At 70.3% G+C, this 53,608-nt stretch carries 47 protein-coding genes (1 of these 47 running past the window's edge); 25 read left to right on the top strand and 22 right to left on the bottom strand.

Annotated features, from left to right (window positions below; translation table 11 throughout):
* The 3 genes from D7Y11_RS00830 to D7Y11_RS00820 all read left to right on the top strand — a co-directional run.
* Positions 1-3,447 (top strand): annexin (locus tag D7Y11_RS00830; protein WP_148139188.1); only part of this gene is annotated, 3,447 nt, incomplete at its 5' end.
* A gap of 12 nt (positions 3,448-3,459) precedes the next feature.
* Positions 3,460-4,089, top strand: coding sequence for a hypothetical protein (locus D7Y11_RS00825; protein WP_121754580.1), 630 nt, complete (start codon positions 3,460-3,462; stop codon positions 4,087-4,089).
* Positions 4,090-4,102: 13 nt separating this feature from the next.
* Entirely contained in the window at positions 4,103-5,023 is a 921-nt protein-coding gene (locus D7Y11_RS00820; RefSeq protein WP_126932773.1) for a hypothetical protein, read from the top strand.
* Here D7Y11_RS00820 and D7Y11_RS00815 read toward each other — a convergent pair.
* From D7Y11_RS00815 to D7Y11_RS00805, 3 genes are read right to left on the bottom strand one after another with little or no spacing between them, the layout of a single operon-like run.
* Positions 4,948-5,931: an HTTM domain-containing protein gene (locus D7Y11_RS00815; protein WP_126932772.1), complete on the bottom strand. Its 984-nt coding sequence runs from the start codon at positions 5,929-5,931 to the stop codon at positions 4,948-4,950. The genes D7Y11_RS00820 and D7Y11_RS00815 overlap by 76 nt on opposite strands.
* A complete protein-coding gene (locus D7Y11_RS00810; RefSeq protein WP_126932771.1) occupies positions 5,928-6,476 on the bottom strand; it encodes a hypothetical protein in 549 nt (182 codons plus the stop codon). The genes D7Y11_RS00815 and D7Y11_RS00810 overlap by 4 nt, the downstream gene beginning before the upstream one ends.
* A 2-nt stretch (positions 6,477-6,478) precedes the next feature.
* Positions 6,479-6,946, bottom strand: coding sequence for a hypothetical protein (locus D7Y11_RS00805; protein WP_120578310.1), 468 nt, complete (start codon positions 6,944-6,946; stop codon positions 6,479-6,481).
* 156 nt (positions 6,947-7,102) lie between these two features.
* Between D7Y11_RS00805 and D7Y11_RS00800 the strand changes: the two genes are divergently transcribed.
* Together D7Y11_RS00800 and D7Y11_RS00795 are read left to right on the top strand one after the other, a co-directional pair.
* Positions 7,103-7,591, top strand: coding sequence for a DUF962 domain-containing protein (locus tag D7Y11_RS00800; protein ID WP_120578311.1), 489 nt, complete (start codon positions 7,103-7,105; stop codon positions 7,589-7,591).
* A 4-nt stretch (positions 7,592-7,595) separates the two neighbouring features.
* The gene (locus D7Y11_RS00795; RefSeq protein ID WP_126932770.1) at positions 7,596-8,711 is read left to right on the top strand and encodes a hypothetical protein; all 1,116 of its coding nucleotides are present in this window, start codon (positions 7,596-7,598) and stop codon (positions 8,709-8,711) included.
* Here D7Y11_RS00795 and D7Y11_RS00790 read toward each other — a convergent pair.
* A complete protein-coding gene (locus D7Y11_RS00790) occupies positions 8,686-10,779 on the bottom strand; it encodes a WD40 repeat domain-containing protein (RefSeq protein WP_126932769.1) in 2,094 nt (697 codons plus the stop codon). The two genes, D7Y11_RS00795 and D7Y11_RS00790, sit on opposite strands and share 26 nt — an antisense overlap.
* Positions 10,780-10,869: 90 nt before the next feature.
* Here D7Y11_RS00790 and D7Y11_RS00785 point away from each other — a divergent pair, with 90 nt between their 5' ends.
* Positions 10,870-11,337, top strand: coding sequence for a transcription elongation factor (locus D7Y11_RS00785; protein ID WP_120578314.1), 468 nt, complete (start codon positions 10,870-10,872; stop codon positions 11,335-11,337).
* Between the two features lie 56 nt (positions 11,338-11,393).
* The gene (locus D7Y11_RS00780; RefSeq protein WP_126932768.1) at positions 11,394-11,732 is read left to right on the top strand and encodes a DUF3175 domain-containing protein; all 339 of its coding nucleotides are present in this window, start codon (positions 11,394-11,396) and stop codon (positions 11,730-11,732) included.
* 11 nt (positions 11,733-11,743) lie between these two features.
* Here the strand turns inward: D7Y11_RS00780 and D7Y11_RS00775 are convergent, their stop codons facing one another.
* Entirely contained in the window at positions 11,744-13,087 is a 1,344-nt protein-coding gene (locus tag D7Y11_RS00775) for an erythromycin esterase family protein (protein WP_120578316.1), read from the bottom strand.
* Between the two features lie 157 nt (positions 13,088-13,244).
* Between D7Y11_RS00775 and D7Y11_RS00770 the strand changes: the two genes are divergently transcribed.
* The 4 genes from D7Y11_RS00770 to D7Y11_RS00755 all read left to right on the top strand — a co-directional run bounded on the left by D7Y11_RS00770 (position 13,245) and on the right by D7Y11_RS00755 (position 16,851).
* Positions 13,245-13,898, top strand: a complete 654-nt coding sequence (locus D7Y11_RS00770) for a hypothetical protein (RefSeq protein ID WP_126932767.1) — start codon at positions 13,245-13,247, stop codon at positions 13,896-13,898.
* 28 nt (positions 13,899-13,926) lie between these two features.
* Positions 13,927-14,865 (top strand): RimK family alpha-L-glutamate ligase, encoded by a 939-nt coding sequence (locus tag D7Y11_RS00765; RefSeq protein ID WP_126932766.1) that lies wholly within the window; start codon positions 13,927-13,929, stop codon positions 14,863-14,865.
* A gap of 73 nt (positions 14,866-14,938) precedes the next feature.
* Entirely contained in the window at positions 14,939-15,568 is a 630-nt protein-coding gene (locus tag D7Y11_RS00760; protein WP_233605123.1) for a 2OG-Fe(II) oxygenase, read from the top strand.
* 62 nt (positions 15,569-15,630) lie between these two features.
* The gene (locus tag D7Y11_RS00755) at positions 15,631-16,851 is read left to right on the top strand and encodes a serine hydrolase (RefSeq protein ID WP_126932765.1); all 1,221 of its coding nucleotides are present in this window, start codon (positions 15,631-15,633) and stop codon (positions 16,849-16,851) included.
* Between the two features lie 11 nt (positions 16,852-16,862).
* Here D7Y11_RS00755 and D7Y11_RS00750 read toward each other — a convergent pair whose 3' ends face one another.
* The 3 genes from D7Y11_RS00750 to D7Y11_RS00740 all read right to left on the bottom strand — a co-directional run bounded on the left by D7Y11_RS00750 (position 16,863) and on the right by D7Y11_RS00740 (position 22,066).
* The gene (locus D7Y11_RS00750; protein WP_121754590.1) at positions 16,863-17,450 is read right to left on the bottom strand and encodes an SRPBCC family protein; all 588 of its coding nucleotides are present in this window, start codon (positions 17,448-17,450) and stop codon (positions 16,863-16,865) included.
* Between the two features lie 138 nt (positions 17,451-17,588).
* Positions 17,589-18,815 carry an acetamidase/formamidase family protein gene (locus tag D7Y11_RS00745; RefSeq protein ID WP_233605124.1) on the bottom strand — a complete coding sequence of 409 codons (1,227 nt, stop codon included), beginning with the start codon at positions 18,813-18,815 and terminating at the stop codon, positions 17,589-17,591.
* A 179-nt stretch (positions 18,816-18,994) separates the two neighbouring features.
* Positions 18,995-22,066 carry an aminotransferase class I/II-fold pyridoxal phosphate-dependent enzyme gene (locus tag D7Y11_RS00740; protein WP_121754592.1) on the bottom strand — a complete coding sequence of 1,024 codons (3,072 nt, stop codon included), beginning with the start codon at positions 22,064-22,066 and terminating at the stop codon, positions 18,995-18,997.
* A gap of 179 nt (positions 22,067-22,245) precedes the next feature.
* Between D7Y11_RS00740 and D7Y11_RS00735 the strand changes: the two genes are divergently transcribed.
* Complete coding sequence (locus tag D7Y11_RS00735) at positions 22,246-26,043, top strand: carbohydrate binding domain-containing protein (RefSeq protein WP_126932764.1); 3,798 nt, start codon at positions 22,246-22,248, stop codon at positions 26,041-26,043.
* Between the two features lie 69 nt (positions 26,044-26,112).
* Here the strand turns inward: D7Y11_RS00735 and D7Y11_RS00730 are convergent, their stop codons facing one another.
* Positions 26,113-26,508, bottom strand: a complete 396-nt coding sequence (locus tag D7Y11_RS00730) for a helix-turn-helix domain-containing protein (protein ID WP_120565143.1) — start codon at positions 26,506-26,508, stop codon at positions 26,113-26,115.
* Positions 26,509-26,593: 85 nt separating this feature from the next.
* Here D7Y11_RS00730 and D7Y11_RS00725 point away from each other — a divergent pair, with 85 nt between their 5' ends.
* On the top strand, positions 26,594-27,334 hold the full coding sequence (locus D7Y11_RS00725) for an SDR family NAD(P)-dependent oxidoreductase (protein WP_120578324.1): 741 nt from the start codon (positions 26,594-26,596) through the stop codon (positions 27,332-27,334).
* Between the two features lie 88 nt (positions 27,335-27,422).
* Here the strand turns inward: D7Y11_RS00725 and D7Y11_RS00720 are convergent, their stop codons facing one another.
* Genes D7Y11_RS00720 through D7Y11_RS00710 form a run of 3 tightly spaced genes read right to left on the bottom strand, consistent with a single transcriptional unit; the run spans position 27,423 to position 29,260 of the window.
* The gene (locus tag D7Y11_RS00720) at positions 27,423-27,875 is read right to left on the bottom strand and encodes an Rrf2 family transcriptional regulator (RefSeq protein WP_120578325.1); all 453 of its coding nucleotides are present in this window, start codon (positions 27,873-27,875) and stop codon (positions 27,423-27,425) included.
* 1 nt (position 27,876) lies between these two features.
* Complete coding sequence (locus D7Y11_RS00715) at positions 27,877-28,872, bottom strand: 2Fe-2S iron-sulfur cluster-binding protein (RefSeq protein WP_126932763.1); 996 nt, start codon at positions 28,870-28,872, stop codon at positions 27,877-27,879.
* Between the two features lie 22 nt (positions 28,873-28,894).
* Complete coding sequence (locus D7Y11_RS00710; RefSeq protein WP_120576998.1) at positions 28,895-29,260, bottom strand: group 1 truncated hemoglobin; 366 nt, start codon at positions 29,258-29,260, stop codon at positions 28,895-28,897.
* A gap of 185 nt (positions 29,261-29,445) precedes the next feature.
* On the opposite strand from D7Y11_RS00710, the gene D7Y11_RS00705 reads away from it, so the two are divergent.
* The 5 genes from D7Y11_RS00705 (at position 29,446) to D7Y11_RS00685 (ending at position 33,086) form a co-directional block, all read left to right on the top strand.
* A complete protein-coding gene (locus tag D7Y11_RS00705; RefSeq protein WP_126932762.1) occupies positions 29,446-29,736 on the top strand; it encodes a hypothetical protein in 291 nt (96 codons plus the stop codon).
* The gene (locus D7Y11_RS00700) at positions 29,699-30,028 is read left to right on the top strand and encodes a hypothetical protein (protein WP_126932761.1); all 330 of its coding nucleotides are present in this window, start codon (positions 29,699-29,701) and stop codon (positions 30,026-30,028) included. The genes D7Y11_RS00705 and D7Y11_RS00700 overlap by 38 nt, the downstream gene beginning before the upstream one ends.
* 134 nt (positions 30,029-30,162) lie before the next feature.
* Positions 30,163-30,432 (top strand): GlsB/YeaQ/YmgE family stress response membrane protein, encoded by a 270-nt coding sequence (locus D7Y11_RS00695; RefSeq protein ID WP_120576996.1) that lies wholly within the window; start codon positions 30,163-30,165, stop codon positions 30,430-30,432.
* Between the two features lie 283 nt (positions 30,433-30,715).
* Positions 30,716-31,792, top strand: coding sequence for a hypothetical protein (locus D7Y11_RS00690; RefSeq protein WP_126932760.1), 1,077 nt, complete (start codon positions 30,716-30,718; stop codon positions 31,790-31,792).
* 25 nt (positions 31,793-31,817) lie between these two features.
* Positions 31,818-33,086, top strand: coding sequence for a hypothetical protein (locus tag D7Y11_RS00685; protein WP_126932759.1), 1,269 nt, complete (start codon positions 31,818-31,820; stop codon positions 33,084-33,086).
* A gap of 50 nt (positions 33,087-33,136) precedes the next feature.
* Here D7Y11_RS00685 and D7Y11_RS00680 read toward each other — a convergent pair whose 3' ends face one another.
* The 4 genes from D7Y11_RS00680 to D7Y11_RS00665 form a co-directional block, all read right to left on the bottom strand.
* Positions 33,137-34,069: a hypothetical protein gene (locus tag D7Y11_RS00680; RefSeq protein ID WP_120576993.1), complete on the bottom strand. Its 933-nt coding sequence runs from the start codon at positions 34,067-34,069 to the stop codon at positions 33,137-33,139.
* A 55-nt stretch (positions 34,070-34,124) separates the two neighbouring features.
* Positions 34,125-35,468 (bottom strand): sigma 54-interacting transcriptional regulator, encoded by a 1,344-nt coding sequence (locus D7Y11_RS00675; RefSeq protein ID WP_233596999.1) that lies wholly within the window; start codon positions 35,466-35,468, stop codon positions 34,125-34,127.
* 54 nt (positions 35,469-35,522) lie between these two features.
* The gene (locus D7Y11_RS00670; protein WP_126932758.1) at positions 35,523-38,339 is read right to left on the bottom strand and encodes a protein kinase; all 2,817 of its coding nucleotides are present in this window, start codon (positions 38,337-38,339) and stop codon (positions 35,523-35,525) included.
* A gap of 351 nt (positions 38,340-38,690) precedes the next feature.
* Positions 38,691-39,467, bottom strand: a complete 777-nt coding sequence (locus D7Y11_RS00665; protein ID WP_126932757.1) for an RNA ligase family protein — start codon at positions 39,465-39,467, stop codon at positions 38,691-38,693.
* A gap of 102 nt (positions 39,468-39,569) precedes the next feature.
* Here D7Y11_RS00665 and D7Y11_RS00660 point away from each other — a divergent pair, with 102 nt between their 5' ends.
* Both D7Y11_RS00660 and D7Y11_RS00655 read left to right on the top strand, forming a co-directional pair.
* Positions 39,570-39,905: a hypothetical protein gene (locus D7Y11_RS00660; RefSeq protein ID WP_126932756.1), complete on the top strand. Its 336-nt coding sequence runs from the start codon at positions 39,570-39,572 to the stop codon at positions 39,903-39,905.
* A gap of 4 nt (positions 39,906-39,909) precedes the next feature.
* The gene (locus D7Y11_RS00655; RefSeq protein WP_120576989.1) at positions 39,910-40,437 is read left to right on the top strand and encodes a hypothetical protein; all 528 of its coding nucleotides are present in this window, start codon (positions 39,910-39,912) and stop codon (positions 40,435-40,437) included.
* A gap of 285 nt (positions 40,438-40,722) precedes the next feature.
* Here D7Y11_RS00655 and D7Y11_RS00650 read toward each other — a convergent pair whose 3' ends face one another.
* A complete protein-coding gene (locus D7Y11_RS00650; RefSeq protein WP_120576988.1) occupies positions 40,723-41,550 on the bottom strand; it encodes a RimK family alpha-L-glutamate ligase in 828 nt (275 codons plus the stop codon).
* A gap of 155 nt (positions 41,551-41,705) precedes the next feature.
* On the opposite strand from D7Y11_RS00650, the gene D7Y11_RS00645 reads away from it, so the two are divergent.
* The gene (locus tag D7Y11_RS00645) at positions 41,706-44,009 is read left to right on the top strand and encodes a thioredoxin family protein (protein WP_126932755.1); all 2,304 of its coding nucleotides are present in this window, start codon (positions 41,706-41,708) and stop codon (positions 44,007-44,009) included.
* A gap of 2 nt (positions 44,010-44,011) precedes the next feature.
* Positions 44,012-45,553, top strand: a complete 1,542-nt coding sequence (locus D7Y11_RS00640) for an FHA domain-containing protein (protein ID WP_126932754.1) — start codon at positions 44,012-44,014, stop codon at positions 45,551-45,553.
* A 5-nt stretch (positions 45,554-45,558) separates the two neighbouring features.
* On the opposite strand, the gene D7Y11_RS00635 is transcribed toward D7Y11_RS00640, so the two are convergent.
* Positions 45,559-46,908: an MFS transporter gene (locus D7Y11_RS00635; protein ID WP_233607159.1), complete on the bottom strand. Its 1,350-nt coding sequence runs from the start codon at positions 46,906-46,908 to the stop codon at positions 45,559-45,561.
* 244 nt (positions 46,909-47,152) lie between these two features.
* Between D7Y11_RS00635 and D7Y11_RS00630 the strand changes: the two genes are divergently transcribed.
* Both D7Y11_RS00630 and D7Y11_RS00625 read left to right on the top strand, forming a co-directional pair.
* Positions 47,153-48,388: an acetyl-CoA C-acetyltransferase gene (locus D7Y11_RS00630; RefSeq protein ID WP_121753768.1), complete on the top strand. Its 1,236-nt coding sequence runs from the start codon at positions 47,153-47,155 to the stop codon at positions 48,386-48,388.
* Positions 48,389-48,562: 174 nt separating this feature from the next.
* Positions 48,563-49,864, top strand: coding sequence for an MgtC/SapB family protein (locus D7Y11_RS00625; RefSeq protein WP_120576984.1), 1,302 nt, complete (start codon positions 48,563-48,565; stop codon positions 49,862-49,864).
* Positions 49,865-49,873: 9 nt separating this feature from the next.
* Here D7Y11_RS00625 and D7Y11_RS00620 read toward each other — a convergent pair whose 3' ends face one another.
* Complete coding sequence (locus D7Y11_RS00620; RefSeq protein WP_233607158.1) at positions 49,874-50,473, bottom strand: TetR/AcrR family transcriptional regulator; 600 nt, start codon at positions 50,471-50,473, stop codon at positions 49,874-49,876.
* 85 nt (positions 50,474-50,558) lie between these two features.
* Here D7Y11_RS00620 and D7Y11_RS00615 point away from each other — a divergent pair, with 85 nt between their 5' ends.
* The gene (locus D7Y11_RS00615) at positions 50,559-50,993 is read left to right on the top strand and encodes a tautomerase family protein (protein ID WP_120576983.1); all 435 of its coding nucleotides are present in this window, start codon (positions 50,559-50,561) and stop codon (positions 50,991-50,993) included.
* A 48-nt stretch (positions 50,994-51,041) separates the two neighbouring features.
* Here D7Y11_RS00615 and D7Y11_RS00610 read toward each other — a convergent pair whose 3' ends face one another.
* From D7Y11_RS00610 to D7Y11_RS00605, 3 genes are all read right to left on the bottom strand, one after another.
* Complete coding sequence (locus D7Y11_RS00610; RefSeq protein WP_158624407.1) at positions 51,042-52,061, bottom strand: hypothetical protein; 1,020 nt, start codon at positions 52,059-52,061, stop codon at positions 51,042-51,044.
* The gene (locus D7Y11_RS43130; RefSeq protein WP_158624406.1) at positions 52,058-52,249 is read right to left on the bottom strand and encodes a hypothetical protein; all 192 of its coding nucleotides are present in this window, start codon (positions 52,247-52,249) and stop codon (positions 52,058-52,060) included. The genes D7Y11_RS00610 and D7Y11_RS43130 overlap by 4 nt, the downstream gene beginning before the upstream one ends.
* A gap of 98 nt (positions 52,250-52,347) precedes the next feature.
* On the bottom strand, positions 52,348-53,608 hold the 3' end of the coding sequence (locus tag D7Y11_RS00605) for a LamG domain-containing protein (RefSeq protein WP_233596996.1). Its footprint extends 1,292 nt past the window's final position; 1,261 of the gene's 2,553 nt are visible here — the last part of the coding sequence; the start codon falls outside the window, past its right edge; it ends in the stop codon at positions 52,348-52,350.

The raw sequence follows: 53,608 nt of genomic DNA, 5'->3' as shown, positions 1-53,608 counted from the left end.
CCCTCGCTGGGGACGCCCACCACGCCCGCGAACGTCGCGACGACGCGCAGCACCGTCGCCGGCCCGCCCGCGCCCGCCCCGCAGGCCCCGGCTCCCGCTCCCGCTCCGGCCGCCCCTGCGTACACGCAGGCCCAGGCGGACAAGGACGCCAGCGCCCTGCGCGAGGCCATGGACGGCGGACTCACCGGGTGGGGCACCGACGAGGACAAGATCTTCCAGACGCTCGAGGGCAAGACGCCCGAGCAGGTCGCGATGATCCGCCAAAGCTACCAGGACCACTACGGCAAGAACCTGGATGAGAAGATCCGGGACGAGCTGGGTGGCTCCGACCTGCAGCGCGCGGAGGGCCTGCTCCAGGGCAACGGCGCGAAGAGCGACGCGGTCAACCTCCAGTCCGAGATGGACGGCCTCTTCGGCTCCAACGAGGACATGCTGAAGATCCTGGAGAAGCGCTCCCCCGCGGAGCGCCACGCCATCGCGCAGCAGTACGCGGACATGAACGGCGGCACCCCGGCGGGCCAGAAGCCCGAGGACGTCCTGCTGGCCCGCATGGGCCGGGAGATGGACGGCGCGCAGCTGGAGCGCGCCCGGAGCATGCTCAACGCGGGCCAGGCCTCCACGCCCGCGGAGGCCACCGCGCTGGAGACCCAGGCGCTCAAGGCCGGCCTGGAAGAGGACATGGCCGGCTGGGGCACCGACGAGGGCCGCATCTTCGAGCGCCTGGAGCGGGCCACGCCGGAGCAGCGCGCCATCCTCTCCCAGGACGAGGGCCTGAAGGCGAAGCTCAAGGACGAGCTGTCCACCGAGGAGTACGACCGCGCCGTCGGCCTGATGCAGGACAACCCGGCCCAGGCGGACGCGGCCCGGCTGCGCGAGGCCCTGGGCGGCTTCTTCGGCGCGGACGAGAGCGGCGTGCGCGACATCCTCCAGGGGAAGACGCCGGATCAGATCAACGCCATCAAGGCCGAGTACCAGAAGCAGACGGGCCAGTCGCTGGACTCCCAGATTCAGAAGTGGGACGGCGGCGACCGGGACGTCACGCTGCGCATGCTCAACCCGCCCGCCGCGGACGACGCGAAGGGGCAGGCGGAGGCCTCCGCGGAGCGGCTGTTCCTGGCCATGGACGGCATGGGCACGGACGAGGACGCCATCCGCTCCGAGCTGGGCGGCAAGTCCAAGGCACAGCTGGACACCATCGCCGCCGCGTACCAGCAGAAGTACGGCAAGGACCTGCGCGCGGAGCTGGACAGCGAGCTGGACGGCCGCGACGAGCTGGAGCTGCTCAAGCAGGACTACGACCTGGGCGCCATCGACCCCAACGACCCCAACGCCGCGCAGGAGCGCGCGCGGCGGCTGCGCGAGGTCCAGACCAACGAGTCCGGCTTCGGCGTGGACCTGCTGGACGGCATCCAGCACCTCACCAAGGGCGAGTCGGACAACGACATCCTCAACCGCAACCTGGACCGCGCCGACCAGGCCATCGCGACGGGTGACACCCAGCGCGCGAACACGCTGACGGGCTACGCCACGGAGGACGTGAAGGCGCTCCAGTCCGCCAAGGACTCGCTGGCGGAAACCACGGCCACCGTGGCCGTCGTCGCCGCGACCACCGTGGCCGTCGTCGCGACGGGCGGCGCGGCCACGCCCCTGGCCATCGCCGGGTACGCGGCGGTGGGCGCCACCACGCGCGCCGCGACGTACGCCGCCATCCAGGGCAACGCCGCCGGGGCGCAGGACCTGAGCCGCCAGGCGCTCATTGGCGCCGTGGAGGGCGGCACGGCGGTGATCCCCATCGGCAAGGGCGCTTCCCTCGCCACGGGCGGCACGCGCGTGGCGGCCACCCAGGCCACGGAGGCCGCGGTCCGCACGACCGTGCGGGAGACCGCGGAGGGCACCGTGCGCACCGCCATCAAGCAGGGCATCAAGGAAGGTGCCTACGGCGGCGCGGCCGGTGGTGCCATGGACGCGGCCACCCAGTCCGAGACGTGGAAGGACGGCGCGCTCACGGGCCTGGGCCGCGTGACGACCCGCGCGGTGACGGACGGCACCGTGGGCGCGGTGACCGGCGGCGTGGTGAGCGGCGGCCTGGCCAAGGGCGCGGACATGCTCAAGCCGCGTGAAATCCCGGTGATTCACAACCCGGACCTGCCGGGCAACACCACCAAGGTGCGCTACGACAACGGCCAGGTGCGGATTGAAGCGGGGCCGCACGCCACGCCCGCGGACATCGCCGCGCACCAGGAGACGGCCCGCCTGCTCCAGAAGTACGAGGGGCCCACCGGGCAGATCCGCCAGCTCAAGGACCGCGTCCAGCAGGCCCTCACCAAGACGCCGGGCTACGGCACGCAGGGCTTCGAGTCCAAGATGGAGGTGCAGAAGCTCAAGAACATCCTGGGCGGCCTGGAGGCGGCGCAGAAGCGAATCGACGACAGCATCGCGGGCATGAGCGGCAAGCCCACCGCGGCCACCGTCGCCGAGCGCGCGGCGCTCCAGCGCGACATCGCCAACGTGGAGTTCCAGATCGAGTTCCACGCCAAGCGGCTGGACTCGCTGGCGCCGGGCACGGGCTCCGTGGCCATGCACGGCACGCCGGGCGCCACGACGCCGGACTGGGCGGGCGTGGGCACGTCGGTGAACACCGTGGGCCAGGTGACTCCGCCCCCGCAGGTGCCCATGACGGCCGCGGAGAACACGGCCATCAACGGCCCGCGCAATCCCGCGACGGAGACGGCGCAGCAGTTCAAGGCCCGCCAGGCCGAGGGGCGCCGCGTCTACTCGGAGCGCACCTACGACCCGAAGACCCGGACCCAGGCCGAGCTCAACCGGGACGCGAACCCGGCCGTCTTCACGCAGGTGGATTCGGCGGGGAACAAGGTCCCCATCGAGTCGCAGCAGCTGGCCAAGCTGCGCGCGGAGCGGGCCCAGACGGAGATTCTGCGCCGGGGCGTCATCCGCGAGCAGCAGCTGGCCGAGGCCTTCCCGAACGGCCCCACGCTCAACGTGGCCGCCAACGACGCGGCGCACGGCTCGGCCCACAACGCGCACACCATCGACCGGCACGGCGCGTCGCTGCCCACGAACATCGCGGACGCGCCCCCGGGGGCCCGCACCCTCGAGAGCCGCGTCACCGACGGCGCCGGATGGGGCTCGGTGGAGAACAACTCGTTCCAGTGGTCCAGCGACGCGACCATGGACTCCACCCTCAACAAGTACGTGGCGGACAACTGGGACACCATCAAGACGGACCTGGCCCTGTACGGCCACAGCGACCACCTCAACATCCCCGTGACTCCCGGCACGACGGTGGGCAACGGCTTCACGGCCGTGGAATCGGCGGGCACCCGCACCGCCGTTCCCGCGAACGCGGGCAGCTACAACGTCCGGCTGCGCCTCATCGACGGCACCCCGCCGCAGGTGATGGTATTGACCGCCTTCCCTGGTCCCTGAGGCCCCCTTCCGATGACCGCCGACCCCAAGACAAGCGCGCGCTTCGAAGAGCTCAAGGCGCGCATGGAAGCCCTCAAGAACGCGCCTCCGCTGGAGAAGGCGCGCACCTTCTTGAGCACCTACTGCGCGCCCAACTCGACCCTGGCCGACGTGGAGGACCAGGTCCGGCACGCGCTGGGCTTCAACAGCATTCCCCTGTACACGGGCATCGAAGGGCTGGAGGCCGTCCTCGCCGACACGCGCCTGCCCTCTTCGACGCTGGTGTCGTTGGCCCGTGACGAGGCGAAGCGCCAGGAGCTGCCGGCGACCCCCGCGGCGGCCCGTCAGTACCTGGAGCAGGTGCTGGGCGTGCTGCGCAAGCACCTTCCCAAGGAGCCCGAGGTCGAGGGCGTCGCCGGCTTCGGCGTCGACGACGTCTACAACCTGCGCGACCCGGCCGGGAAGCTGGAGCGCCTGCGCTGCATCGACATGGTGGGCGTGGGCAATGAGAGCTTCGCGGTACTCGTGCCGGAGCACGCCAGCGAGGACAAGGGCCCCTTCACGGTCTACCGCTATCAGGCGGTGCCCGGACAGCCCTTCAAGTACGACCGCGTGACGGACGCGGGCCTCGCCGCGAAGGTGCTCAAGGCTTCCCGGAGCTGACCTCCGCGACACCATGACCCTGCCGCGTTACGACTACGTTTCGCAGCTCGCCATCGTCGGCAACGCGCGGTTGCGGGGACGCGACCTGCGGGCGCAGGTGATTGACGATCCTGGAGGCGCGGCCCTCGTGCGGGGGCCCGACACCTTCGAGGGCTTCGCGCTGCCGGACGGGGGCTTCGAGCCGTCCTTCTACGCCTGGTTGGACGGGATGAAGGCGCGGGGGCTCGTCGCGCTGCGGGTGCTCACGGACAGCGACCCCGAGGATTGGATCCTCACCACGCCCCCTCCTCCCCTGCCCCGGTTGCCGGACTTCGTCCTCGTCTTCGGGGACCGGGAGACCGGGTACGCGTACCGCTACGAGAGCGGCCCCATGGGCACGAGGGAGTTCTTCGTGCCGGTGGACATCCCCCGGCGGGTGGCCGTTCCGACCGTGGACGCGGCGGAGCGCGAGCTGCTGGAGGCGACGCGCGGCTACGTGCGGTTCCTGGAGGGCAAGGTCCGGCACGACGATTCAACCGCCGTCTTCTACGAGAAGATGGGGCGCGAAGTCCTGGAGCAGCTCACGGCCACCGAGCCGCGCTTCCAGGAACTGCTCGCCGAGCGGCGCAGGGCGCAACTGCATCAGCTGCGCAAGGACTACAAGCCCCGGTCCGGCTACACGAAGGCGATGCGCCCGGGCATTCTGGAGCAGGCGGACCGGGTCCAGCGGATGTCGGACTTCGCGCGCGTCATGGAAGAGGCGGGGCTGTCCTGGCGGACGCAGCGGCTGGCGCTGGTTTCGAAAGGGCTCTATCCGCTCAACATGCGCCACGAGCGCACGTCGGAGGACACGCTTCCGGACTACGTGCACCACCCCGGCTACATCGAGGTGGGCTCGCGGTTGGCGAAGGCCGCGTGTGAGGGAAGCAACGCGGCGCTGAACGCCTCCGCTTGATCCGCCGCCTCGTTCTCCACGGGGGCCTCTGAAGCCAGCCACGTCCAGGCGAAGGCGGCCAGGTTGAAGGCCATCATCGTCAGGGAGAAGAGCCACAGCCGCAGGCACACGGCGATGCCCGCGTGCAACAGCAGCGTGGCCACCAGCCAGTGCCGCCGCAGCCGGGGCACCCAGATCATCCCCGCGTAGCCCACCTCGATGAGCAGCGTGCCCCAGCAGGCCACCTTCGCAAGCAGCGGGTACGCCGCGAGCCAGGAGAAGTCGAACGCCTGGAACTGCGGCTGCATCAGCGCGCGCCAGATGGCTTCGCCGGTCCACCACTGCACGCCCTGCGCCTTGGCCAGGCCGGTGTCCAGGTAGATGAAGCACAGGTGGACCTGGAGCGTGCGCAGCGCCACGCGGGCTGCGGACGACGGACCGGTGGAGACGCGGCCCGCTCGCGCATCCAGCGACCAGCGGCCCGCGGACGGCATGAACACCAGATAGAAGAAGAGTACGTGGAGGATGGTGTCCACGCCGTAGAGCGACAGGTACGCGTTCGCGGACGTCAGGCCATGCGTGAACCAGGCGAGCACCGCGAAGGCGCGCGTGCGGTAGCCCACGAGCAGGCCCACCAGCCCCACCGCGTAGAGGACGAACACGGCGTACATCGTGGCCATCGTGCTGATGCCCAGTGGCGCCAGGAGCCGCCCCAGCCACCCCAGGCTGGGCGCCCAGTCGCCCGCGCCCACATCGGTGATGACCCACTGGACGAGGCCGAAGTTGCCGTACAGCTCCGGCAGGTGCGGCCAGAGGATGGCGAGCTGCGTGAGGGAGATGGCCGCGACGGCGATGCGCAGGAAGGCCAGTCCGTCGGAGGAAGCGGGCTCCAACCAGAAGCGCCGCACGTGGGTCTGGAGACGGTTCATGGCGAGGCCTCGGACTTCGGAGCGTCAAGGCGGCCGAAGGTCCCGGTGTAGTGGATGGCCCATTCCGGCCGCTTCCCGGCGGCCCAGGCCTCCATGGAAGGAAGCTGGTAGGACTGGGTGACGACGGTGACCTGGGAGGCCTCCGGATGGACGCCCAGCATCACCGCCGCCCAGGACTGCGCCAGCACGTCCTGCGTCTTGCGGTTGGCGCGCAGACCGGAGGCGACGATGCAGCGGTAGCGGCGCGCCACCTCCACCTCGTCGGAGGTCAGGGGTTCGAACAGCGAGCTTCCGTCGCTCTGTTCGACGAAGAAGCCGGTCCGCGAGTCGCTGGCCACCGCGGGAGCGAAGAAGCGGTAGTCGCTGATGACGCCGGACAGGCTCTGGTAGGTCCGGACGCCTCGGTCGAACGCGCCGTCCGAGTCCGCATGGGCCAGGCGCGTCCAGAGGAAGGCGCCCACCGCGGCCAGATGCACTACGGCGACGCACGCCCAGAGGGCCGCCTGGCGTTCATCCCCCTCGGGCCGCGATGGGACGGTTCTCATGGCTACCTGAGGAACTGGTAGGAGGCGGGGGTGACGTCCGCGAGGACGGCGTCGATGGCCAGGGCCACGCGCCTCGACTTCTCGCCCGAGGCCATCCCGGCCTCGGTGTTCGGATCCATCACCAGGCCCATGATGTTCGACTGCTCATCGAGGGCGACGTGCTGGACGCTCGCCATCCGCCGCACATAGGCGAGGGGCAGCGTGCCGTAGAGGCGCGACCCGTTGACCCCGCCCCGGGGCGAGAACGTGGGCAGCCGGATGTAGAACGTGTCCGTCGGCACCTGACGGATCTGCGCGACGATGGCGTCCACGTCCGCCTGCGTGAAGTCATGGGTCGGCGTACGCGCGGACACGGACGCGAAGCTGATGGCGCTGGTGAGCGCCACGCCCACCGTGGCGACGGCGGCGACCTTGAAGCCGGCGTGACGGAACGCGCGGCGCACGATGTCTTGCGACAGGAGTTGTTTCATCGGGGAGGTACCTTCGGGGTGTGGGCAGCAGCGGAAACGCGGCTGCTCCACAGGTACGTCCCGGTGAAACATTATTCTTGCGCCCCGGGGTGCGCGGCGACCGCGCCCCTCCACGGGTGAGGCAACCGGGGCGAGGATGGCCTACGGTGGGGATCCATGAGCTTCGCCGACAAGATGCGCGTCTGGATGCCCCTGCACGAGAACGGCGTCAGCCGCGCCGTGCACTTCGTGGGGGCCTATCTCTTCACGTTCGCCCTGCTGGTGCCGTTGTGCTGGGTGCGCATCCCCGGCACGCCCGTCACCGCCGCGCATCTGCTGGTGGCCGCGGTGACCGTGTACGCCATGACGCTGGAGTGGACCGCCGGCCTGCTGATGGCCCTGCCGCTGGTGCCCACGCTCCTCGCCGCGGAAGCGGTGGCGGGGCTTCCCACGGGAACGGCCACGGGCATCGCGGTGGGCGTGATGGTGTTCCGCTTCGCGATGGTGGTGGGCGCGCACGTCGTCTTCGAGAAGAAGACCCACGGCCTGTCCCTGGGCGGTCCGCAGCTGTTCTTCATCGAGCCCGTGTACCTGCTCACCCTGGTGCTCTTCTCGCTGGGCCTCAAGCAGGACCTGCGCGCGCGCGTGGCGCCCTCCAGCACCTGACGTCATGGAAGGTCCCGGCATCCTCGTCCGGCATCCCGCCGCGCGGTGGGGACTGCTCACGCTGCTGTCGCTCCTCGTGCTCTCCGCCGTCCCCCTGTCCGGGGTGACGTCACGGGGGACGCTGAAGGAGGGATACACGGACCACGTGCGCCATCCGTACGTGGTCTGGGTGGGACTGCATCGCGGGCTCCAGGCGCTCTACACCGCGCCGCTGGGCGAGCTTCGCGAAGGCGTCCCCTACCCCCAGGCCATCGACCAGTGGCTGGAGGTGCCGTACGTCTATCCGCCCGGCGCGCTGGTGCTCTTCCTGCCCCTGGCGCTCGTGGGCGAGTGGGTGCCCATGTCGCCCCAGGCCTTCGGGCAGGTGTGCCTGCTGTACCTGCTGGCCTTCGCGCATGTGGCGCTCTACGCGGCGCTGCGGCTCCTGGATGGGCTTCCGGCGGGTGGCCGCTGGGCGGTGGGGTTCCTCTGCTGGTTGGTGCTGATGCGGCTGGCGCTTTATGGCCAGTACGACGGCGCGTGGCTCGTGTGCGGGGTGCTGGCGCTGGCGGCGCTCGCGAAGGACCGGCCGGTGGTCGCGTTGCGCTGGCTGGCGCTCGCGGCGCTGTTGCACTACCGGGCGCTCGTCCTCGTCGCCGTGGGTGTGGTGGCGCTGTGGCGCGTGGTGCATGGGCGGCCGGTGCGTCAGTGGCCGTGGGGCACGCTGCTCGGGGTGTCGGCGGCGGGGGTCCTCTGCGTGCGCACGTTCCTGTGGATGGCGCCGCTGGCCGCCCAGACGGATGCGGCGACGCCTTCCATCCTGGGTGAGCCCGGCACGGTGGCCCTGGTGCTGGGCTTGAGCGCGGCGGTGCTGGCGCTCTCCTGGCGCGGGTCGGACGGGCTGGTGACCGCGTCGGTGGGGTTGGGCGTGCTGCTCGCGGTCATCGACACGCGCCATTGGTGGCATGCGTCCGCGCTGATGCTGGTGCCTTTGTGCGTGGGTGTGCTGCGCGCTCCTCGCTGGCCCACGGCGGTGCGGCTGGGGCTCGTCGTCTGGGCGGGGGTGCTGGAGATGGCCGTGTGGTACGGCAATCCCCTCTGGTTGTTCCGCGACCTCAATCGCTTCCTGCGGCTGGTGTGAGCAGGAACCGCGCCTCGTCCCAGACGAGCCCGTAGTGACGCAGGAGTTCGTCGATGCCTGCTCCCGCCGGGGATGGATGGACGATGGAGTCGAACCGGTTCAGTTGGAGCGTCCGGTCGGAGGCCGCGGAGACGAGGAGCGCGCCGTCCGGGGAGAAGGCCAGGGCCGCCACGAAGCCCTGCTGACCCGTGAACGTCCCCAGCTGTTCGCCGGAGTGCAGCCCCCAGACCTTCACCCCTGCCTCCACGCCCGACGAAGCCAGGAAGCGGCCATCCGGTGACACAGCCAGGGCGAGCACACCCACGGTCTTCGCGTCCATCGTCTTCAACAGCCGGCCCTCCGTCACGTCCCAGACGCGGAGGGGCTGCCGCATCCCCGCCGTCACCAGGTGGGGCTCGGATGAGGTGAAGACCACGGCGCGCACGGGCTCGCCCATGTCGAGCCGCAAGAGGGGCTGACGCCGCTCCACATCCCATGTCCGCACCGTCTTGTCCGCACTGCCTGACGCGAGCCTGCGCCCCGAGCTGTCGAAGGCCAGCGCCCACACCTTGCCGGTGTGTCCCTGGAGCAGCCCCACGGGCCTGCTGTCGGCCACGGACCAGAGTTGGATGTCCGGATCTCCCGCCACCGCGAGGAGCGCCCCATCCGGGCTGAAGGCCACCGCGCGCACGGAGCCGTTCGCCGCGGGCAACTCCAGCAGCACCCGCCCCGAACGCGCGTCCAGTACGAGTACCCTCCCCTTCAGCGTTCCCACCGCGATGCGCTCGCGGTCCGGGCTCACCGCCAGGGACACCGCGGACTCCGCTCCTCCCACTTCCGGATGGAGTTCTCTTCCCTCCGCGATGCGCCACCGCCGCCAGCCATCCTCACCGCCTGTCATCAACTCGCGCTCCTGGGAGAACGCGAGCGCCTCCACCCAGACACCGGGTCCACGAAGCAGCACCTGCGCGGGGACCTCCGGCCTGCGCCACACGCCGAGGACGCCGTCCATCCCGCCCGAAGCAAACGTGCGCCCGTCCGGTGACAAGGCCACGCTCATCACGGCGGCGTGATGCGCATCCATCCGCTCCAGCAGCGCGCCCCCATGGCCGTCGAGGAGTTGCACGCGCCCGTCCCATCCGCCCTGGACCAGGAGCTGGAATCCGGCGTCGATTGCGGCCACGGAGACGTCGCCGGAGTTGCGAAACACGTCGGTGAGCTGCCCCGAGCGGGCGTCCCAGAAGCGCACGGCCCGGTCGCCCGCCGCCGTCATGATGCGCTGTCCGTCCGAGGAGAACGCGCCCGCTTCCACCTTCTCCCCGTGACCCACGAGGCGGAGGACCTCCTTGCGCGACTCCAGGTCCCAGACCCGCGCGCTCCGGTCCGCGCTCGTGGACAGCAGCCGCCTGCCATCCGGCGAGAAGGCGACGGCGATGACGTTGTCGTCGTGCTCGAAGCGCAGCTGCTCGGCGCCTGTCTCGAAGGCCCAGACGCGGACCGCCTTGTCCAGACCACCGGAGGCCAGCCGCCTGCCGTCGGGCGAGAACGCCAGCCCGAGCACGACGTCGGTGTTGCCGGGAATCACCGCGTGCGGCCTGCCCTGGCGCCAATCCCAGACCCGGAGCTCGCCGGGCCTTCCCGCGGAAGCCAGCCAGCGGCCGTCCGGCGAGAAGGCGACGGCGTGGACCTCGGCCGTGTGGCCCTTGAGCTCCGCCAGCAGCTCGCCGCGCTCCACGTCCCAGAGCCGGACGACAGAGTCGTAATGCCCGGACGCCAGCACGCGGCCGTCTGGCGTGAACGCCAGGGCGAGCACCGAACCCTGGATGCGCTTCGACCAGCGCAGCGTGGAGGCGTGGTCCACCGCCTGTCCCTGTCCCCACTGCGCGGCGAGCGAATCCCGCGAGGCCCGAGCGAGCGCGAACGACGCCGCCGCCACGCTCCACTGCCGGGACTCGGTGGCGGCTTCGCCCCGGGCCTCGTGGACGCGGGCGCGCAGGTCCCGCGCGTTCGCATCGTCCGGCGCGCCGCCACCGGAGGAGCGGTGCGCCGAACAGGAAGCAAGCAACAGCGCGAGGCACCACCACCTCATGGGGCTCCCTCCGGATACGGGACACGGCTTGCCTGGGCGCGGAGCGTCCGCACCTTTGGGCCAGGACCGTAACCCGAATGGGAGGAAGTCATGCCCGACAAGGCGACCGTTGAACGAGCGAAGAAGGACCTGCGCGAAGGCAAGAGCGCCAGCACCGCGGCGGGTGAGTTCGTGCATGAGGAACTGGAGCACATCCGCGAAGGCGCGCACGGCGCACGCTCTTCGAAGCAGGCCATCGCGATTGGCCTGTCGAAGGCGCGACGCGCGGGCGTACCGCTGAAACCACCCACGAAGGAGCAGGCCACCGCGCGCACACGGCGTTCGGCGAAGCAGGACCTGGAGGTGGGTCAGCAGGAGCGCAAGCCTCGGGCACCGTCGAAGAAACGGAGCAAGGCCACGCAGGGCGCGCTCAAGCGGGAGGGCCGTCAGGCGGCGTCCAAGCAGGCCCTGTCCGCCCAGGCGAAGAACGCCTCACGTAAGCGCACGACCACCGCCCGCAAGGCGTCCGCTCGCAAGGCGGCGGCCACCCGCAAGGCGACCAGCCGGGCCCGGGGGTAGACACGATGCCCGGTACGACAAAGAAGCCGCATGGCCCCGCCCCTTCCCGCAAGCGCATGGCAACCGCCTCTCGCGGCACGGCGAAGCGGCCCACCGCGAAGCGACCCGCGGCGAAGCGGCGCTACTGGTCCCGCGAGGTGACGGAGCACAGCGACGCGATGACGCTGGAGGAACAGGTCTTCAAGCGCTCACCGAAGGAGATCGCCCGCTCGGTGAAACGCTCCGCCGAGCAGAGCCACCGGCGCAAGGCGTCGCCTTTCCAGTCGGCCATGTCGATGCTTTCGTTCTACGGCAACCGCGCGGGCCGGAACCTCCCTGCATCCCGCAGGCGGGCCATCCAGGAGGCCAAGGAGGAGCTGCGCAAGTTGTATCACCGCCCCTCCAAGGCCCCCTGAGCCCGTGGCGGCTACAGGCCCGTCGGATAGGTCTCCGGCGCTTCACCGCGCTCCCATCCGGCGGTGCGCTCCAGCGGTTCGAGCGCACGCGTCTCATCGATGTGCAGCATCGCGTCGAACTGCTCCGGCAGCCGCGTGTGGAAGTAGTGGCTCCTGCGCTCCGTTTCGGGCCGGTAGATGACGCCGATGGCCCGTTGCAGGCGCCGCTCGCGGAGTGCTCCGGCGGCCTCTCCCAGTTCGCGGAGGTCCAGCAGGAAGCCTGGCAGGCCGACCTGATGGAAGAGGGACTCGCAGCTGCCCGCCAGTCCGTGGCGGACCTGCTTGCGCTCAGCGGTCCCACTCCAGTTGGTGGCCGCGGTGACGGTGCCCCGGTACGTGCTGAAGCCGATGAGCCGCGTGACTTTCGGGTGCCGCTGGCGCGTCAGCTGTCCCAGGTTCACCTCGCCCGCCTCCCCCATCTCTGTCGCGCGCGCATCGCCGACGTGCGAGTTGTGGGCCCAGACCACGACCCGCGCGGCCCCCAGCCTCCGCTTCAGGAAGCCCATCAGCGCATCCAGCGTGTCCGCCATGTGCGTGTCGCGCAGGTTCCAGGACGAGATGCGCCCATGGAACATGGACCGGTAGTACTCCTCCGCGTTCTGGACGACCCGGGCGTTCTGCTCCGCTTCGAACTGCGCGTCCTCCGCGATGAACCCGTCCCGGCGCAGCAGGGCCTCGCGCTCCCGTTGCAGCTCGCGGAGCTGGTCGACGACCTGCCGCTCGCAGTCCGGCGACAGGCCCAGCGACGTCGCGTGGCCGTAGTCCTTCGGGTCCTCGCCGAAATGTTCGAAGCACGCGTAGCGGTGCCGGGCGCGCTTCGCGGCCTCCGGATCCGCCCGGTCCAGGTACTTCAGCACCGCGCCCATGGAGGCGTGGAGGCTGTAGAGGTCCAGCCCGTAGAACCCGACCTTCTCCCGAGCGGAGTGGCGGTCGTTGTGCGTCCGCAGCCAGCCCGCGAAGTCCAGCACGTCCGCGTTGCGCCACATCCACGCGGGGAACCGTTGGAAGTCGGAGAGCGACTCCACCGCGTCCGCGTCGTGGCCCATGGCCCGCACGTAGCGGTTGATCCGGTACGCATCCGGCCAGTCCGCCTCCACCGCGACGGCGTTGAAGCCCCTCTCCTCGATGAGCCTCCGCGTCAGGAGCGCGCGCAGCCGGTAGAACTCGTGCGTGCCGTGGGTCGCTTCGCCAATCAGCACGCACGTCGCGTTCCCCACCAGGTCCATCAGGGGCCCGAAATCCTCCCGCGTCCCCTGGAGCGGCCTCACGGACTCCGCGAGCGCTCGCACCAGCAGTCCGTCGTCTCGGTGCGCCATGGTGTCTCCTCCCCTTGTCTTCAAGGGTTGGGACTCACACGCCCCGAGGGAAGACTGCGGGCGGCCAGGCAGCCCCCTGCTCTACCAGGACTCTCATCCTCAGAGAATCAAGCAACTCCTGCCTGGGCATGCCGATAACCTTTTCAAAGGAATCTTTATGACCCAGATCAAATCCCCCACGGGCTTCGTCTCGTCGCTGCAGACCGCCCTGAAGACCGCCAGCACGGATGGCAAGGCAGTGGGCGCCCCGGCCCTCAAGAAGGCGCTCCAGGGCACTGACGCGGCCCAGCTGAGCCCCCAGCAGAAGCACCAGGTTCGCGACGTCTTCGAGAAGGTCAAGTTGACCCCGAAGGCCCGTGAGCTCGCGGATCAGTTCGTGGGTGACGGCGTCGGCCTCAAGCCGCCGAAGGACAGCGGCGTGTTGAAGGTCATGATGGACGACCCCACCCGCGGCTCGAAGCTGCCGGACTTCGCTCCGCCGGATGGCGGCCGGGTGAAGGTCCGGATGGATGATCCGACCGGTGGCTTGAACCTGCCGGACTTCACTCCGCCGGATGGCGGCCGGGTGAAGGTCCGGATGGATGATCCGACCGGTGGCCTGAACCTGCCGGACTTCACTCCGCCGGACGGCGGCCGGGTGAAGGTCATGATGGATGACCCGACCCGTGGCTCGAAGCTGCCGGACTTCACTCCGCCGGATGGCGGCCGGGTGAAGGTCATGATGGACGACCCCACGCGTGGCTCGAAGCTCCCGGACCTCAAGCCGCTGGATGGCGGCGTCCTGAAGGTCAAGATGGACAGCCCGGTCTGAACGACGGGCAGGCGAAGTCACGGACCCCATGACGTCTCGTAAGAAGGTCGTGGTCATCGGCTCGCGCTCGGATGACGCCACCCGCTTCGTCGCGGAAGCGGTGGAGCGGCGTCGTGCGCGAGCCATCGTCCTGGAGACAGACCGGGTCCCGGACTCCGCCGCGTTGAGCTGGCAGGACGGAGACGTGCACTGGGACGGTGAGTGTCTCAGTGACCTGCGCTCGTTCTACCTCAAGCTCGTGCGCCTCTCGCTCCCGGTCCCCGAGGCCGAGGCCCTGTCCGAGCGCAACTTCCCGCGCTGGCAGGAGCAGTACCTGGCGGAGCGGGAGCGCCAGTCGTTCCTCCACTCCGTGCTGCGTTCGCTCCACCGGCGCGGCGGCTCGTTCGTCAACCCGCTGGAGGCGGTGGAGCTGCACTATCTGAAGCTGCAGCAGCTGGCCCTGTTGCGCCGCCACCGCATTCCCGTCCCCAGCACCCTGGCCACCGCCTCACCGGACGCGGTGCGCGAGTTCGTCGCGCGCCACGGGGCCGTCATCTACAAGCCCCTGAGCGGCGGCGCGCTGGTGCGCAAGGTGGAGGAGGCGGACCTCACCGAGGCGCGGCTCCAGCTGCTCGCCAACTGTCCGGTGCTGTTCCAGGAGCAGATCCAGGGCGACGAGTTCCGCGCCTACGTGCTCGACGGCGAGCCCGTGTCCGCCTTCCACATCCCCACCGACGGCGTGGTGGACGCGAGGCAGAACCTGCACCGGGTGAAGCCCGCCCGCCTGCCGAAGGAGGCCTGGGCGGTGTGTCTCAAGGGCGCCAAAGCGCTGGGCATGGTCTTCACGGCGGTGGACCTGCGGCGCACGCCCGACGGCGCCTTCGTGGCGCTTGAATTCAACCCCACTCCCGCCATCTCCTTCTTCGATGATCCGCGCGACGGCAAAGTCATCACCCGGCTCGCCAGCTACCTCGTCTCCAAGGCCTGAGCGCCCGAGCGGGTTCTTCATCACGGACTACGCCGAAAGCATCTTCGGCCCCGTCCCGTCCCCGAAGCCGGAGGTGTTCCCGGCGTCCGCGACCGCGTGGACGCGCCTGGCCACCGTATCCGAAGCCCTGCACGCCACGCTCCGCCAGGAGTTCATCGAAGGCGGACGGGTGCCGCACCTCTGCCTCCGGGACGCCCTCCTCCCCGAGCGCGCCGAGGCCCTGCACCAGGCCCTGCGCGACGCGCGCTTCGTGCGCCACCACCACGGGCCCTATCCGCTGCACATCGCGCCATTGAAGCAACAGGTGCCCTCCGCCCTGACGGACTTCTGCGCGTGGCTTCAGAGCGCGGACGGCGCGGCCTTCCACGCCGCTCTGGTGGGCTGGCCCGAGCCCCTGGAGACGCGGCAGGTGCAGGTGTCGCGCATGGAGGTGGGCGAGTTCTTTCCGGAGCACCGGGACACGGACGAGGAAGGGCTCGCCGTCGTCTACAACTTCACGCGCCCGTGGGAGGACCGCTTCGGCGGCGTCCTCGCCTTCCGGCATCCCGAAGTGGACGCGGACATGATGCGCGTCCCGCCGCTCTTCAACTCGGTGTTCATCTTCCGCGCGAGGGGTGCCCCTCACCGCGTGACCGAATGGACGTCCGAGGCCCGGGGCCACCAGCGCTATTCCGTCACCGCCTTCATCCTCGCGAAGCGCTGAAGCGCCCGCCTGTCCCCACGCATCTGGGCTCGCGGCTGGCGTCGAGGGTTTAGACTCAAGGCATGCACCCACGCTCCGCCGCGCTTTCCCCGACACGGCTCGCCGACATGACGTCCGCCCTGCGCGGCCACGTCGAACGCGGTGAGCTCCCCGGCGTCGTCGCGCTCGTCGCTCGCGGAGACACCGTGCACGTCGACGTGCTGGGCACACAGGGCCTCGTGCCCTCCGGTCCACCCATGCAGCGGGACAGCCTCTTCCGGCTCGCGTCCATGGCCAAGCCCATCACGGCGGTGGCCACGCTGATGCTCGTGGAGGACGGGAAGCTCCCGCTCGACGGCGCCGTCGACCCGTGGCTGCCGGAGCTGGCGGACCGCCGCGTCCTGCGCACTCCCGGCGGCCCGCTCGACGACACCGTTCCCGCGAAGCGCGCCATCACCGTGCGGGACCTGCTCACGCTGCGTTGGGGCCTGGGCGCGGTGATGGCGCGGCCCGGCACCCATCCCATCCAGCGGGCCATGAGCGAAGCCCGGGTGTCGCCCGGCTTCCAGGCGCTCACGGATCCGCCCGACGAATTCATGCGTCGGCTGGGCACGCTGCCGCTCATGCATCAACCGGGAGAGCGGTGGGCCTATCACACCGGCTACGAAGTCCTGGGCGTGCTGGTCGCGCGGGCCTCGGGCATGCGCTTCGATGACTTCCTGCGCGAGCGGCTCTTCGTGCCGCTGGGCATGAAGGACACGGCGTTCACCGTGCCCGCGGAGAAGCGCGACCGGCTCACGACGGCCTACGCGCGCGACGACGCCACGGGGAGTCTGGATGCATGGGACACACCGGCGGACAGCTTCTGGTCACGACCGCCCGCGTTTCCCTCGGGAGGAGGCCAGGGAGGGCTGGTGTCCACGGCCGATGACCTGCTCGCCTTCTGCCGGATGCTGCTGGGCGGAGGCCAGTCCGGGCACACCCGCCTGCTGTCCTCCGCGAGCGTCCAGGAGATGCTGACGGATCAGATTCCGGAGGAGCAGAAGGCCGCCTCGCCCTTCTTCCCTGGCTTCTGGGATGCGTCCGGGTGGGGCTTCGGCGGCGCCGTGTGTACGAAGCCGGATGGCGTCTCGCCCACCGCGGGACGCTACGGCTGGGGCGGCGGTTACGGCCCGATGTTCTTCATCGATCCCCGGCAGGACCTGACGGCCATCCTCCTGATGCAGCGACGGGCGCAGGGCCCCGACGACGAGGCCCTGGCCATGGAGTTCTCCAAGGGCGCCTACCGGGCGCTGGCGGACTGAGGCTCGACGCTTCAGAGCGCCGGGGCGGGCGTCGCCGCGTCGGACTGGGCGCTCGCGCTGGGAGCCGGGGTGACGCCACGCGCGACGGTGTCCAGGTTCGCGAGGCCCCGCTCGAACTCCTTGCCGAGCATCGTGTCCATGTTCACGACGAGCGACATCGCCTTGCCCATCAGGGTGTTCTCGCCCTCCATCGCCCAGCTCACGCGGGTGCCGCCGTTCTCCGGCGTGAGCGTGAAGGTGGCCTGGTTGGTGGCTTCGAACGGCTTGAAGAACTCCAGCTTGAGGACGACGCGCTCGCCGGGCTGGCTCTCCACGATGGTCATGCGGCCATCCCCGTTCTCGCCGCCGGCATAGGCGAAGCTGGCGCCCGGCCCTTCGTTGGGTCCGTCGAAGGTCTTGGTCACGCCGGGCGCCGGCGCGGAGCGGAACGGGTTCCACGTGTCGAACCGGTGCAGGTCATTGATCAGCGAGAAGACGGTGGCCGGGGGCGCGCCCACGAGCGCGTTGCGCTCGATGCGGAAGTGGTCCGGGCGGGTGGCGACGAAAGCGCCCAGCGCGACGACGAGGACGAAGGCGGCGATTGCGATCTTGCTGGCCATGGGAGGCTCCCGGTTCGATGGAAGAAGTGCTCCCGGGTGACCGGGAGGGTTCATCTCCACGTCGAACGAGGGGCCGCGGAATCGACACGGCATTTCCGCCCCATTTTCCGGGGCCTTGGACGCACCCGGGAATACAGCTCACTTCACCGGGGGACGGAGGGCCTGGAGCCGCGCCTTGTCCAGCTTCGCGGCGACGCCCACGCTGCGTCCGGCGAGGTTCGCGACGACGTACTGCACGGAGCTGCCCAGCACCTGCGCGCTCTCCGACAGGGTGAGCCCGTAGTCCTGCTCCAACCACTGCGTCATGCCCTGCGTCGCGGAGCGCAGGGCGTCGTCCAGTGAACCGCCCTGCCCCAGCGCCATCAGGTGGGTGGGGGACTCGACGCGAGGCGTGGAGGGCGGCGGCTTGCCGTGCAGGACCTCCACGGTGAACTCGACGTCCATGGAGGTCTCCAGCGCGTACTGCGACGTCTCGCCGTCGCCCTGCGCGGCGTGCGCGTCGCCCAGGAACAGGAGCGCCCCAGGCTGCGCGACGGGCAGGTAGACGGTGTTGCCCTCCACGATCTCGTTGAAGTCCATGTTGCCGCCGTAGCGGCCCGTGTCGCCGGTGGACAGGGGCGCGGAGCCGAAACCGGGCGCCACTGCCAGGCCGCCCAGCATGGGCCGCAGCGGCACGGTGAAGGCCTTCAGGCGCTCCGTCGGGTTCTCCGGCGTCGCGACACCGCGCTCGGGGTCGAGCTTCCAGCGAACGGGCTTGCCCAGCTCCGTCGCCTTCGCGGCGAGGCCCGGCGTGAGGGCGCGGCCCACGATGCCATCCAGGCTGTCCGCGAACGTGCGGTTCAACGCGAGGCGGCGGATGCGGATGGCCAGCGTGTCGCCCGGGTTCGCGGTGGCGATGAAGAAGGGGCCCGTCTGCGGGTTGCCGAAGAGCGCACGGGTGACGCCTTTGGCGTCCATGCCGCCAGAGTCGAGCGTCGAGGTGCGCACCGTGTCGCCCGGCCAGACGGTCAGCACCGGAGCACGGTGCGCGGTGAACTCGTTGGACCACGAGGTGGGCGTGAAGTCATGCACGCGAGGAGCACCCGCGGGGCGCGAGGGAAGCAACCGGGCAGTGAAGGCATGGGACGCCCGCGCCTTCGGGTTGTTGCTGTCCGGGTAGTCCGCGGTGCCGCGCAGCGATTCGCCACTCACCTTGCCATCGAAGACATAGGTCTGCTGGCGCGAGTCCGTGACGACGAAGCGGACGGCGTTGCCCGTGCGCTCCCCCTTCAGCGCATCCCCATCAAGCTCACCGGAGAGGCGCTTCCCGTCGCGCTCCAGTGTGAGGAACTGGTAGGCGGGGTTGCCCCACAGGTCGGTCGTCACGAGCCAGGACTCAGAGGCCGCGAGCGCACCAACAGGCAGACAGCAGAGGAGGACGGCGAGGGAGCGGAGCATGGGCCGGCGCAGTGTAGAGGAACGCTCTGGGGTCCGCGCCCTGTCGGACAGGTTTGGATCGCTCCGCCCCGGCCGACAGGGTCATCACTTGACGCCGCGCAGCGCCGTCAGCGCAGCCGCTGGCCGAAGGTCCGCAGGCGGTCGCGGGCCTTCAACAACTTCTCCCGGGGAATGGAGAACACCGCGCGCACGCGCTCCGGGTCGCCGCACCACGCGCCGCCGTTGAGCACCACGTGCGTGTGCTCGTAGACGATGCGCGGCAGGTTCTCTGGCGTGAGCTTCACCCCATCCACCGAACGTCCCAGCCAGGCCGTCATCGGAGGCGCGAGGAACAAGCCCCCCGCCTCCGTGGCCTCCGCGCGGCCGTCGTCGGGCAGCGCCTCCGCCACCAGCGCGCGCTTCTCCGCGAGCTCACGCCGCATCCGCGCCAGGTAGTTTCTCAGCGCCTTGTGCCGCGCGGCGTAGAGCAACTGTCCATCCGGTCCGCGCGCATGGGCCGCGTACAGGTACGCCGCCGCGCGCGCGGTGGGCGTGTGCAGCACGCCGGGAGCGCTGTCGCGCAGCGCCGCCACCAGCGCCCGGTCCTTCGTGGCCACCCAGCCCACCCGCAGGCCTCCAGCCGCGAACTCCTTGGACAGCCCTCCCAGCAGCACCGTCCGCGCGCCAATACCGGGCACCGCGCCCTCCAGCGTCACCGGGCTGTGCACCGTCTCCGCCGTGGGGTTGGTGAGGTTCACCAAGCCGAAGATTTCATCCGAGATCCAGAGGCAGCGCTGCTCCACCACGAACGTCGCCAGCGCCATCAACTCCTCGTGCGACAGGTAGTGCCCCGTGGGGTTCGCCGGCTGCGACAGCACCACCGCGTCCGGCATCGTCCCCCGCGCGCGGCGTGACAGCAGCGTGCCCAGCGGGCCTGACTCCACCTCGCACCCCGCCGCGAGGAACGTGGGCGCGAGTACGCCGTAACAAGGCGTCACCAGGAACACTCGCGGCATCCGCCCCAGCCGCTGGCGCAGCGCCACGCCCAGGTGGTGCATGAGCGGCCAGACGCCGGGCGCCACCACGACGTCCTCGGGGACATAGCGGGCCCCTCGCGTCTCCAACAGGAAGGCCGCCACGGCCTCCGCCAGCCCCGTCTGCGCTCCGTCCGCGCGCGGCGCGACGCCCGCCGCGATGAGCCCCTCCACCAGCGGCAGCGGCATCGGGCCCTCGTTCTCGCCGTAGTCCAGGCGCACGAGCTCCGGGTCGTCCTCGCGGAAGAACTTCGGTGCGAACGCGGGCAGCTCCGACAGCTTCGCGATGCGCTGTGAGCGCGGCAGCGGCACCTCCGGCACCCGGTGCGGCGAGGGCGGCTCCGGCTCCGCGAAGGCCATGCGGAAGGCGAGCAACTCCGAGAACGTGCGCTCGTAGAACCACTCCGCCAGCACGCTGATGCGCGAGTACGTCACCTCCGCCGCCACCTCCAGGTCCGCGCGCAGCGACTCTGGCACGGGGAGCAGCAGCGTCAGCTCCAGATCCGGCCACACCGCGTTCTTGATGAGCCCGTACAGGATGACCAGGTTGGGCGCGTGCTGCGTCCGCGCGAGGAACTCGAAGAGGGTGCGCGGCTCCACGTCCCCGGTGATGTTGAAGAAGGCGCTCTCGTCCAGCACCACCCAGATGCCCCGCCGCGCGGCCTCCGCCACGATGTCGCGCAGCACCGCCAGGTTGGTGCGCTCGCCCGGCTCCACCGTCAGCAGCACGGCCTTCACGTCGAAGGCGCTCAGCAGGCGGCGGATCTCCCCCAGCGTGTTGTGCGTCACGGTGGCGCGCACGCCCGCCTTGTCCAGGGCGCGCGCGTAGAGCGGGTGCAGGCTGCGCGACACCAGCACCGTGTCCCCGGGGTCGCACGTGGCGAGCAGGAAGGAATAGACGGCCTGCTCCCGCTCCGGCGCGACGAACACCGAGTCCTCCGACAGCCTCAAGCCGAAGTGGCGGTCCAGGTAGCGGGCCACCAGCCTGCGGAAGGACGCGTCGCCGGCCTCGTGCGCGTAGGGCAGGAAGGGCGCCTGGGACAGCCGCTCCGCGAGCGCCGTGACGAAGCCCAGCTGCTCCGCGGACGCCGCCCCCAGGTCCAGCTCCTCCTGGAGCGCCGCGATGCCCAGCGAGCGCAGCGCGGCGCGCAGGGCCAGCGTCTCCCGGGGCTGCGACAGGTGGGCCTCCCACACCGCCACCTCGTGCCAGATGGGGTGGCCTGACTGCAGCCAGCCCAGCGCCGTCGCCGCGCGCAGGGGCTCCGGGCTGTGGGCCTCCATGAAGAACTCGAACTCCCGCCCGGTGCGCTGCTCCAGCGACACCAGCGGGCGGATGTCCGTGTCCGCCGCCTGCATCACCCGCCGGGCCACGCGCATGCGAGTGGTGAAGCCTCGCCGGGTGAACATCCGCGCGATGATGGCGCGGCCCGGACGCCCCGCGAGGTTCAGGAGCAGCCGCCCCCCCGGCAGCAGCCGCTCCGGCGCCTCGTTGAGCAGCCGCGCGATGAGCCCCAGTCCGAAGTGGTCCTCATAGACGTTCTGCAACGAGGTGTAGTTGGACAGGTCCAACAGCGCCTGCTCATCCGCCTGCGCCAGCTCCGCGGGCAGCTCGTCACTGCGCAGCACCTGCGGGATGCACCCGACGATGAAGTCCCACTCCGGCTTCTGGGGCAGGCCGAGCAGCAGGTCGCTCTCGCCAAAGGACAGCCGCGACACCAGCGCTTCGTCGCCGTTGAGCCACGCGTTGCACAGCCCCACCGCCGGGGCCTGCGGGTTCAGGTCCAGCCCCCGGATGCGCGCGAGCCCCGTGAACTTCGCCAGCGCGATGCAGATCCACCCGGAACCCGAGCCCACCTCCACCAGCCGCTTGCCGGCGTACTCGTCCAGAGGGACCTTCAAGAGCCCCTCCAGGAACGTGAACGCCCACGCCTCGGGCGCGAAGATGGACGGCGGAATCAACAGCTCCAGCCGCTCCTGGGACGCGCCCACCGCCACCACCACCGACGCCAGCCGCAGCGGCGCGCCCTCTGGCTGGTCGCGCGACAGCTCCGCCAGCTCGCGCAGCTCCGCCAGCGCCCGCGCACGCTCCTCCGGCCGGGCCAGCGCCTCCGAAAGCGTACGCAATTGGACAAAGGCTTCACGGGCTGACGCGGGATAGGTGGCCATGGCGCGCCCGACTGTCCGAGGCCGCTTCTCCTCTGTCAACGACAGCCTTTCCACGAAAGACTGACGCAATGCAGTATCGATTTACAGGTTGTCATTCCCAGTTTACATGGGAAATCTTGAGTCAAACGCCAGTAAGCAGCGCCCACCGGACGGCCCCTCTCGTCCGGTGAGGACGCCCCATGAAAAGACAGCCGCAACTGGCCTTGCTCGCGGTGTTCGCCGTCATCCTGTTACACGCGCAGCAGGCGCAGGCTCAAATCGCCGCCGCGCACGTGTATCACAATCACATGCCCAACTTCTGGGCGTACTACGACCTGACCCAATACAACTCGACGCCGGTGGGCGGCCCCATCCGCTACGCGTATGACGGGCAGGTCATCCAGATAAAGCAGTCACCTCCGGCCAACTACACCTATTTCCTGCCGTCGGGCGCGCCCATGCCGCACGACGACCTGGTGACGTATTACTCGCACCACGCGAAGGTGGGCGCGTATCAATACTGGCCGCCGGACGTGGCCGCGGACATGAAGGCCAATGCCTCCACGGGACAGGTTCACGTCACCATGTCTGGCGCGGTGGTGAACAACGTCAACGACCTGGTCACCCGCCGCAACGTGTCCGGCTACGACAACGCAAACTGGGGCGCCACCTGGAGGGACCGCTACGCCAACCTGCGCACGCCCGCGGGCAACCGCTCGTTGGACCTCATCCACTTCACGGGCCACCACTCCATGGGGCCGCTGGTGGGGCCGGACTACTTCCTCAAGGACCTCATCCACCAGAGCGCCACGCTGTCCCAGTCGTACTTCCTGGGCAGCGGCTTCACGGCCTCCAAGGGCTTCTTCCCCACGGAGCTGGGCTTCAGCGAGCGGCTCATCCCCACGCTGGCGAAGCTGGGCGTGAAGTGGTCCGTCATCGGGGACAACCACTTCTCCCGCACGCTGAAGGACTACCCGTTCCTCAACGACCCGGGCTCCGACACGCTGGTGTCGCCGCCCAACCGCGCGGACCTCCAGAACACCAGCACCGTGGGCGCCTGGGTGAGCGAGGGCATGGCGCACGAGCAACAGGTCATCCGCAACAAGTACCCCTTCGCCTCCACGCCGCACTGGGTGCGCTACGTGGATCCGGCCACGGGCGCCGAGTCGCGCGTCGTGGGCATCCCCGTCAACCAGAACGGCTCCTGGCTGGAGGGCTGGGAGGGACAGGCCACCGTGGACGTGGTGGGCCTGCGCAACTTCGAGGGCCTGGTGTCCCAGAAGCAGTTCTTCGTGCTCGCGCATGACGGCGACAACTCCGGCGGGCGCGCGGGGTCGCTCGACACGTGGCTCAACGGCCGCTCCGTCACCTGCAGCGGTGGCGTGCAGTGCCTGGGCATCGACGAGTACCTGGTCAACAACACGCCCGTCTCCACGGACGTGGTGCACGTGCAGGACGGCTCGTGGGTGGACACGCGCGACTCTTCATCCGACCCGCAGTGGCACCACTGGCGGCTGCCGTTTGGCATCTGGAAGGGGCAGTTCCCGGCCTTCAACTCGGCCACCGGTCTCAACCTGGCACCCAAGACGAACCTGAGCGGCGTGCAGGAAGGGATGACGGTCTCGCTGGAGCACGGCTGGCACTACCTGGAGCGCAACTTCGCGCTGCTCCAGGCCGCGATGAACTACGCGAAGACGGCCGAGCAGGTCTGGCTGGACGCGCACCCCAACCACTGGAAGCCCACCACGGCGCTGGATTCGCAAGTCACGCACGCGGGCAACCAGCTCAACCCGTGGATGATGTCCTTCCCGGTGAAGGGCGACGCGGCGAATGACTGGGCGGGCGGCGCGAACCCCGCGGAGCTGGCCTGGTACTTCCTCCTGCCGGCCATGGACTCCGGCTTCGGCTACTACGACGAGAACGTGGACGACAACGTGAAGCCCACGCTGTCCTTCAACCAGTCGCTCTACTTCTCCAAGCCGTATGTGCAGGACCGGCTGGCGCAGGACCGTACGGGCCCGGACGTCTGGTGGGTGCAGCGCTGGCCGTACAACCCCGGCAGCCCCAACACGGACAAGTCCGAAGGGTGGACGCTGCACCACTTCGACAACAACTTCGCGCTGTACACCTACGCCTTCGACGTGAGCGGCATCGCCAGCATCAAGGCGCGAGTGCGCGTGCACACAGCGAAGAGCATCGACCCGCTGGACAACACGCCTCGCGTCTACAACCCGGCGGCGCTGAAGGCCGCGGGCGTGCCTGGCATCGACCCATCGCGCGTGGGAGCCTGGGTGGACCATCCACTCCAGCGTCGTGAATTGCGACCGGTGATGAACGGCGTGGCGTGGCAGCCGGCGCACCTGCCGGTGATGCAGAAGGTGGCCGCGCAGGAGATTGGCGACCTCTACTACGTTTATCTGGGCGCCTACCGCGACCAGGTGCTCGACTACTACATCGAGGCCACCGACTCGCGCGGCAACGTCACGCGCAGCGAGATCCAATCCGTCTACGTTGGCGCCGGGAAGTACCGGCAGGAGGGCGGCAAGTACATCGAGGACGTCAACGGCCCGGTGACGGGCACCTATCCGTTCCTCCGCGTGGACACGACGGCGCCGTCCGTTCCCACGGGGCTCGCGGCGACGCGCACGGACCGCTCCGTGACGCTGACGTGGACGGCCTCCACGGACAACGTCGGCGTGACGGGCTACCAGGTGTTCCGCAATGGCACGCAGGTGGGCTCGCCTTCCACGACGAGCTACACGGACAGCGGGCTCACGGCGGGCACGGCGTACAGCTACACCGTGCGAGCGCGGGACGCGGCGGGCAACACCTCCGCGGCGAGCAGCGCGCTCTCCGTCACCACCCTGCCCCCGGACACCACGGCGCCGTCGGCGCCCTCTGGGCTCTCCGCATCGGGTGTCACCAGCTCGTCGGTGGTGCTGAGCTGGACGGCCGCCACGGACAACTACGGCGTGAGTGATTACCTCGTGTTCCGCAATGGCACGCAGGTGGCCGCGCCCACGGCGACGACGTACACGGACACGGGGCTGTCCTCGAGCACGACGTACAGCTACACCGTGAAGGCCCGCGACGCGGCGGGGAACACCTCCGGGGCCAGCGCGGCGCTCTCCGTCACCACCGGCCTGGGGTACACGACGACGGTCTATTACAAGAAGGGCTTCGCCACGCCGTACATCCACTACCGCCCCGCGGGTGGCACGTGGACGACGGCGCCGGGCGTGCTGATGCCGGACGCGGAGGTGACGGGCTACGCGAAGTACACGGTGAACCTGGGCTCCGTGCAGCAACTGGAGGCTGTCTTCAACAACGGCAGCGGGACGTGGGACAACAACAACGGCGGCAACTACCTGTTCCCCACCGGCACATCCACGTTCAACGCGGGCGTCATCACGGCGGGCGCGCCGGTGAGTGACACCTCGGCGCCGTCGGTGCCCACGGGCCTGACGGCTCCGTCGAAGTCCGCGACGACGGTGTCGCTGAGCTGGAGCGCTTCCACGGACAACGTCGGCGTGACGGGCTACCTGGTGTTCCGCAATGGCACGCAGGTGGGGACGCCCACGTCCACGAGCTACACGGACAGCGGGCTGTCCTCCAACACGGCCTACAGCTACACGGTGCGGGCGCGCGACGCGGCGGGCAACACGTCCGCGCAGTCCTCCGCGCTCTCCGTCACCACGTCCACCAGCGGGGCCACGGTCACGTTCAACGTCACGGCGAGCACGGTGATGGGACAGAACGTGTACGTGGTGGGCAACGTCGCCGCGCTGGGGAGCTGGGCCCCGGCCAATGCCATCCTGCTGTCCCCGGCCAACTACCCCACGTGGAGCGCGGCCGTCGGGCTGCCGGGCTCCACGGCGATTGAGTACAAGTTCATCAAGAAGGACGCCGCCAACAACGTCACCTGGGAGAGCGGCGCCAACCGCACCCTGACGACGCCGGCCACGGGCACCTCGACCGTGAACGATACGTGGCGCTGAGCCATTGAAGCGGACTCGCGGCGGGCCTGGAGACCGGGCCCGCCGTGAGGTATCGCGGAGGGCCCCGGCTCAGTCTGAACGGCGAGCGCTGGCCACCGCCTCGCGGTCGTAGGCTTCCTGGTGCTTCTGGATCGCGTCGATGTGCGCGAGGGTCCAATCGTACAGTGCCGCGAACGGCTCCTGGAGCGACCTGCCCAGCGGGGTGAGCGCGTACTCGACGCCCGGCGGAGAGCCGCCGAGGACGCGGCGGCGGACCATCCCGTTGCGTTCGAGCTTTCGCAGCGTCTGCGTCAGCACGCGCTGGGTGATTCCCTCAAGCTGTCGCTTGAGGGCGTTGAACCGCCGCGGCCCGGGCACGAGCACGGCAAGGACCATCATCGACCACTTGTCGCCTATCTGATCGAGGATCGGGCGGGTGGGGCAGTCGGACCGGTAGATGGGATCGTCTTCAGTATCGCTCGGCATACCTGGGATGCTCCAGGTACGCTCTTGCCTCCTGGTATGCAACGGATACCTTCAATGAGCCATTCTTGAAGGAGATGAAATCGACATGACGCGCTTCAAAGACAAAGTCGTGGTCGTCACCGGGGGAAGTGACGGCATCGGGCTCGCGACCGCCAAGGCCTTCGCCGCGGAGGGGGCCAGGGTCTACATCACCGGGCGCAGACAGGAGCGGCTCGACGAGGCGGTCCACGAAATCGGTGGCGCCACCGTTGGCATCCAAGGGGACGTCGGCAATCTCTCCGACCTCGACCGGCTCTACGAGCGCGTCAAACGCGACCACGGCAGGGTCGATGTCGTTTTCGCCAATGCGGGAATCTCCGAAACCGTGGCGCTCGGTGCGATCGACGAGGAGCACTTCGATCGCGTGTTCGGCGCGAACGTGAAGGGCATGGTCTTCAGCGTGCAGAAGGCGCTGCCCCTCATGACCCACGGAGGGACGGTCATCCTCGCCGGATCGGCCAGCGGCAGCAAAGGCTTCCCCGGTCTGTCGGTCTACAACGCGACCAAGGCCGCGATTCGCGCGCTCGCGCGTACCTGGACGACCGACCTGAAGAGCCAAGGCATCCGCGTCAACGTGGTTTCACCGGGGGTGATTGAGACGCCCGCGATGCAGACGTATCTCCAGAACAACGCGGGGATGGAGGACGTGCTGAAACAGATGACGCCGCTCGGGCGGCTCGGCCAGGCGGAGGACGTCGCGAACGCGGTGCTGTTCCTGGCGTCGAACGAGAGCAGCTTCGTCGCGGGCGTCGAGCTCTTCGTGGATGGGGGTGTCATGGCGGTGTGACACGGATTGGCGGATGCCCGTGGGTGGCCCCCCGGGCTGCTGCTGACCGTCCCCTGCTCCAACAGGCGTGAGGTGAGCCCGGGCGCGCCTACCCCTGTGGCGCGGCCGGCGTCAGCAGCAGGTCGGACAGGCCCGGCCTGGAGCGCCGCAGCAGGTCCTCCAGCGAGTACTTGTCCAACGTGGCGAGGAACGCGTCGCGCGCCTCCGCCAGCACTCCCTTGAGGCCGCACGCGGGCGCGATGGGGCACGTGTTGCGCTCCTTGTCGAAGCACTCCACCAGGTGGAAGTCCGGCTCGGCCGCGCGCACCACCTTGCCCAGCCGGATGTCTTTCGGGGCCTTCGCCAGCAGCACGCCGCCGGCCCGCCCGGGCTTCACCTCCACGTGTCCCTCCTGCGCCAGCGTCTGCACCACGCGCACCAGGTGGTGCTTGGAGATGCCGTAGGCGTCCGCCATCTCCTGCGTGGACGACGGCCGCCCGGGACGTGCCGCCAGGTACATGAGGACGCGCAGCGAGTAGTCGGCGTGAAGGGTCAGGTGCAAGTCAGGCGGCTCCGGCGACGGGCCCCGCTCGCGGCAGGCTCGGCAGGAAGGCATCCGCGTGGATGTCCTTCAGCGAGAACCCCGCGAGAAAGAGCTTCTTGCGCAGGGATAGCACCGCTTCGGGGTTGCCGCAGAGGAACGCTCGCCAGCCCACCGGCCGCTTCGGGAGGCAGGTGAGGACCTTCGCATCCAGGGCCCCCTCCTCCACCTCCCCACCTCCGCCCGCCAGCACGACGGGCCGGTAGTGAACGTTTGGATGGCGCGCCGCCAGCGCCCTCAGCGCGTCCACCAGGTACAGCCCGGCCGGCTCCCTCGCCCCGTGGAACAGGTGGATGGGGCCGGTGTGGCCCGCCTCCAGCGAGTCCCTCAGGATTCCATACAGCGGCGCGAGCCCCGTGCCCGTCCCCGCCAGCAGCAGCGGCGCCTCCGGCTGTCCGGGCACGTAGAAGCAATCCCCAGCCGGCCCCTGCACGTCCACCCGGTCGCCGTGCCGGACCTCGCGTGCGAACCAGCCGCTCATGGCGCCCCCGGGCACGAGCCGCACGTGAAGCTCCAGCCGGCCCTCGCGAGGCAGGCTCGCCAGCGAGTAGCTGCGCGCGAGCCCGTCCGCGCGCACCACCGTGACGTACTGCCCCGCGCGATAGTCGAGTGGCGTCTCCACCTCCAGCCGCACCGCGAACACGTCCTCGCTGAACGACTCCAGCTCCACCACGCGCGCGGGGACGCGCAGCTCCGACGCTCCCGCCACCTCCAGCGCCGTGCCCTCCTGGGGCCGGCACATGCACGCGAGGAAGTAGCCGCGCGCCCGCAGCGTGTCCTTGAGCCCCACCTGCGCGGCCTCGGGCACCGCGCCCGAGGTCGCTCGCATCAGGCAGGACTGGCAGGCCCCTGCCCGGCACGCATGCGGCACGCGCACGCCCTGGCGCAGCAGTCCGTCCAGCACCGTCTCTCCGGGCTCCAACGGGTACCACTCGGATTCATGCCGCACCTTCGCCATGACGTGCCTCCTGCAGGTTGCTTCAGCGGTTCAAGACGTCCGCACGCGCCCCTTCGGCGACGGCCATCACCTGGCCCACCAGGTCCGCGGGCACGCCCAGCTCCTCCAGCGTCTCCTTCAGGTGCCCGGCCACCGCGTCGAAGTGCGTCCCGTTCAGCCCGCGGTCCACCAGGTGCTTGTGTCCCGCGCGCATGTCCTTGCCCGAGTAGTTCGCGGGCCCGCCGGTCACCATCGTCAGGAACGCCTTCTGCTTCGCGGCCTGGCGCTCCATGTCCACGTCCTCGAAGAAGTGGCTGATGCGCTCGTCGGCCAGCACCTTCCGGTAGAAGACGTCGACCGCCGCCGCCATCGCCGGCTCTCCGCCAATCTTCTCGTACACGCTCGTCATGACTTCGCTCCCTTTCCGGGCCCACGCCCCGTAAAGATGCATTCAGGATGCATCTTTAAACGGAACGCCGTCAATGCCCCCGGCATCGGGCTAACTTCTGGCGCCTGTGCCATCGCCTCATGCTCGCCGTCGTGTCTGTGTTCGTCCTGGCAGGCTGCGGAACGCCTGCCTGGCGAGTCAGAGCCGTGCCTCGCGAGGAAATCCAGTTGCCTCGCATCGAGCCGTCCGTGGTGTTGGAGTTGCCGCCGCGGGGCTCCGTGGTGCAGGCCACGCTGGGGGACGGCACGCCGCTGTGGGTGGTGCACCGGGCGGACGGCACCGTCTCCGTCTTCTCCGCCCTCATCCCCCGGACGAGCGATGAGGTCTCCGTGGGGCTCACCTATTGGATCCCCAGATGCGGCGCTTCATTGGCGTCTATGTCTGGGATGACCGGGGACCGTGCTGGGCAACCAGGGTTGGGACGCGTGCACGGGTGAGTGTCCCTCCACCGACGACATGCCCGACTCGGCGCGCGACCTGGACGCGTTCCAGGTGGAGCGGCTCGAAGGCGAGCCCGCGCGCATCCGCGTGGGTGCGCCCATCGCCGGCGCATGGCGGCGGATGTCCCGAAGCCCCCTTCCCTCCTGGTCCCAGGAACCGCGCGAGGGCATCACGCCTCTGCTGTCCCTGGGGCAGGCGCTGGCGCTCCCCGAAGGCACCATCGTCAACGTCAGGGGCACCGCGGTGCTCGCCAGCGCGTCGCCGCCCCGCGTGCCCATCTGCAAGTAGGCGGGAGGCTTCAAGTCTGGATTCCACCCGGGCGCCGCCTGCCTGCCTGCCCTGCCGTCGCCCTTGGGGGAGGGGCGAGCGCGGCCGGGAATCATGCCCATGTTTCGCCCATCACCTCGATGGGAGGAAGAGACATGGCGCTGGAAGCAATCCTGTTGTGGGCGGTAATCGGCCTCATCGCTGGATGGCTCGCGTCCGCGGTGGTGGGCGGTGGCTACGGCCTGATTGGCGATATCGTCGTGGGCGTGGTGGGCGCGTTCCTGGGAGGTTTCATCCTCCGGGCGCTCGGCACGGGAGCCCCATTTGGCGGCATCGCGGGCACCATCTTCGTGGCGTTCATCGGAGCAGTGGTGCTGCTGCTGATACTGCGGCTCATCCATTCGAGCACGGCCCGAAGGGTCTGATCCGCACGGCCTGAATCCGCGGCGACTTCTCGCGCGGGGCGCATTGCGTCCCGCGCGAGTCGTGCTTTCGGGCCTGATGACGCCAGACACCAGGGGCCTGACGGCAGTCATCAGGGCGGGGGCCTTCCGCTCCCATGGCAGCGTCCGTCCCCTGAGGAGTTCCAAGGGTTTACCTCGTTGAGAAGCGTGTGGGGCGCATGGCACGCGCCGTGCTCTAGCCCCCCACATCGCTGAACCGGCCGGTGTCCGAAGCCGGCCCATCCAATCTCCGAGGAACACCGCCATGGCGCTCTCCCCCCTGTCGAAGTCGTCCGTTGCCAGCTCCTCCTTCTCGCCCCGCACGTCCGCCACGGAGCTCTCCAGCCCGGTGGCGCGCCCCACGGCGGTGACGGCGGACGCGGGGCAGGCCAAGAGCGGCCCGGGTTCGCTCCAGGGGATGTTCCAGGCGGATGGCTTCGACGCGCCGGCGGGCGTGGGCAAGAAGGGCGCGCTCCAGGGCGGCAATCCCATGGAGCAGCTGGCCGAGATGGTCCAGATGCTGAAGCAGCTGGTGGAGATGCTCGGTGGAATGAACGGCGCCGGTGCGCAGCAGGGCGCCGGTGCGCAGCAGGGCGCCGCCGCTCCGGGCATCGAGGGCGCAGCCGGTGCGCAGCAGGGCGGCGTGCCGGACCTGGGTGGCGAGGGCGCGGGCTCCAGCGCGGCCCCTGCTCCTGCCGCGGCGCAGGCGGCCTCCGCCGCGCAGGGCGCCCCGGCCCCGGCGGCCCCCCAGAAGGACGCGGCCGTCGCCGGTCCCCAGTCCGTGGGCGACTCGAGCGCGGCGAAGGGCAAGAACACCATCACCCTCAACAACGACGGCAACAAGCCGATGACGGTGAACTTCACCCCCAACGCGGGCGAGAAGGCCGTCGACTCCGTCACGCTGAAGCCCGGTGAGAGCCGCACGGTGCAGTTCCCGGACAACTGGTCCGGCAACTTCCGCAGCGACAACGGCGACGGCAAGAACGCGACGCTCGGTGAAGTGAAGTTCGACGGCGGGTTCGGGAACACCTACTACGACGTCAGCTACATCGAGGGTCACAACACCTCGATGACCATCCAGCCGGACGGCGGCGGCCGCCTGTCGGGCACGATGGACAACCTGCTCTCCTCCGCGCCTGACTCCGTGAAGGCCAAGGGAGCGGACGGCTCCGCGTACGGCATCAAGAAGAGCACCACGTCCAACGTGCAGGATCCGGAGGTGGTAGACTTCTTCCGCAAGCACGTTGGCGCGGATCAGGGCTACGTCATCCCCACGGACGACGCGAGCACGCTGGGCAGCAAGAACAGCAACCTGGTCGTCCACCTGAAGGACCTGGCCTGATTCCCCTCAACCGAGGCCCCCATCCATGAGCGTCCGCCTTCCGTCTGGTCTTCCCCGCCCGGGCCTGCCCCTGCAGAGCCCCGCGCAGGAGAAGGAGGAGAAGGCGCAGTCCGGTGAAGGCAAGTCATCGGGCAAGGCCACAGGGAAGGGCGGCACCGGAAAGGGAGGCGTCGCCGTCAAGGGCGGCTCCGCGAAGGGCGCCTCCGCCAAGGGAGGCCTCGAGCAGAGCGGCCCCCAGGACGGCATGGACTTCGGCCGCTCGGGCGAGCCGGAGCGCAATGAAGGCGGCGGCGCCAGGGCGCCGCAGCAACAGGCAGGGATGGCGTCCGGCACCTCGCAGGGCGCCGCCAGCCTGGGCACCCTGGAGCAGCCCCCTGCCCTCGCGGCCCAGACGCCCCAGACGGCCCCGGCGCTCCCTCAGCCTCCGCCCATGGCGCAGCAGGTGCCAGTGGCGCCCCAGCTCGAGCGCCGGCCCGCCGCTTCCGAATCCTCCCGCGAGCGCACCGCCTCGGACGGCCAGTCGTCGGATGCCGCGAAGCAGGCGATGGAGGGCCGCGCGAAGCTGCGCATCGCCGTCCTCCACCGGCTCCACCGCGGCCTCACGGAGGTGGAGGGGAAGATGAGCGCCTTCCTCGCCAACCCCGGCCGCCAGGGCGTCGTCACCCTGCCGGTGGTGCTGAGCGTGAGCACCGTCACCTTCGAGTGGTGGAAGTCCGCGAACGCGGTCCCCGAGGACCGGGCCTACCTGGCCCAGGTCCTGGGCGAGCCCGGCACGGCGGATGACGCCACGCTCATGGGCACGCTGCGCGCGGAGATTGGTCAGGCCTTCGCGGAGTTCCCGCGCACGCCGCAGGGCGTGGAGGCCCGGAAGCTGTACGACGCCGTCCTCCAGAAGTACGAGGCCGCCCGCATCCAGCCCATCATCGCGGGCCACGACAGCGGCCCCGTGGTGGAGGAGTGCGCGCGGCTGGGCCTGTCCTGCGAGATGGACTTCACCCGCTCCCTGCTCTTGTCGCCGTGGATGCTGGCCACCAGCCAGAGCCCGGAAGAGGGCAACGCGACGCAGGTGATGGTGGCGGGACTCACGCTGCCCCAGCTGGGCGCGCTGGTGGGCCACCTGCGCCAGCTCAACCCGCTGCTCAGCAATCCCCAGCTGCGCGCGCTGCTGCTGCGCGCCTCCACGGACAAGCGGCTGGCGCTGCGCAAGGTGATGGGCCTGCAGGAGGTGGAGCAGGTCCAGGAGCTGGCGCGCCAGCTGCTGCGGCTCCAGGCCGTGCAACACCTCACCGTCTGAAGCCCACGCGGCGGATGGACTCCAGTCCATCCGCCGTCAGTCTTTACGGCCTATGAGGACTCGCGGCCGAAGTTGGCCATGGCGCGGGAGCCGCCACCGTCCGTGTTGCCCAGCGCGACGGCCTTCTCCCCGCCCTCCTGCGCGGCCTGGGCCTCCGACATGCCCTGGGCGCTTTCGACGATCATCTGCCCGCCGCCCTGGTGCCGGTTCCAGCTGATGTCCACGGAGTCCGCGAGCCTCTGGGCGTCCACCGGAATCTTGGAGCCGGTGCTGGGGTCCTTGAGCAGGTAGCGGCCCTGGTCGTCCTTGCCCTCCACGGAGACCCAGTGCGCGCGGCCCGTCTCCCCCGGCTTCGTCGTGGGGTCCACCAGGCTGGAGTCCACCATCACCGCGCCCTTGGCGCCGCGCGCGAGCGCGTCATCCAGGGCCTTGGTGTCGAGCTTGGACGACGTCTGAGTCACCTTCGTGCCCTGGTTCGCCAGCATGTTGGACAGCTCATGCGGCGACGTGCCCTGGCCCTGCGTGAAGCGCGACTCCAGCGCGGCCATCTTGTCCTTGTCCGACGCGGGCTGCGTCTTGCTGGTGCCAATGTCCTTGCCCAGCATCACCGCCACCGCGGCGCCGCAGTCATTCTGATTGGCCTGCTTGACGACCTCGGGGTCCGTCCCCGCGGCGTCCCAGCCGCCAATCTCCGGAGCCTGGGGCGCGTTCGCGAGCGTCCCCTGGACGCCCAGGTCCTGCGCCGAAGCGCCCGACACCGGCTGGAAGCGGTTCGCCCATGCCTGATTGAGGGCCTGCACCGCCGCGAAGGCGTCCGTGGCCTGCTCCGTCTGCACGGGGGTGGGCGCGCCCTCCACCTGCGAGACGACCTTCTCCTCCGGCAACCCGACCTGCTGCGCGGTCTGCTGCGGCACGGCGGCGGGCTTCACCTCCGCCAGTTGCTGGAAGGTACGGAGGAGATTGGAGGAAAGATTCACGCTCACGGTCGTGCTCCGGGGGGGAGGGGGGATGTCATCCTACCTGTGATGCCGCCCCGTGTTAAGGCTCCCCGGATGGATCCAACCCGTGCTTGCGCAGGAGTTTCCGGAGGTAGACACGGTCGATATCAGCTTCGCGAGAAGCCCTGGAAATGTTGCCTTCGCAGCGCTCGATGAGGTTCTTCAGGTAGTCACGTTCGAACACTTCGATGAGGTGTTCTTTTGCTTCCTTGAAGGGCAGGTCCAGATCCGGACCCTTGCGGCCGTCCGCGCCCTGGGGCGCCTCCAGGTCCGGAAGTGCCTCCTCGCCCAGGTTGACGACCTGTTCCACCACGTTGCGCAGCTCGCGCACGTTGCCGGGCCAGGGGTACTGCATGAGCAGCGCGCGCGTCTGATCCGACAGCGCGCCCGGCTGCCGGCCCATCAGCTTGAGCATGTGGTCGATGAGGAGCGGGATGTCCTCCGGGCGCTCGCGCAGCGCGGGCAGCGTCACGCGCAGCACGGCGAGCCGGTGGAAGAGGTCGCGGCGGAACTTCCCCTGCTGGACGGCCTGCTCCAGGTTCACGTGCGAGGCGGCCACCACGCGCACGTTCACCGTGAAGTAGTCGTTGCCGCCCACGCGCTTCACCTGCCGACGCTCCAGCACGCGCAACAGGCGCGGCTGCAGGTCCAGGGGCAGCTCGCCAATCTCGTCCAGGAAGACGGTGCCGTTCTGCGCGCGCTCGAAGGCACCGGCGCGGTCGCCCTGGGCGCCGGTGAAGGAGCCCTTCACGTGGCCGAAGAGCTCGGACTCGATGAGGGTGGAGGGCACACCCGCCAGGTCCACGATGACGAAGGGGCCCTTGGCGCGCGGGCTCAGCTGGTGGATGGCCTCCGCGCACAGGTCCTTGCCCGTGCCCGTCTCGCCGTGGATGAGCACGTCCGCGCCGCCGGGCGCCAGGCGCTCCAGCACGGTGAAGGCCTCGCGCATCTTGCGGCTTGTGCCCACGAGCGCGCCGAAGCGGTCCCGCGAGGACAGGGGCAGCGAGCGCTCGCGCGTGTCCTCCGGCACCAGCTTCAGCTCGGTGGTGCCCAGGGTGATGACGCTGCCGGGGCGCAGCTCCATGGCGGTGAAGCGCAGGCCCTCCACGAACGAGCCGTTGTGCGAGCCCAGGTCCGTGGCGACGACGTGCTCGGCGTGCACCTCCAGCTTCAGGTGCTGGCGGGAGACGGCCTTGTCGGTGAGGACGATGTCACACGTGGGGGCCTTTCCCACTGTGTACGTCCCCTGTTTGAGCGGGTGGGCCTTGCCGGCTTCCGCGCCGGAAAGCACCCGGAGCACCATCCGCACCTGTCCCGCCCGGCCCCGCTGCAGGGTGGCCGTGGCATCCAGGAGCTCCTCGTCCTCGTCTGGGGGCAGCGACACGGCGGGGGACGGTAGCACGCCCCGCCACGGTCGCCAGCAGCCGTGCGTGACGTCCTACCTGCGCCGGCCGCGAGAAGGCTTGCGGGCAGGTGGACGCGGGGAGTCCTTGGGCAGGCTCTCCAGCCACGAGTCCACCTCGCCCACGCGCTCGTCCATCCCGGACTCGCTGAAGCGCTCGCGGGCGCGGGTGGCCTCGCCCCGGGCCTCCGCCAGCGCCTCCGGAGACTGGCCCGTCTGGTACAGCGCCCGCGCCAGCGCGAAGCCGGACTCCGCCAGCGCATCCGGGGGCGCGGACGCGAAGGACACCGCCATCTGGAGCGGCGCCACGGAGTCGCGCGCCCGGCCCAGGCCCAGCAGCGCCTGGCCCACGCCGTCGTAGGACGGCTGGAGTCCCTCGTCGCCCTCGGGCAGCTGCTCGCGCTTGAGGGCCACGGCCTGCTCGTAGGTCTTCAGCGCGTCGTCGTAGCGCTTCATCCCCAGCTGGCACATGCCCAGTTCGTCCAGCGCCTCCGCCACCTGCGCGCTCTTCTCGCCGTGCAGGGTCTTGTAGAGGTCCACCACCGCCTGGGCATGTGGCAGGGCGCGCTCGGGCTGGCCGGCGTCTCGCAGGGCCAGGGACACCAGGCCGTGCCGGTTGGCCATGTCCGGATGCACCGGGCCCACCGCCGCCTGGGTCTTCGCGAGCGACGCCTCCAGGAGCGGCACCGCCCCCTTGGCGTCGCCGGTGCCCAGCACCAGCCGGCCCAGGAGGAAGAGCGCCCGCGCGCGCTTGGGGTGCTCGGGTGGCAGCGCCTTGTCGTAGAGGGCGCTCGCCTCCGTCAGCCGCTTGCGGGCCTCCTCCATGTGGCCCTGGGACATGGCGAGGTTGGCCTGGTTCACCTTCACGTCTGCTTCCAGCGCGGGCTCACCGCCCAGCCGCTGGAGGGTGGCCTCCGCCAGCTCGCCCCAGTTCGCCGCCGGGTCGTAGTGCTTCTGGCCGTCCTCCACGTAGAGGAGCTTGTTGAGGATGGCGACCTTCAACCGGTCCGCCCTGCCCGCCTCCGCGTCGAACACGGCGCGCGACAGCAGGCGGGACGCTTCCGGCGACTGGCCCGTCTGTTCCTGGAGCCAGCCCAGGTGGAAGCGCATCTCCGCCTTCAGCGGCAGGTAGCCCGTCTTCTCCACCGGCGCCTCCAGCGCCTTCACCGCGGTGAGCGCCGCCGGGTAGCGGCCCGCGTCCACCTGCGCGCGCACCTCCGCCAGCTGATCCTCCAGCGCTTCAATGGTGCCGCGCAGGGCGGGGTCGGAGGGGCGGCGCTGCTGCTCGGCCAGTCCCTCCACGTCCTCGCACTCATGCAGCGCGGGCAGCGCATGCACCATGTCCACGGACTTCACCACCATGGCGGCGTCCGCGCTCGCGAGCAGGTCCACCGTGGCGCGCAGGTCCTTGCGGCGGCGCTCCAGGCACACCACCTGCCGGTCCAGCTGCTCCTCCGGCTTCACGCCGCTCACGCGCGCGTCCTCGCACGCCTGGACGCGCTGGTGCTTCCACGCGTCCGCGTACTGCCCCAGCACCTGCACGGCGCGGACGGCCATCCCTTCCGCGAAGGGCTTCCCGGTGGCGCGGAAGGCGGACTCCAGCTTCGCCTTCGCGTCCGGCGTCCACACGGTGTCCATCAGCGCGCCCGCGTCCACGCACACCTGGGACTGCTGCCACGCCACGCCGCCCGCCACCGCGAGCGCGGTGGTCATGGCGCCCGCCGCTCCCAGCCAGCGCTTGCGCTGCCCGAGGCGCTGCTCCTGGGAGAGCGCGTCCAGCAGGGCCTGCATGGACGGGAAGCGCGCGTCCACGTCCAGCGCCAGCCCGCGCAGCACCGCCTGCCGCACCCAACCGGGCACCTTCGCGTCGCGCGGGGGCTCGCGGATGAGCACGGGCGGCGGCGCGATGACGGGGATCGCCTTCGCGGGCGCGTTCAGCGACTGCGTGCCGCCCAGGGACTGCGTGCCGGTGGCCTCCTCCAACTCCGCGCTCCGGCTGGCGGACGCGTAGGCCTTGATGCTGCCCGGGTCGAAGGGGCGCGTGCCGTAGAGCGCGCCGTAGAGCGCCGCACAGAAGCTGAACTGGTCCGTGCGCGCGTCCAGCTGCGTGCCCCGGAACTGCTCCGGGGACATGTAGTTGGGCGTGCCCACCAGCAGTCCCGCTTCGGTGAGCGTGGTGTCCAGCATGCGCCGGTCCGAGGACTCCAGGACCTGCGCCTCCTCCGGAGAGACGGGGGCCTCCGGTCCGTCGCCCACCTGCCGCGCCAGGCCGAAGTCCGTCACGTAGACGCGGCCCGCGTGGCTCACCAGCACGTTGGCGGGCTTGAAGTCGCGGTGCACCAGCCCCGCCGAGTGCGCGGCCTGCAGTCCCCTGCCCGCCTGGAGGTAGCGCTCCAGCACTTCCCGCCAGGAAGGCTTCGCCTCCTTCAGCCACGAGCCCAGCGTGCCGCCCTCCACCAGCTCCATGGCGACGAAGACCTGGTCGCCCCACATGCCCACGTCGAAGACGGGGATGACGTTGGGATGGGAGACGCGCGCCATGGCCTGCGCTTCACGCAAGAGCCGGGACCGCGCCTCCTCGTTGTCGTGGTTGGCGTTCGGGTGCAGCAGCTTCAGGGCAATCTTGCGGTCCAGGTCCGGGTCATAGGCGGCGTACACCACGCCCATGCCGCCCTGCCCCAGCTTGCGCAGCAGCAGGTAGCGGCCCACCTGGGGAACGGGCGGGACGTCCTCCGCGCGGCGCGGACGGGGGCCCGTTCCATATCCCGAGCCCCGGCCCGTCCCCGCGCCCGAGCGCACGGAGTCCGAGTTGCCGGTGCCTGTGTTTCGCCTTCCGGTGTCTCTCTTCGTCATGGGCCGTGACCTGATCCGCGAGTCTACCGCCGGCCCTCGCCCGCTCCGAACATCCTTCCGCGACGCGTCAGCCCCGCCCGCCTGCCTGGTGACGGCCGTCATCAGCTCCAGGACCGCAGTCACCAGGGGCCGCCGTCAGCGTGGGACACAAACCCCTGGAATCAGGGAGGGCTCGGCGGGCCGGAGGCTGGCACGCCAGACGCAATGGGTACGGACAACGCGGGCAAGTTCGGGGTGCAGACAGACCTCATCCGCGACAGGCCACATGAATATCGCCGAGCCGCATCGCTACTGAATGCGTGGTTCGGATGGAGGCGGCGGTGAACGGAGACACCGCCGCCTTCTTGCTTTTCAGCGCTTCGCACGCAGCGTGCGCTCGTAGTCCTCGTAACGCAGCTTCGCGATGGTGCGACGGTCGCGGGTGCGAACGACGATGCCCTCCGGGTGCTGCCCTGCCCCGGCATCCAACGCGCACCGGGTCGCGGGCGCGTGCGAGCGCAGCCAGGCGAACGCTCCCTCCAGGTCCTTCGGCATCGCGGCGCCGTCCTCTTCGAGGATGCGCGGCGTGGTCTCCAGGCTGTGCTCGCGGGTGAAGGCCATGAGCGCGTCCTCGGTCACGAAGGGCTGGCCTCCGGATTCGCGCCAGCCGGAGAGCTGCGCCGCGGACCAGGTGAGGGGCGTCTCGTAGTCGGTGAGACGAACCACGTCGAAGACGCGGTAGCCCACGCGCTTCTCGCCCGTGTACTGCTTGCTGTGGGCGGTGACGTTGCCGCCGTACACCTCGCCGAAGACGACGGTGATGCCGCCCGCGTCGAGCCGCTTCTCACGCAGGGCGTCCGCCACCGGGCGCAGGTGCTCCACGATGCCCAGGGCCGGGTTCCCGATGAGGTCACCGCTCGCGTAGAGGAGTTCCTCGCGGCTGCCGAGCAGGTACGTGCCGTCCGGAAGGAACACGATGCGCGCGTTGGTGCCATCCACCTTCTCCGTGCCGACCACGGGCCCGTCGAACGCGATGGCGGGTTCGGCCAGCCGGCCCTTGTCTCCCAGCGTGTGGTACGTCGGGATGGACGGGTACTTCGTCAGCGAGTTGAGCGTGCGCAGGTTGGCGGTGCGGACGGAGATGGTCATGGCGCGGCCTCGGGGTGTGAGGGGCGACGGTAGCAAAAGCCCCGGTCAGGCTCGCGGGACGCGGCCGTCCGCCGGGGCCTGACACACGGGAGGTTCGGACGCATGGGCATGTACGGAGAGGTCCTGGGCATCGGCCCGTTCCGCCGCGAGCTGGTGCCGTTCCTCCAGCAGCCGGAAGCGTGGCATCGGAACACCCGCGACGGGGCCATCATCGTCGTCTCCGTGTTCCTGGCGCCGGAGGGCAGCTCGCGCAGCCGGGAGCTGGCTGGATGCATGGGAGCGGAGGCGTGGGACTTCAACACCCACGCGCTCGACCCATGGCGTGTGGACATGGAGGCGGTGCGGCGGTTCCTGTACCCCGGCGAGGAGCACCGGCTGGAGTGCTTCCTGCGTCTGCGGGACGCGGGTTTCGAGTTCTTCTTCCAACCGAACGGCTAGCCCCATGTCCCCTTCTTTTTCGCTCTCCGCGAAGGACGCGGAGACGGTGCTGGACACCTTCGACCGGGAGGGCCTGATCGAAGCCTTGTTGCTCGTGCGTCAGTGCCTGGACGTGGACCTCTTCGACATCGGCAACGCCGTGGAACCGCTGCTCCGGAACGCGGGCCGTCTCGCCTCGCTTCCGGAGGCGAAGGTGGAGGCGCAGGTGCTTGCCACGGGCGTTTTCCGCCGCGAGTTGGCGGACCACATGGATTACGGCGCCGAGCGGAACACCGACACGCGAGAGGGCACGCGGGTCATCGCGTCGTTCTTCGTCGGCGGGATGGGGGCCTTCCATGCGGAGGTGCTCGCCCGCTGCATGGGCGCGGAGGCGTGGGACTTCAACACGCACGCCCTCGTCCCCGAGCGCATGCGCGTCCAGGACCTGGCCCACCTCTGGATGGATGACGGCCTGCTGACGCGGTTCCACACGCTGAGAGATGCGGGGTTCCGGTTCTATTTCCGGATGCCAACCTGGGGCTCCACCCCCTGAGGCTCACTTCACCGTGAGCACACGCGTGCCGGTGTCCCGCACGCCCTTCCAGTCCGTCACGGTGAGACTCGCGCGGTACGTGCCCTTCGCCGTCCGGGGGAAGGAGGAACTCCCAGGGTGCCAGCCTGTCGGACAGGTTTCCGGCAAGCACGCCCGACGGGCGGCCTCTGCCCGTGGCTTCATCCTTGCTTCCGCGCAGGCACGACTTCGCGCCCCACCGCTCCCCCGTCCGTGGTCCCCCCGGTGCCCGCTCCGGCACACCGTGGCGGCGTCGCCGCGCTCTCCTCAGCGCTGGCGCATCCGGACACGCAGACACTCCGCGACGTCCTCCCGCAGCTCCTCCGGGAAGCCGGACAGGCCTGGCGTGTCATTGCATTCCAGCAGCGTGTAGGCGCCGTCCTTCGCCTGGAGGAAGTCCAGGCCCAGCACGTCCGCGCCCAGATGCCGCATGGCCCGGCGCGTGTGCTCCGCGAGCTCCGGCGGCGGGTCGATGACCTGGTACTTGCGCGTGTCGACGTTGGCCTTCCAACCCGCGCTCGCCCGCGTCATCGCCCACATGCGCTCGCCCACCGCGAGGCAGCGGACGTCGCGCTCGTAGTCAATGAAGGGCTCGACGACCGCGTAGTCGTCCGCGGCGAAGAGGAGGTCCGCGATCTCCGGCCACGCCCCAGCGTCGCGCACCAGCGCCTTGCCCAGCCCCGCGTGGTGATTGCCAACCTTGACGACGAACGGCACGGGCCGCTCCAGCCGGCGCAGCATGTCGTCGCCGAGCGCGGCGTCGAACGGAATGACCGGCAGCCCCGCCTCACGCATCTCCGCCAGCATCGACAACCGGTCGTGACAGCGCGCCAGCACGGACGCCGGGTTGGAGCAGGGCACACCGCTCAGGCGGATGAGCTCCAGCGTCGCGCGGTGCCTGGGGTCCGGGCGGATGGCGCCCACGCGCCAGAGCACGCCGTCCAGCCGTGTCGCGGACTCGCGGTTGACGCACCAGAGGTCGCCACCGCGCAGGACCCAGGAACACTCCTGAAGCCTGCGGAAGACGACCTCGTATTCCGGGAAGTAGCGCTGCCAGTACTGTTCACCGTTGATGACCACGAGGGTGGGCCGCATCCGGTCATCGTTCCATGTCCCGCCCCCTGCTGCTCGCGGACGCACCCTCCGTGCCTGTCCGGGCTGGACGGAAGCCGGACTCCCCGTGACGCGCCGGTTGACGCGCGCCCCCGGCGCCCCTCTTATCTGCCTCTCCCCTTGAGCAGGAGTTCCCGTTGGCAGGCGTACCGGTCGAATTGACCCCGGAGGATTTCGAAGCAGTCACCCAGAAGCCCGGCATGTGCGTCGTGGACTTCTGGGCACCGTGGTGTGAACCCTGCCATGAGTTCGCTCCGGTCTTCTCCGAGGCCGCCGCGCGGTTCCCGGACATCACCTTCGCCCGGCTCGACGCGGAGGCCCACGAAGCCGTGGCCGAGCCGCTGGGCATCGACGCGTACCCCACCATCGTCGCGTTCAAGGACGGGCTGGAGGTCCGCCGCGTCTCCGAGGCGCTGTCCCCCGAGGCGCTGGACCGGCTGCTGGTCGCGCTGCGAGCCGTGGACGTCTCCGAGGAGGAGCGCCGCAAGACGAACCGCGAGCGGACCGAGGCGGGCGAGCTCCCCACCGGAGTCCCCGAAGGCGCCATCTGGGACGACGGCGACGAGGAGTGGTCCTTCGGCCCGAAGGACGCCAAGGGCCGGCCGCACGGCACGTGGCGGTACTGGCGCGCCGACGGCACCCTCTGCAACGAATGCATCATGGTGCAGGGCAATCCGCACGGCCCATTCAGGCGATTCCACGAGGACGGAGCGGTGTCCCAGGAGGGCGCCTTCGAGCAGGGCCAGCTCCACGGCCCCCGCACCTGGATTGCCTCCGACGGCTTCACCTCCGAGCGCATGCACGAAGGCGGCGTGAGCGAGCGCGTGCGCAAGACGGTGATGCACTACGACCGCGGCACCGTGCGGCAGGTGGAGCACTTCAACGGCGACGGCCAGCGCGTGGTGCCCTCCACCGGCGAGCCCTACCCCACCCGTCCGGCCCACCTGCCCGAGGACGCGGAGCTGCGCGAGGACCTCAACCAGTGGGCCAAGGTCACGCTCAACGCGGACCGCGAGCGCCACGGCCTCACCCGCTTCTGGGACGCGCAGGGACAGCTGCTCTGGGAGGCCGAGTTCGACAACGGACGGCGGCACGGGCGCTACTGGTCGCGCGCGGAGGACACCTACGCGGACTTCCGCGTCCATTTCGAGGAGGGCCGGGCGGAGGGCGACTTCGCGTGCGGCGAGTGGGCCCTGATGGACGCGCAGCGGGCGGTGGTGCTCAAGCGCGACCTGGGCCTGGCCATGGATGAGCAGACGCTGGCGCGCTCGCCGGTGTTCTCCAACCTCCCCCGGAGCGCGGAAGGCTGGCGCGAGCTGGCGAAGGAGGCCCGCGCGGACCGGCGCTACCGCGAGGCCCTGCTGGCCACGGCACGGGCGTGCGCCACGTCGCTGGACGTCCAGCCGCTGAAGCAAGGCCTGGAGGAGCTGACGCTGCCGCGCACACAGGACTCGGCTCGACAGGTCGCGGACAGCGTGGTGGGGAATGCGGGACAGGCGTGGGCCCCCATGGCGGACGCGCTCATGCGCGGCGGTGAGGCGGCCACGCTGCTGCGGGGCTACGCGGTGCTGCTGGACCAGACGGACCGGCCTCGCGCGGCGCTGGACTTCCTGCACGCGGCGATGCTGCTCGCGCCGGAGCGCAAGGCGTACCTGTTCACGCGCGGCCTCATCCTGTTGAACCTGGGCGTGGCGGATCAGGTGCAGAAGGACGCGGAGGGGCTCGCGGAAGCGGAGCCGGACACCGCCCGGTTCCTGGCCACGTACGCGCGGGCGTTGTTCCCCCGGTTCGACTTCTGGGCGGGACAGGAGCCTCCGAGCTGCACCTACGACGGCCTGCCGGAGAAGCCCGCACAGTCCCTGGAGGCCATCCAGCAGCTGGTGCGCAAGTACGCCACGCGGCTCCAGGCGATTCGCGGCGCGCTGCTCCAGCGGTACAAGCCCGGCGCGGCGGTGTCCTGGCTGCCGCCGGACCTGTCGGGCCTGCTGGGTGATGGGCCCGTGGAGCTGAAGCAGGAAGAGATGGAGTTGGGCGAGGACGAGCAGGTGGAGATCGACGAGACGCTCAACCTGGAGATGGGGTTCGCGGACCTGACGCTGATGCTGCGCGGGGACTGGAGCGCGCTGTCGTGGCTGCTGTGGTCGTGCGGCGAGACGACGTTCAAGATGCCCACGCGCATCGCGCCGCCGGCGGGTTACGGACAGGCCGCGGGACAGGCCTCGCAGCGACTGTGGCAGAGCCGGGACCGCAAGTTCCGGGGCAATTCCAGCGCGACGAAGCCCGGCCAGGGATTCCTCTTCGAAGGCGTGGCGCTGGGCGACCTGCACCCGAACCTGGTGTCCATCGCGGAGCGGCAGTACGCGGAGACGCAAGCGATGTTCTATTGGCTCAATGACCCGGACAATGTCTCTCCGTGGCAGAGCAATCTGAGGGGCAGCTAGGCATGAATCGGATTCGTGAAACCATCGAGGTCGCGGAGCCCCTGTGGCGGGCGCTGGAGCAGATGAGCCACGACCTGGGCGTGGACCGGAATGCCCTGGTCGCGCAGGCGCTGTTCATGCTCGCGAGACAGAACGGGTACGTGGCGCCCACGCCCGTGGCGCTCGGGGCGACGGACGCGGGTGGGCCCGTGCGGGCTCCGGCGGCCCGTGCCCCTGAGCCCGTGGTGCGTGTGGCGGAGCGCCCCGCGGCTGTCGCTGTCCCCGCGGCTGCCGTCGTCCCAGCGGCTGTTGCTGTCCCCGCGGCTGCCGTCGTCCCCGCGAAGGAGACCGTGGCCGCCGCTCCTGCCGCGGCAGCGGTGTCCGAACCCGTGAAGGCACAGTCCTCCGTGGACGAGGCCGCTCACGCGCGGGCGCGCATGCAGGAGGTCCTCGCGGCGGTGGATGCGGTCTCGCAGCCCCGAGACGTGCCGGTGGCGTCCGACGAGGAGGAGGAGGCGGACGAGGAGGAAGAATCCGACTCCGATGAGGACTCAGACGACGAGGAGTCCGACGACGAAGCGGCTGACGAATCCTCGGACGACGAGGAGTCCGACGAAGAAGCGGCTGACGAATCCTCGGACGACGAGGAGTCCGACGACGAATCTTCGGATGACGAGGAGTCCGACGACGAATCTTCGGATGACGAGGAGTCCGACGACGAATCTTCGGATGACGAGGAGTCCGAGGAAGAGGACTCGGACGACGAGGAGCCTGACGACGACGCGGCTGACGAATCTTCGGACGACGAGAGCGCATCCGAGGCGGCGGCCGCCGCGGGCTCGGACGACGATGACGAGTCGCAGTCCTCCGAAGACGACGACGCATCCGCGGCCGACATCGCAGCGGCGATCGGCTCCGAGGAACGCCCCGGCACCGACGAGGACGACGACTCCGAGCCCGAAGAGGCCAAGACGGGAGAGGAGGCCACGGGCTCCGAGAAAGACGACGCGGACGATGAGGCCGCCGCACAAGCAGCCGCATCCGGCGAAGATGCCGAGCAGGCCGACGCGCCCGCCGAGGACGAAGAGCAGGACTCGGGCTCGAACGAATCCGAGGAGCAGGACCTGCCCTTCGTGGCGCCTCCGGCCGCGAAGGCCCCCGCCGCCCGCAAGCAGGGCCGTGTGCTCCGTCCCTCCGAGCCCGAGGACGCCGCGCCCCCGGAGTCCAACCGGGCCCGCAAGCCCGCCCCCGCCGCACGGGCCCCCGCGCGCATGGACCTGTTCGTGCGGCTGAGCCCGGATGGCCCCGCCACGCGGGTGGACGTGGAGCGCTTCACGCTGGGACGCGGCCCGCAGTGCAGCCTCGTCGTGAAGTCCGGCAGGGTCTCCCGCGAGCACGCCATCGTCGTGCGCGATGGCGCTGACTACTTCATCGAGGACCTGGGCTCGTCCAACGGGACCTGGATCAACCACCAGCGCATCAAGCGCCAGAAGATCGCGGACGGGGACACCTTCAACCTGGGGACCGAAGCCGTGTACTTCTCCCTCCAGCCCTCCGAGGACTGACGCGCTCAGGACTCCCGTGAAGGATTGCGGATGCCCAGGGCGGAGGTGACTCCGCCCAGCACCAGCAGCACGGCGGAGACGAGCATCGCCCGGTGGAAGCCCGCGACGTCCAGTCGAGGGCCCACGATGAGCCCCGCGAACGCGATGGCGATGAGCCCCGCGACCCGGGCGATGGCGTTGTTGATGGCCGAGCCGATGCCCGCCTGCGCCTTGTGCACGGACCCGAGCACCGCCGCCGTCAACGGCGCCACCGTCGTCGTCAGCCCCAGCCCGAACACCAGCACGCCCGGCAGCATCTGCGTCCAGAAGTCCAGCGGCGTGCCGACGCGAAGCATGAGCAGGAACCCGGCGCCCGCGACACACGGGCCCACCGCCATGAACAGGCGCGGCCCGAACCGGCCCGCGAGCCCACCGAACGTCGACGACAGCAGCAACATGATGATCGTCGTCGGCAGCAGCACCAACCCCGCCATCGTCGCGCGGAAGCCTCCCACCTGCTGGAGGAACAGCGTGATGAGGAACTGGCTCAGCGCCAGCGCTCCGTAGATGAACGTCGTGGCCAGGTTGCCCACCCAGAAGTTCCGCACTCGGAAGAGGCCCAGGGGCATCATCGGGTGTGGCGACCGCCGCTCCTGCCAGAGGAACGCGATGAACGCCGGCACGCCCACGCCCAGCGACGCCAGCACCGTGGGATGCGTCCAGCCCACCGTCCCCTGCTCAATCAGCGCGTAGACGGGACCGCCCAATCCCACGCACGCGAGCACGGCCCCCAACACGTCGATGCGCGCGCCTTCCGGGCGGGTGGGCTCCTCCATGCGCGCGAGCAGCGCCAGCGTCAGCCCGATGGGCAGCACGTTGATGGCGAAGATCCAACGCCAGCCCACCGTGTCCACCAGCAGTCCGCCCACCAGCGGCCCCGCGATGAACGCCCCGCCCGTCCAGCCGGTCCACGCGCCAATGGCCTTCGCCTGTTCGGGGCCGGAGAAGAAGGACAGGATGAGCGCCAGCGAGCCCGGCACCAGGAGCGCGCCCGTGGCCCCCTGCAACGCACGCGCGAGGATGAGCACCGCGCCCGTCGGAGCCACCGCGCACAGGAGCGATGTGGCCCCGAAGCCCAACAGCCCCAACCGCAGGATGCGCTTGCGCCCGAACACATCCGACAGTGAGCCCGCGGCCAGCATCAGCGAGCCCAGCGTGATGAGGTAGGCATCCACCACCCACTGCTGGAGGCTGAGCCCACCGCCCAGGTCCCGCACCATCGCGGGCAGCGCGACGTTGATGATCGCCCCGTCCAGGAACGTGACGAGCGAGGCGAGCACGGCGATTCCCAGGACCAGCCGCTGTGGAGGCGTCAAGGTATCCGCCGACTCCCCAAGGTGTGCCGCACGCGCCCGGGGAGGTCGGGACGCTCATGGCCTTGTAGCGAGCCTCCTGCCGCGCTGTCTGCCCCGGTCGCCGTGGACTTCCAGCTCATCAACACTGCCGCCCCTGGCGTCCAGGGCTCCAGAAGTTGCACGCCCCCCGTGGGCTCCCACCCCAGGTCGCCTTGACTTACAAATTACGCCGATAATATTACATTCGAAATCAAAGGAGCCGCACATGACCGCCAGCTACATCATCGACGCCGTCCGGACCCCGCGTGGGCGCGGGAAGATGGGCAAGGGGGCCCTGACCGGACTGCATCCTCAGGAGCTGCTCGCCCAGACGCTCAACGCGCTCCAGCGGCGCGGCGGCTGGGATGCTCGGGAGGTGGGCGACGTCATCGCGGGGTGCGTGTCGCAGGTGAATGAGCAGGGCGCGAACATCGCTCGCAACGCGGTGCTCGCGGCGGGGTGGCCGCAGGAGGTGTCCGCCGTGTCGCTCAACCGCTTCTGCGGCTCCGGGCTCCAGGCGGTGAACTTCGGCGCCATGGGTGTCGCCTCCGGCGCCATGGACTTCGTGGTGACGGGCGGCGTGGAGAGCATGTCGCACCTGTCGCTGGGCGCGGACGGCGGCGGCCAGGACGGCGGCAACGTGCGGCTGCGCGAGCGCGTCTACCAGGTGCCCCAGGGCATCAGCGCGGACCTCATCGCGACGTTGGAGGGCATCACCCGCGAGGACGTGGACGCGTGGGCCCTGCGCTCGCAGCGACAGGCGGCCCGCGCCATCGAGGAGAACCGCTTCGCCAAGGCCCTCTTCGCCGTGAAGGACCCGGCCACCGGCGCCGTGCTGCTGGAGCGCGACGAGTACCCTCGCCCGGACACCACCGCGCAGGGCCTGGCCGCGCTCAAGCCCGCGTTCGTCGCCATGGGCGGGACGGCCGTGGGCCCGAACGGCGAGACGCTGGATGGCATCGCGCTTGCCGCGTATCCGCAGGCGAAGCGCATCCAGCACGTGCACACCGCGGGCAACTCCAGCGGCATCGTGGACGGGGCCGCCGTGGTGGCGTTGGCGTCCGAGCGCTACGTGAAGGAGAAGGGGCTCAAGCCCCGCGCCCGCATCCGCGCCATGGCGACGCTGGGCACCGAGCCGCTCCTCATGCTCACCGCCCCCGCGCCCGTGAGCGAGAAGGCCCTGCGCATGGCCGGGATGAAGGCCGGAGACATCGACCTGTGGGAGATCAACGAGGCCTTCGCCGCCGTGGTCCTCCAGACGACGCGCGCGCTGGGCATCGACCCGGACCGGGTGAACGTCAACGGCGGCTCCATCGCGCTGGGCCACCCGCTGGGCGCCACGGGCGCGATGCTCCTGGGCACCGCCCTGGATGAGCTGGAGCGAACGGGCAAGCAGACGGCGCTCATCACCATGTGCATCGGTGGCGGCCAGGGCATCGCCACCATCATCGAGCGCATCTAGCGCCTGGCGTCCGGCAGGCGGCCGCCCCCTCGCGAGCACCTCGCGTGCTCGCCGGGCGGATGCGTTGACAGGAACCATCGTCTCCGACATTAGGAAGGGTCGCTCCCGCAGGCACCGGGGCGCGCGGTCCAGTCGTCTTCGCTGGCCGTGAGGCCTGAGAGACTGGAGCGCCCCATGGATGCACCCGCAGAGCTGCCCCCCCTCATTGCCCAGGCGTCGCAATGGCCCATGGCGCCCGTGATGACCCGGGTGGGGCTGGCCATCGCCATTGGCCTCTTCATTGGCCTGGAGCGAGAGCACAGCCGCAAGACGGGCGTGCGCACGTTCGCGCTCACCGCGCTGATGGGCTGTCTGGGCGGGCTCACCGGTCAGTCCTTCGCGTTGGTGTCCGCGGGCTTCGTCACGCTGCTGGTGCTGCTGATGAACGTCCGGGAGCTGATGCTCCACCAGCGCCTGGCGCTCACCACGTCCACCGCCCTGATGGTGGTGGCCTTCTGCGGCATCCTGTGCGGCATGGGCCACACGTTCACGCCCATCGTCGTGGGCGTGCTGACGACGGCGCTGCTCGCATGGAAGCAGTCCATCGTGGGCTTCGTGGGCGGATTGTCGGACAAGGAGCTGCGCTCCGCCGTCCTGCTCGCGGTGCTGACGTTCGTCGTGTTCCCCGTGCTGCCCGCGCATCCGGTGGACCCATGGGGCCTCATCGAGCCCCAGTCCAACTGGGCCAGCGTCATCATCATCGCGGCGGTGGGCTTCGTGAACTACATGCTCATGAAGACGCTGGGGCCCAAGGGCATGGAGGTCACCGCGTTCTTCGGCGGGCTGGTGAACAGCCGCAAGGTCATCGTGGAGCTGGCCACGCGCCTGAAGGAGGTGGGCGCGCCGCTGCTTCCTTCCGCCTACCGGGGCATCCTCCTGGCCACCGTCGCGATGCTGCTGCGCAATGGCCTCATCGTCATCATCTTCGCCTCGCAGGCCGCCGTGCACTGCGCCATCCCGTTCACGTTCATGCTGCTGGTGAGCGCGGTGCTGTGGCGCCGCTCTCCCGTGCAGGCGTCCACGGAGGGCACGCCCCGCCTGGCGTTGGAGTCGCCCTTCCGCCTGATGGCGGCCCTCAAGTTCGGCGGCGTGTTCCTGGCGCTCAACGTCGCGGGCGCGCTGGCGCAGCGCAACTTCGGGTCCGGGAGCTTCTACTTCGTCAGCATCCTGGGGGGCTTCCTGTCGAGCGCGTCGTCCATCGCCTCGGCCGCCACGCTCATCAGCCACAACGAGATTTCCGCGGTCACGGGCGTCAACGGCGTCATCCTCTCCAGCCTCACCAGCATCGTGGTGAACATCCCGCTCATCCGGAGCATGGCGAAGGAGGCGTCCTTCCGGCGCCGCGTGTCCACCGCGCTGCTGGCCGTGGCGGTGGTGGGGCTGGTGGGCGTGGGGCTCAACCTGATGGTCTTCGAGACCCTCCTCCACCACACCTGAAGCCGGGCGTCAGGCGTCCACGAAGGACACCAGCGCGTCGCGGATGGCGTCGAACGGCGCGATGTCTCGGCGGGCGCGGCAGAGGATCAACGCGCCCTCCACCGAGGCCAGGATGAGGGACGCCGCGCTGGCCGCCTTCGCCTTCGGCAATCCCGCCGTGGCGAGCCGCGCCTCCAGCTCGCGCTCCCAGGAAATGAAGACCTTCGCCGCGCGCGCGCCCAGCTCCGGGTGCGCGAGCCGCTCGTTCGCCACCGCCGCGATGGCGCAGCCCGCCTGACAGTCGGTCTTCACCAGCACCTTGCGCCAGGCCTCGAAGAAGCGCTGCACCACCTGCGCCGGGGTCGCGCCCTCACCTTCTCTCAATGCCGTGAGCACGCGCGCTCCCACCAGCGCGATGGCCTCCGCCGCGAGCGCGTCCTTCCCATCCGGGAAGTGGTGGTAGATGGAACCCCGGGGCGCACCACTGCGCTCGATGACCTCCGAGAACGACGTGCCCGCCAGGCCCCGCTCGCTGAGGAGCGCGGCGGCCGCGTACACCATCCGCTCCCGCGGGGTCCTTTCGGACGCGACCGCAGCCGCCTCCTCCTGCTTCTTCGTTCGCCGGGCCATCGGTCCCCATTGACTATGACGAGCGTCTTAATTAGTTCTGGGGCACGACTATGACAACCGTCATAGTGAACAAGGACCCCCGCCCATGCCGATGATCGACATCACCGCTTCCGACGGACTCTTCTCCCCCGCGAACGAGGCCGTGCTGCTGAAGCGGGCGACGGACTGCCTCCTCCAATGGGAGAAGGTGTCGGGCATCCCCTACGCGGTCGCGAACACCGGCGCGTTCCTGAGCGTGTTGCCGCGGAGGCGGACCACGTCCGGCGGCAAGGGTGCGGGCGTGGTCCGCATCCAGGTGCTCACGCCCGCGAAGTCGCTGAGCCAGGAGCAGCGCTCGGGCATCGCCGCGGGCCTCACCGACATCGTGCACGAGCTGGCCGACGACGCGGACATCCGCGAGCGCACCTGGGTGCTGTTCCACGAAGCCGTGGACGGCGGCTGGGGCATCGCGGGGAAGGCGTTCACCAACGCGGACCTCGTGGACGCGGTCCGCGCGAGCGCCATCGCCTCCCGCCGCTGAAGGCCCCCGCTGGGTCCACTTCAGCGGGAGCCTCCAAGGTCCTGACGCTCAGGGCGTGGGCGACACCTGGTGGGGCACCACGCGATAGCCCGCGTTGCCGGTGCCCAGCTGTCCTTCGCCATTGAGGCCCCACGCCCACACAGCCCCGGAGGCGCGGCGCGCGAACGAGTGGTAGGTGCCCGCCGCGATGGCCGTCGCGTCGATGATGCCCGGCACCTGGGCGGGCGCGAGCTGATCATCGGTGAAGCCGTCCCCCAGCTGGCCGTTGCCGTTGTAGCCCCACGCCCACACGGTGCCGTCGGACTGGAGCGCAATCGTGTGCGCGCTCCCCGCGGCGATGGCCGTGCCGCCCGTGAAGCCCAGGGCCTTCACCGGCGAGCGCCCCTTGGAGCCACTGCCATCGCCCAGCTGCCCCCGGGAGTTGTCGCCCCACGCCCACACCGTGCCATCCGTCTTGAGCGCCACGCCGTGGCTGTTGCCCGCGGCCACGGAGGTGACGTCCCCGAGCCCGGGCACCGGGCCCGGCGTGGTCCGAGGCGGCCAATTCGAGTTCGAGCCGTCGCCCAGCTGTCCCAGGCCGTTGCTGCCCCAGGTCCACACGGCGCCGTCCGTCTTGAGCGCCACCGAGAAGCCGCCGCCCGCCGCGACGGCCCGAACGTCCGTGAGGCCAGGAACGGCCAGGGGCGTCGCGCGGCTCGTGGTGGTGCCATCTCCCAGCGTCCCGGAGCCATTGCTCCCCCAGGCCCACACCGTGCCGTCCGACCGGCGGGCCAGCACGAAGCCTTCCCCCGCGGCCAGCTCGGTCACGTCCGTCAGCCCGGGCACCTGCGCGGGCGAGGCGCGGGACACCGTCGTGCCGTCGCCCAGCTGCCCGCTCGCGTTGTCGCCCCAGGCCCACACGGTGCCATCCGTCTTCAACGCCAGCGCGGTCGAGCCTCGCGCGAAGACAGCCGCCACGGACCCGAGCCCCGGCACCTGCGCGGGAGCCCAATGGTTCTGCGTCGTGCCGTCGCCCAGCTGGCTCTTCTCGTTCCGGCCCCAGGTCCACACCGTTCCGTCGGGCTTCACACCCACGGAGAAGAAGTCCCCGCCCGCACCGCCGTCCACGTGGGCGCCGTCACGGCGGCCCGCGCCACGCCCGGGTCCGCGGCCTCCTCCGCCGGAGCCACCGGGCCCGCGCAGCCCGAAAGCCAACCCAGACACAACACCAGCCCCAGGACGAAACGGCTCCGACCACCGCCGCGCACCGCTGACATGACAGCCCCCCTGCAAGGAATTGGAATCAAACAGGCGCACCATGGCAGCAAAGCCTGTCTGATTCCAAACCCCGGGGGCCGTCAGGCCACGCAATGCCTTACGGCAGGTACCGCCACGACGCCGTCACGGCCGGCTGGAAGCAGTGCACGTGGGCCTTGGTGGCGCTGGGAATCTCCTGGACGACGCCCGCCCCGTAGCCCTGCGTGCGGCACCACTGGCTCACCTCCAGGCGCGAACCCGGGGCGGTGTAGTCGCCCAGGTTGGACACCGGCCCCAGCGCGGACTTCTCCACATCTGTCCGGAGCCCGGAGTTGAAGCAGCCCACCCACGGCCGGGACGTGACCTCGAACACCTGCCCTGTCGTCCAGCCCTGGCTGTTGCAGAAGCGGTGCGCGGCGGCGGTGCAGTGGGTGCTCGTCACGCCGCGCTCGTCGGTGCAGCCCGCGTGGATGCGCGTCAGCTCCTCGAACGTCACGGCCACGCTTTCATGCTGGATGGGCGCGCACGCCACCGTCAGGTCCGTGGCCGTGGACGTCACCGGCACGCCCGCCAGCGAGATGGGCGGACGGTTGCTGACGAGCTGCATGATGGTGTCCCAGGTGTTGGTGCTGCTCGCCATGGCGTCGCCCGCGCCCCGCTGCGCGCAGGCCCGGTGCATCGCGGACAGGCACGCCGCCGAGTTCAACGCGCTGGTGCCATTGCACGCCGGAGCCTGGGCGCTCATCACGAACTGACCCGCGGAGGGCGTGTGCTGGATGGCCTCTTCGCGGCAGTTGGCGCCGTGCGCGGTCATGCAGATGCTCCGGTTGGAGCGCGCGTGCGTGAAGATGCGCACCTCGTCGATGGCGCCCCGGAACGAGCCCTCGCCGTTCGCCGGGCAGCGCTGCGTGTCCAGGTTCGCGCCCGCGCCGATGTAGAGCGTCCCCGTGCCCAGCCGGGCCGTCCCCGGAACGACAGGCAGCGCGCGGTTCGTGGGCACGCCGTTGAGGTACTCCTGGAAGACGCCGGTGGTGCCGTCCCACGTATAGGCCAGGTGGCTCCACTGCCCCACGGGCAGCACCGGGCCGCCGCCCAGTCGCACGCGCTGGCCGTTGACGACCAGGGAGAACTGCGGCTGGTTGCTGGCCTCGTAGATGATGTCCAGCCCGCCGGACTTGTGCATCAGGTAGCGGTAGGGATTGCCGGTGGTGCACCCCTGCTGGATGTCCGCGTCCGGCCGCACCGCGAACTCCACCGACAGGCCACGCACGAACGCGCCCACGCCGGGCACCGTGCTGGACGGATCCGCCAGGTTCACCGCGAGCGCGCTCCCTCCAGGCACCACCAGCGCCTTGCCCTTGCCGTGCGGCTGCCACAGC

This window comes from Corallococcus sp. AB018 (assembly GCF_003986945.1).
GTDB classification, from domain to species: domain Bacteria; phylum Myxococcota; class Myxococcia; order Myxococcales; family Myxococcaceae; genus Corallococcus; species Corallococcus exiguus.
The sequence above is the reverse complement of the archived record's forward strand: the minus strand, read 5'-3'. Positions and strand labels throughout refer to the sequence as shown.

Coding starts and splice junctions, on each gene's coding strand:
- D7Y11_RS00810 (WP_126932771.1), bottom strand. CDS start 6,476: ATGAGAACCGTCCCATCGCGGCCCGAGGGGGATGAACGCCAGGCGGCC.
- D7Y11_RS00650 (WP_120576988.1), bottom strand. CDS start 41,550: ATGCGGCCCACCCTCGTGGTCATCAACGGTGAACAGTACTGGCAGCGC.
- D7Y11_RS00785 (WP_120578314.1), top strand. CDS start 10,870: ATGCCCGACAAGGCGACCGTTGAACGAGCGAAGAAGGACCTGCGCGAA.
- D7Y11_RS00805 (WP_120578310.1), bottom strand. CDS start 6,946: ATGAAACAACTCCTGTCGCAAGACATCGTGCGCCGCGCGTTCCGTCAC.
- D7Y11_RS00725 (WP_120578324.1), top strand. CDS start 26,594: ATGACGCGCTTCAAAGACAAAGTCGTGGTCGTCACCGGGGGAAGTGAC.
- D7Y11_RS00815 (WP_126932772.1), bottom strand. CDS start 5,931: ATGAACCGTCTCCAGACCCACGTGCGGCGCTTCTGGTTGGAGCCCGCT.
- D7Y11_RS00820 (WP_126932773.1), top strand. CDS start 4,103: ATGACCCTGCCGCGTTACGACTACGTTTCGCAGCTCGCCATCGTCGGC.
- D7Y11_RS00770 (WP_126932767.1), top strand. CDS start 13,245: ATGACCCAGATCAAATCCCCCACGGGCTTCGTCTCGTCGCTGCAGACC.
- D7Y11_RS00655 (WP_120576989.1), top strand. CDS start 39,910: ATGTCCCCTTCTTTTTCGCTCTCCGCGAAGGACGCGGAGACGGTGCTG.
- D7Y11_RS00640 (WP_126932754.1), top strand. CDS start 44,012: ATGAATCGGATTCGTGAAACCATCGAGGTCGCGGAGCCCCTGTGGCGG.
- D7Y11_RS00615 (WP_120576983.1), top strand. CDS start 50,559: ATGCCGATGATCGACATCACCGCTTCCGACGGACTCTTCTCCCCCGCG.
- D7Y11_RS00660 (WP_126932756.1), top strand. CDS start 39,570: ATGGGCATGTACGGAGAGGTCCTGGGCATCGGCCCGTTCCGCCGCGAG.
- D7Y11_RS00790 (WP_126932769.1), bottom strand. CDS start 10,779: ATGAGGTGGTGGTGCCTCGCGCTGTTGCTTGCTTCCTGTTCGGCGCAC.
- D7Y11_RS43130 (WP_158624406.1), bottom strand. CDS start 52,249: ATGTCAGCGGTGCGCGGCGGTGGTCGGAGCCGTTTCGTCCTGGGGCTG.
- D7Y11_RS00715 (WP_126932763.1), bottom strand. CDS start 28,872: ATGGCGAAGGTGCGGCATGAATCCGAGTGGTACCCGTTGGAGCCCGGA.
- D7Y11_RS00685 (WP_126932759.1), top strand. CDS start 31,818: ATGAGCGTCCGCCTTCCGTCTGGTCTTCCCCGCCCGGGCCTGCCCCTG.
- D7Y11_RS00620 (WP_233607158.1), bottom strand. CDS start 50,473: ATGGCCCGGCGAACGAAGAAGCAGGAGGAGGCGGCTGCGGTCGCGTCC.
- D7Y11_RS00780 (WP_126932768.1), top strand. CDS start 11,394: ATGGCAACCGCCTCTCGCGGCACGGCGAAGCGGCCCACCGCGAAGCGA.
- D7Y11_RS00690 (WP_126932760.1), top strand. CDS start 30,716: ATGGCGCTCTCCCCCCTGTCGAAGTCGTCCGTTGCCAGCTCCTCCTTC.
- D7Y11_RS00625 (WP_120576984.1), top strand. CDS start 48,563: ATGGATGCACCCGCAGAGCTGCCCCCCCTCATTGCCCAGGCGTCGCAA.
- D7Y11_RS00755 (WP_126932765.1), top strand. CDS start 15,631: ATGCACCCACGCTCCGCCGCGCTTTCCCCGACACGGCTCGCCGACATG.
- D7Y11_RS00795 (WP_126932770.1), top strand. CDS start 7,596: ATGGAAGGTCCCGGCATCCTCGTCCGGCATCCCGCCGCGCGGTGGGGA.
- D7Y11_RS00695 (WP_120576996.1), top strand. CDS start 30,163: ATGGCGCTGGAAGCAATCCTGTTGTGGGCGGTAATCGGCCTCATCGCT.
- D7Y11_RS00750 (WP_121754590.1), bottom strand. CDS start 17,450: ATGGCCAGCAAGATCGCAATCGCCGCCTTCGTCCTCGTCGTCGCGCTG.
- D7Y11_RS00665 (WP_126932757.1), bottom strand. CDS start 39,467: ATGACCATCTCCGTCCGCACCGCCAACCTGCGCACGCTCAACTCGCTG.
- D7Y11_RS00630 (WP_121753768.1), top strand. CDS start 47,153: ATGACCGCCAGCTACATCATCGACGCCGTCCGGACCCCGCGTGGGCGC.
- D7Y11_RS00710 (WP_120576998.1), bottom strand. CDS start 29,260: ATGACGAGCGTGTACGAGAAGATTGGCGGAGAGCCGGCGATGGCGGCG.
- D7Y11_RS00775 (WP_120578316.1), bottom strand. CDS start 13,087: ATGGCGCACCGAGACGACGGACTGCTGGTGCGAGCGCTCGCGGAGTCC.
- D7Y11_RS00670 (WP_126932758.1), bottom strand. CDS start 38,339: ATGACGAAGAGAGACACCGGAAGGCGAAACACAGGCACCGGCAACTCG.
- D7Y11_RS00825 (WP_121754580.1), top strand. CDS start 3,460: ATGACCGCCGACCCCAAGACAAGCGCGCGCTTCGAAGAGCTCAAGGCG.
- D7Y11_RS00730 (WP_120565143.1), bottom strand. CDS start 26,508: ATGCCGAGCGATACTGAAGACGATCCCATCTACCGGTCCGACTGCCCC.
- D7Y11_RS00740 (WP_121754592.1), bottom strand. CDS start 22,066: ATGGCCACCTATCCCGCGTCAGCCCGTGAAGCCTTTGTCCAATTGCGT.
- D7Y11_RS00765 (WP_126932766.1), top strand. CDS start 13,927: ATGACGTCTCGTAAGAAGGTCGTGGTCATCGGCTCGCGCTCGGATGAC.
- D7Y11_RS00800 (WP_120578311.1), top strand. CDS start 7,103: ATGAGCTTCGCCGACAAGATGCGCGTCTGGATGCCCCTGCACGAGAAC.
- D7Y11_RS00735 (WP_126932764.1), top strand. CDS start 22,246: ATGAAAAGACAGCCGCAACTGGCCTTGCTCGCGGTGTTCGCCGTCATC.